Origin of the sequence: Negativicoccus succinicivorans (assembly GCF_014207605.1) — a bacterium.
Taxonomy (GTDB): Bacteria; Bacillota; Negativicutes; order Veillonellales; family Negativicoccaceae; genus Negativicoccus; species Negativicoccus succinicivorans.
In genome coordinates this window covers 1-56,068 of record NZ_JACHHI010000006.1, presented here as the reverse complement: position 1 = coordinate 56,068, position 56,068 = coordinate 1, and the positions used below count along the sequence as shown (strand labels likewise).

Below are 56,068 nucleotides of genomic sequence, written 5' to 3'. Positions count from 1 at the left end.
ACAGTCGTCGCGGCGCGGAACTCAAGCTCACCCATTACGGTTTGGCGAGCTATTTCGATTTCGATCACAGCGGCTTCGCCGGCGATGATTTCAATCGTATTGATGTCGCGCGGCGCGCCGGCGCGTTGGCGCGGTCCAAGTGGGGCGCGGAACTGGAAAAAATATTTATCATCGGTGACACGGAGCACGATATTCAATGCGGCAAAAAAATCGGCGCGTATACGATTGCGGTTGCTACCGGTTCACGCAGTTTGGAAAAACTGCAAGGGTATGAGCCGTGGCGGGCGTTGCCGGAATTAATCCCGGCGGATGCATTTCAACAACTGTTAGATGAAGCGGATACGGAAGAGCCGCCTATGCACCCGGCAGCGGGAAAAGGAGAATAGCATGAATCAAAATGGGGAACCGGAAATGACGGAAGAACGTCGCGGGACGACGGCCAATCCCGTTTTTCCCAAACAGATATTATCGGTGGTAGGTGATCCTATTTATGAAGATGAGTCGGACAATTCGGGCAGTCGTTGGCCGGTGCTCGGCGTCGCTTTTTTGGTGGCGGTATTTTTCATCTGGGATCTGGGGCGCATGATGGATCATTATCAGGCGACGCAAAGTTTCTGGGGGAGCATCGATTACGCGAGCATTATTTTCGTGTTGTTCGCGATCTACTATTTGCTGGGGCAGGCGCTTACCAGTTACCATTTGCGTTTGACCGATACGGCGCTGATTTGTGAATATCGCACCTGGTTTCGCACGCATCGCACGGAAATTCCGTACGACTGTCTTTACGGGGTACATACGCACAAAGCGCGGGTCGCGAATAACGTGAAGTTCCGCTACAAATGGCGTTGGTATTCGCTTTTGGATTCCCGCCCGTTGTACGCTCTATTCTGTAAAATTCCGCGGCCGGGTAAAAAACCGCAATTCGGTCGCGCGTTGTTCAAAGCGGAACCGCAATTTTTGCTCGGCTTGAATGAATACTTGCCGGGGCGGGTGGGGATCACCGAAGAGGAAACCACCTACCATGTGCTTTTGGACGAAAGCAAACGTATGGATGAAGTCGAGCGTTTGAAAGCCGCAAGAAAGCAGGCGAAGTGATGCGTTGGAGCGGTACTCGCGGCATCTTAATGCTGCTTTTGTTCCTTTTTGTCGGAGCGCTTTTGGGCGGGATTTTGGCGGATCTTCTGGGGTCGGTCTCCTTCTCCGGCATCATGCCGTACTTAGTTCGGCAGTATACCTTGCTTGATCTGCAAAATATTCATTTAAATCTCTTGATACTTGAAATTGATTTCGGCATTCGATTTGCGCCGAACTTATTAAGCGTAATCGGCATGATTATTGCCGTATGGGTATTTCGGAGGATCTGATGTGGATTTTGGCATCGGCATCACCGCGCCGTAAACAGCTGCTGACAAAAGCGGGCGCTCATTTTACCGTGATTACGCCGGAGTACCGGGAACGCAACCAAAGCGAGCATGCCCCGGCGGCCTTGGTGCAAGAACAGGCGCTTGGCAAAGCGCGCGCCGGCGCGGCGATCTCTCACATGCCGCAGTTGGCGGTGTTGGGCGCGGATACGCTGGTGGTTTGCGATGATGCGGTGTTCGGCAAGCCGCGCGATCGGGAGATGGCGAAGGCTATGCTTACCTCGCTCGGCGGTCGGACACACTATGTCGTTACGGGACTGGCGTTGCTTCTTCCGTCGGGCGAGGCGATCACGCGGTCGGTGACCACTGAGGTCAAAATGGAGCCTTGGCCGCAAGCGTTGCTGGAAACGTATTTGGCCGGCATCGAATGGACGGATAAGGCCGGCGCTTACGCCATCCAGGGAACGGCGGCATTGATGATCTCCGCCATCGCCGGAAGTTACACCAATGTGGTCGGTTTGCCCTTGCATGCGACGTATCGGCTGCTCACGGAAAACGGAGTGGAATGGTAATGGCACGCATTTGCGATTTGACAGAGGCGGAGCGGCCGCGCGAGAAACTTTTGACGCAGGGGCCGGAACAACTGACCGAAGTGGAGCTGATCGCTTTGATCTTAAAAAGCGGGATTCCCGGTCAGTCGGTGATTGAGCTCGCGCGAGCGGTCGAAGACCAGTGGATCGGAGGCGATCCGTCGCGCTACGGCTCACTCCATTGGCGAGACCTGCTGACGGTCAAAGGCATCGGCGTCAGTAAAGCGGCGACCCTCTGCGCGGCGATTGAATTGGGGAAACGTCTGGCGCAACGTAAACCGCAAACGCGCAGCGATTTTTCCGATCCGGAGGCGGTCGCGCGGTATTTTCTGCCGCAGTTGCGAGATTTGCCGCAGGAAGTGTTTTACTGTTGCTATCTGAACACGAAAAACGGTTTGCTCGCCGCGGTGGAACAATCGCGTGGCAGTTTGGATCAAAGCGTCGCCGATGTGCGACTGGCGATGAAAGATGCGATCCGTTGGAACGCGGCGGCAATGATCCTGGTGCATAACCATCCGAGCGGTGATCCGACTCCTTCCGGGGCGGATATCACATTAACCGAGCGGTTTAACGCCGCCGGTGAAGTCTTAAATATACCGGTGCTCGATCATGTGGTCATCGGTGCGGGAACATTTGTAAGCTTGCGTCGGGAACATTTATTCCGGCCTTCTGTGTGACCATTGTCGGGGAAAGCAATGGGAAAGGAGCACGCGCATGGATATCGAATATTTTCGCAATTTTATTATGATGGTCGACTCGCAGACATTGACCGAGGCGGCGAAGCGACTGAACATGGTACAGCCTGCGTTAAGCGCGCAATTGAAGCAAATTGAGACGAATTACAAAGCGGATTTGATCATCACGCACCGCGGCGGTCGACGCATCGAACTCACCGAAGCGGGGCAACTTTTCTATCGCCGCGCCAAAGACATTGTCCGTTTGGCGGACGAACTCAAGCATGAGGTGCAAGGTGTGGCGCAGGGCGAGGAAGGTACTTTGCGCATCTCGATTACGCCGGGCGCGGTCAACGGCTTTATCGACACCTATTTGCAGCCCTTTACGAAAGAGAATCCGCAGTTTCGTTCCATTTTTTCCGAGGGCAATGTGGATCAGCAGGCGGAAGCGCTGTTAAACGGAGTATCCGACATCGGTGTTATGAACGAGCCGATTCCGCGCGGGTATTTATTTGAGTTGCTCACCATTCGCTACCGGTCGCTTTCCGCCGTGATGAGTAATCAGCAGCAATGGCTCAAAAAACCGTTGCAGCCTTTGACCATTGAGGATCTCGCCGGGGTTCCGCTTTGCGTGACGCGCAGTCTGGCGCCCCGTCTGGAAAGCTTTTTCCGGGAACGCGGTTTGCATCAGGACATTCGTGCTGTCTGCAGTACGAATCTGTTTGCGATGCATTGGGCGCGGCGCAACATGGGGATCGCGGTGATTATGGGCGAACCGGATGAGGATACGGGCATCGGTCTTACCACCATGCCGATTGCGACGGAAGAGATCATGGGTGCGGAACATATCTATACGGTCAAAGATCGCAAATTGACGACAATTGCGCAGAAGTTCTGCGATTTTATTCGCGAGCGAAATTAGACCTTGTTTGACGCTCCCATAGGACAAGCATATAATAGAGTTAGATTATTATCACTTAATAGTATTTTTAAAGGAGAATTCCATGAAGAACTTTACTTATCACGTTCCGACAAAGGTTGTTTTCGGATCGGATCGTGAGCGTGAAGTCGGTCAGCTGTTGCGCAAAGAAGGCGCACATAAGGTCTTGATTATTCATGGCCGACAATGTAGCCAATGCCACGGCCTATTGGAGCGCGTGCAGGTATCGTTGGATGAAGCGGGCATTTTATACAACGATATCGGCGGAGTATACCCGCCGCCGATACGCCGTAAAGCGAATGAGGGGATTGCTCTCGGTCGGATTGAAGATGTGGATTTTATACTTGCTCTGGGCGGTCCTGCGGTCGTCAATCTTGCGAAAGTCATTGCGATCGGTATCGTCAACGACGGCGATATCTGGGATTATTTTACCCGCGAACGCGTCGCCGAAGAGGTTTTGCCGGTAGGCGTTATTTCTACCACCATGGCGGGTTCCGGCGAAATGAGTGCGGTAACTCATTTGACCAATAAGGTGCAGCGCGTCAGCCGCATTATCAATGTGGTCGGCGCACGGCCGCGCTTTGCGATCATGAATCCGATGCTGACGTATCCGCTTTCCAAAGCGGAACTGTACAGCGGCATTTCCGAAATTATGATTATGACGATGGAACACTACTTTACGCACAATTCGACGATGGAACTGACGGATAATATCTGCGAAGCGCTGCTGCGCGTATTGATTCGCAACTCGCAGACCATCCTGACGGAAATGAATAATTATGACGCCAGAGCCAATGTCATGTGGGCGAGCGCGCTGGCGCATAACGACTTGACCGGTTCCGGCAACGGCGAGGCGGATATTACCGTTCATGAATTGCAAAAGGAATTGCTGGGTTTGTACAATATTTCTTCGGGCGTCGGCATGGCGGCCGTTTGGTGCGCATGGGCGAGATACGTTTACACTGCCGATGTGCATCGTTTCTATCGGTACGGCAGAACCGTCTGGAACATTGAACGCGATTTCGGCACGCAGGAAGAAATCGCGCTGGAAGGAATTCGTTTTACGGAAGAATTCTTTGCCCAAATCGATATGCTCGGTCCGGTCGCTTCGCAGGAAGTTCGAGATATCGAATTCAATTTGGAAGAGCTGACCGATCGCGCGATGGCGGGTCGTCCGCAGCTCGGCAGCTTTAAGGTCTTGACGCGTGACGAAGTGCAGCGCATTTACGCGGATGCCGTCGAATATCTGAAAAACTATCAGCCGGTGTCGTCATCGACGCCGACTGCATCGCCCATGACAGAGCAGGAGTAAATACGCTGCTTTGCCAACCTCGGCGTAGTCATTAAATAAAAAAGACGTCCGTACGGACGTCTTTTTTTAGTATTTGTTTTACTTTGAAAGCTTAGCTTTAGCCGCAGCGTCTTTTTTGATTTTTTCAATGACGGCGGCGCCGCGTTCCGAATGCAGGTAGTCCAACGTGGTTTGCGGAACCATCGTCGCGACCGTTTCCCAATCATCGTTGGCAAGTGCGGCACGCACCTTAGAGGCGCTGACGATAGTACCCGATTTTTGGATACGGGGAATGATCTTGAAATCCATATCATTCATCGGCAAGACTTTACCGAGCGCCGAATTATACGCGCTGGTTGTGTTGTCGGTCGGTTCTTCACCGACGAAACGAACGGTGATGCCGAGCGCCGGCGCGATCTGCTCCGCGAACACGGTCGCGTCGAGTTTCGTCTGCGCATCGAGCGCCTCTGTGCCTTTGATAAAGTAGGTCGGGAATGTGGCGTTCGAAATGATATAATCACCGCCTGAAACTACTTTGACATTGCCGAGATCGGCGGTTCCTTTGCGAATCAATTCTAAACGATCCGCAAACGGGAAGAGCGAACGGTCTTCTTGCACGGCGAATAATACGACATCATCACACTGTTGGGATGTGTACTCGATCAAAGCGCGGTGGCCTTTGGTAAACGGGTTACAGTTCATGACAATGGACCCGCGCACCGGACCGGCCGGTTCACCGACGATTTTTTTCGTTTTTTCTAAAAATTCCGCCAGTGTATCATCGCCGTACTCCAGCAGCGCGGCATACGGCTCCGCTTTCGCGACGCAGGTAAAGCCGGAGTGTTCGAAAACCGGTACTTTTTCCGGTTTCGTAAAGATCTGGTAGCTGGTGATCCCGCGCCGTTTCGCTTCCGCCATCAGATGGTCGAGAATGCGGTGCGTCAGACCTTTTCCCTGGTACTCCGGATCAATGGCGATATTGCGTAAAACACGCCCGCTCAGCGAGCCGGTCGCGATCAGGCGATCATCGTCAAAGATCCCCATGGAATAGTCGATATTCCCCGAAAAAGTCAATTCAAAACCGGCCAGAAAATCCATCAGGCGCTGGTGCATGGCAGCGTCTTGTAAGTTGATTTCACGTTCTGTATACATAAACGGTCTCCTTTGCATAAGTTTACCTTATTATACCAAATTCACAGCGTTTGGGGCATGCGCGGCTTTCCCGCGACATGGGAGGAGTAAGAAAGCAAAAAGGTCCCAAGCGAACCGGGGCCCTTTGTTTTTTTATTTACGATGCGACCGACGCTCTCACCGGTCCGCGCGCGTAGTGGGCGCGCGCATTTTCCCGAATGCCCGGCCCGTTCGTGTCGATGTCGCCTGCTCAGGCATCGTCATGACGAACGACGACGCCTTCCTGATGCGCATCATCTTCGCTTTCCTCATGGCGGACATCATCATGGCGAACGATCGTTTCCGGCGGGTCGTTGCGGACCACGCCGTCAAAATACGCGTCGTCTTCGCGCGTCGCGCGTTCCGAACGAGCCTTCTCGGCAGAGGTCACCGGCGCGATATCGTGATCATGGTGTTCACAATGCATGCTGATCCTTTCGGGCGGAATCGTTCCGCCGCTATATGGAAAAAGTTATATTTTTACTTTTCGCCGTGCAAAATCGCGGCGATTTCCTTACAACCGGCGCCGTTGTCACGCGCTTTTTTCGCGCGCTCCACCCGTTCCGCGTATTCGCGGTGCGCCTCGTCATTCGGCACGGGATCATCCCATTTGCGGTTCATGATCGTTTGGAAAATCGCATGGCACTCATCCGTCGATTTTCCCGCCGCCTTGGCGGCCTCGACATGCCGCATCGCCGACTCATAGCGGGCGCGTTCATGCGGATCCATTTTGGTAACATCGTATTTACTGTGCGGACAACTCATAGCACTCCTCCTCTGCTACTTTATGATGTATTTGTATCCATTATAGCATGCGCACCGGAAAAACGCCGTTCCTCGCGCCTAAACAAGCGGCCAACTTCAGTGTCATTAAAATCGATTGGATTTTTCCGTGCTTGCATCAGAGCGTATAATGAAAGAAAAGGGGAATATTGCTTGAAGGAGGTCTATTATGCGTGAAATTTCCGTAACAGAACTGCAAGTCACCCCGCAAATGATCGGTAATGAGTGGTGGCTGGTGACCGCCGGCGATACGATGAAAGGCTACAATACGATGACCGCGAGCTGGGGACATGTCGGTGTCATTTGGCAGCGCCCGACGGCGATCGTGTATATCCGCCCGCAACGTTACACCAAAGAATTTATGGATCGCGCGGATCGGTACACGCTCTCTCTTTTCGGCAGCGACTATAAAAAAGAGATGGGTTACTTGGGTAGTCATTCGGGTCGCGATGGGGATAAAGTCGCCAAAGTCGGTCTTACTCCTGTGTTTGAAGAAGACTATACCTATTTTGCGGAAGCCGAGATCGTGATCGTTTGCCGCAAATTGTATCAGGCGCCGCTGCTTCCCGCCGGATTTATTGATACGAGGATCATTAACGAGCATTACCCCGACCGCGATTTCCATGAAATATACATCGGCGAAATAGAAAAAGTCCTTGTGAAGGAATAAGCGCTCGTGTAAAGCGCGGTAAAATGACGATTACATCACGGCGATGCGCGGGACGAAATAAAAAACGCCGCCGAATGTATCGGGGCGGCAATGCAATGCGTTTCGCTCATCAAGTTGTTGGTTTGCGGCTTTTGCGATTAGGAACATAGAAAAAGTTTCCATGTGCGTTCGGCTACGATGCCGGGGCCTATCATGGGCAACTCTTTTTTTACGCTCAGAATACATGCTTTTGTCGGGCGCTGCGATGATTCGGAAAATGATCGCGCTTGGCGTTGCACGGACACCGACGGGCATGAAAAAGGCCCGCGATATCGCGGGCCTTTTAATGTTATCCGTAATTCATTTACTTGGCATTATGTTGATCGAAAGTAAATGGCGGAGAGAGGGGGATTCGAACCCCCGGTACGGTTTGCGCCGTACACATGATTTCCAATCATGCACCTTCAACCACTCGGACACCTCTCCGCGTGCATGAATACTCTCCTAGTGTAGCGAATTTAGAGGCGATTGTCAATTTTATTCTGTATCGGAATACAAAAAAGTTATTTTGCTGTCGCGCGATCGCGCTTACTGCACGACACAAAAAAGCCACCCTTAGGGTGGCTTTTTAAAGTTAAATCGTACCGACTAAATCTTTACCCGGTTTCAAGGTTTCCGCACCTTTGTGCCAGCGCGCGGGGCAAACCTGGTCGCCGTGTTCGGCAACGAATTGCGCCGCTTCCACTTTGCGAACCAATTCATCCGCATTACGGCCGATGCCGTCCGCGTGAATTTCCAGGGCCTGGATGACGCCTTCGGGATCGATGACGAAGGAACCGCGTTGCGCGCTACCTTCCGCTTCGTTCATGACATCAAAGTAACGGGCTAATTGACCGGTCGGATCACCGATCATTTTGTATTGGACTTTCTGAATGCTCGGGGATTCTTTCGCCCAAGCCATGTGAACGAAATGCGTATCGGTCGAAACACTGTAAACTTCGCAGCCTAATTCCTGCAGTTTTTCATAGTGATCCGCCAAGTCAGCTAATTCTGTCGGGCATACAAACGTGAAATCGGCAGGGTAAAAGAAGAATACCGCCCATTTTCCCAAAACATCCTCATGGGTGAGTTGCTTTAATTCGCCCGCCTGATAATAATCTGCCTTGAACTCCGGCAGTTTTTTTCCGATCATGCTCATTGTTACATTCCTCCTTGTTGTTAATATGAATGATTCTTACTTATAGTATAGTCATTATATGCAAATAAATCAATATAGTTCGGCAAACATTTTGATTTATTTACGGTACAAATCGTGTTTATCTTCGGTGGTACGCCGTTTGGCATAGCGGTAGCAATCGATCGCGATGCAAAACAAAACCACGGCGAGGACCAGACCGTTACCGATGTTCAAACCGACGCTGTTGATATGGTAAATCGTGTACATAAAGGCAATCGCCATTGTACCAATTTTGACTTTGTTCATGTGCATTCCTCCTTTTGCTATTGTAGCATACCTAAAACCATCATGTGGCAAGGAAAGAGAAGGTGATTTTCTGATAAGTATCAATTTTGATGATAATATGGATTATATTATCTTTATATATAAAAACATTTATATATAGTAAATGGAAGAATTCACAAAAATAGAAAAATGAAATATCGTTTGGAAAGAATGTTTTCTTTACGAAATATAAATAAACATGATGAATAAATGAAAAAGAAGTTATTTATCGACCATTGATAACTTTACAGAGCAGAGAAAGGAACAACATAAGGCCTTCGCGCTGTCTGCGTGGACAGAACGCATACCGCGCATTATAATAAGCTTAGTGTTATTACGAAAGGAACGAATCTGCATGCAGGTACAGACGCATTCCCGATTATTATCGCAATGGTGCAGCGGGTTATTATACGCGGCGGCTTTTTTTATGCCCTGGTGGCAAATGGGATTGGAGCTTTCGCTGTTTTCGGCATGCGCCGTTATGGCGGTGTTGCTTTGGCGTGAGCCGGCTCGTTTGCGCGCCTTGCGTTGGCCGGGAGTGGCGCTCATGTTGTTTGCCGCTTGGGCGTATTGCACCACCTGGTTGGCGCCGGAACCTTCCGCCAGCGCATACAACTTTTTTTATCGCTGCGGCACCTATGCGGCGATGTATTTACTGGTGACCTGGCAGTTACGCACGCGCGAGCAATGCGTGCATTTTTTAAGCTACTTATTGGCCGGCGCGGTCATTGTATGTGTCATCGGCGTGTATCAGTATTTCTTCGGCGGGTTTGACGGCTTTACTATGGAATGGGTGGATCGCGAACGTTTTCCGCTACTGCTGCGGCGGATGTACAGTACGCTGGGCAATCCCAACTTGCTGGGGGCGTATTTGTTGATTATCGCGAGCGTGCTCGCGAGTTTTACTGCGATTTATGAGCGCGGATATAAGCGCTTGCTTCTGGCAGCGTTTTTGCTGCTGATATTGTTGGTGTTATTGCTGACGTATTCACGGGGGGCGTGGGTGAGTATGCTGGTGGTACTCACCGTCACCGCCATTATCTATGATCGAAGGGTCGCCTGGGGCTTGTTGGCTGTCCCCGCATTTCTTTGGTTGCATCATGGACAAATTACGGAGCGCTTTATTTCTCTTTTCCGCGGCGGCGATACGTCCGTGGATCTGCGCTTTGCATTTTGGCGCAGCACCTGGCAAATGATCGGCGATCACTGGTCGAGCGGGATCGGTTGGGCGGCTTTTCCGCTTGTGTATCCCCACTATGATTACTATATTCAGGATCCGTCGATTGTGATTTACCACGCACATAATTTATACCTGACGGTCTTGGCGGAGACCGGAATCATCGGCTTCGCGCTATACATGCTGGCCTTTTGGGGGCATGGCGTTTTGGCCTGGCGCAGCTACCGGATAAGCGACAGCCACCTTGCGCGGGCGCTGTCTTTGGGAGTGCTATTGGCCGTGGTCGCTATGAGCATCAACGGACTGTTCGATTACAATTTCTTCCACCGGACAGTGGCACTCACGTTTTGGACATTATGTGCATTGCAAAGTGCGCTGAGTCGTTTGGGACAACGCTGAAAAGAAAAATTAGAAAGCTTAACAAACGTTGAAGATTAGCTGAATATGCATTATGCTTAAACAGAATAACAAGGTTTACAATTAATCACCGGTGTTTTACAACAACCGTCGAGTGGCATTTTTAGGTATCTTAGAAAGATTAGAAACCGAATAGTAATGATTGACAAGGCAAAACCCATCGTCTATCATATAGACGAACAATATGTGAAGGGCTGATTTACAAGGCTCTTTGCAAAAATACGGAGTTGGTCCACAAGGGAGGGGATTCAAGAATTTAGGAGACGCCAGATTTATCGCATTGCGGTACCGTTGACTATTTCTCTTCCCTCGAAAAGGATATCGTCGACGGCGGCGATATCCTTTTTTGTTTCTCGGAACTATGTACGGCATAGCGTGTTCCGTTGTTTTTTAAGGAGATGGTAAAGGAATGGATATTAACGACATTCGCGACAGAATTCGGTGTAAAGATCTGCTCGGCAAAGTCATGACCGCAGAAGAAGCGGCCGCCATGATTCACCCGAATGATCATATCGGTATCAGCGGATTTACACCGTCCGGTTACCCGAAAGCAGTACCACTCGCATTGGAAGAACGGATTAAGAAAGAGCAATTCAAAATTGATCTGTGGACCGGCGCCTCGGTCGGCCCGGAAGCAGACCAAGCTCTGGTTGAATGTGACGGTATGAACCGCCGCTTCCCGTACCAGACAAACTCTGTATTGCGTAAAGCCATCAACGCCGGCAAAGTGCACTACATCGATATGCACTTGAGCCACGTAGCGCAACAGGTACGCGCGGGCTTTTTCGGCGAATTAGACTGGTGCATCATTGAAGTATGCGCGATTACTGAAGAAGGTCACCTGATTCCGACGACCGCCTTGGGCAACTCGCCGGTATACGTCACGGAAGCCAAAAAAGTAATCATCGAAGTGAACACTTCGCAACCGCTCGAATTGGAAGGTATGCATGATATTTATCAGCCGGCTAACCCGCCGCATCGCAAACCGATTCCGATCGAAGCAGCCGGCGACCGCATCGGTACTCCGTACATCGAAGTGGACCACAGCAAAATCGCTGCGATCGTACCGTGCGACATCACCGACAAAACACGCGCATTCGCCCCGATTGGTGACGACGCGAAGAAGATGAGCGGCAACCTCATCGACTTCTTGCAAAACGAAGTAAAACACGGTCGCTTGCCGGAAAACCTGCTCCCGTTGCAATCCGGTGTAGGTAACGTAGCAAACGCCGTAATCAGCGGCTTGGTTGATTCTCCGTATGAAAACCTGACCGTATACACGGAAGTTATCCAGGACGGCATGTTCGACCTGATTGATGCCGGCAAATTGACGATGGCTTCGGGCACGAGCCTTTCGCCGTCGCCGGACGGACTGAAACGGTTCTACAAAGGTATCAAAGGGTACCGCGATAAAATCGTTTTGCGTCCGCAAGAAATTTCGAACAACCCGGAAGTCATCCGTCGCTTAGGCGTTATCGCGATGAACACCGCGCTCGAAATGGACATCTACGGCAACATCAACTCGACGCACGTATCGGGCACGAAGATGATGAACGGTATCGGCGGTTCGGGCGACTTCGCTCGTAACGGCGGCCTGAGCATTTTCTTCACGAACTCGATCGCGAAAAACGGCGACATCTCCTGTGTCGTACCGTTCTGCTCGCACATCGACCATACGGAACACGACGTACACGTCTACATTTCCGAAATGGGCGTTGCCGACGTTCGCGGCCTCTCGCCGAAAGAACGCGCTCGCGTGATTATCGAAAACATTGCGCATCCGGATTACCGTCCGGAATTGATGGACTATCTGGAACGTGCGGAAAAAGCTTGCGGCTACTCGCAAACCCCGCATATTCTCAAAGAAGCATTTGATTTCCATCAGCGCTTAGCCGATAACAAGAGCATGAAAAAACAGTAAGACCCGATCCTTTTTTGGACTTACCCGCATCGTTGAAAAGACAGCTTAAGCTGCGGCTGCGTTGTGGTTAGTCAGTCTCGCAAGAGACCGATATATATTTATATTTTTTAGGAGGATGATGAACACATGGCTAACGAATCCTTGAAGGCCAAATTGGAGGCATACGAAGAAACAGTCGCTAAGATGTATGCCAAACACCCGGAACGTCCGAACATGAAGCACAACAAAGTCTACACCCCGCTCGATATCGAAGGGTTTGACTATGAACGCGATCTGGCTCTGCCGGGCAGCTACCCGTACACCCGCGGCGTACAGCCGACGATGTACCGTGGCCGTCTCTGGACGATGCGTATGTATGCCGGTTTCGCTACGGCCGAAGAATCAAACCAACGTTACCGTTACCTGATTGAAAACGGTGCGACGGGCCTTTCCTGCGCATTCGACTTGCCGACGCAGATCGGTTACGATTCGGATGATCCGATGAGTGCCGGCGAAGTTGGTAAAGTAGGCGTTGCGATCGATACGCTCGCCGACATGGAAATCCTGTTCGACCAGATCGACTTGGGTAAAGTTTCGACCTCGATGACGATCAACGCTCCGGCGTCCGTCCTCTTGGCGATGTACATTGCCGTTGCGGAAAAACAAGGCGTATCCGCTGACCAGCTGCGCGGCACGATCCAAAACGACATCCTGAAAGAATATGCGGCTCGCGGCACTTACATTTTCCCGCCGAAACCGTCGATGCGTTTGATCACCAATATTTTTGAATACTGCTCGCAGAACGTTCCGAAATGGAACACGATTTCGATCTCCGGCTACCACATTCGTGAAGCGGGTTCGACAGCAGCGCAGGAAATCGCTTTCACGATCGCTGACGGTATTGCATACATCGAAGCGGCACTGAAAGCCGGCATGGAAATCGACGAATTTGCAGGTCGTCTGTCCTTCTTCTGGAACGCGCACAACAACGTACTCGAAGAAGTTGCAAAATTCCGTGCATCCCGTCGTCTTTGGGCGCGCATCCTGAAAGACCGTTTCGGCGCGAAGAAAGACAAATCCATGAAATTGCGTGTACACACGCAGACCGCAGGCTCGATGTTGACGGCGCAACAGGTCGACAACAACATCGTTCGTGTAGCGTTGCAGACCGCGGCGGCTGTTCTCGGCGGCACGCAGTCCTTGCACACTAACTCCCGCGACGAAGCGTTGGCATTGCCGACGACGGAATCCGTACAAATCGCGTTGCGCACGCAGCAGATCGTTGCGTACGAATCCGGTTTGGCTGACGTAGTCGATCCGCTGGGCGGCTCGTACTATGTAGAAGCGTTGACCAATGCGATCGAAAAAGAAGCGGAAGACTACATCCGTAAGATCGACGAAATGGGCGGCGCGGTAGTCGCGATTGAAAAAGGTTACATCCAGAAAGAAATTCAGGAATCGGCATATCGTTGGCAGATGGAAGTTGAATCCGGCGACCGTATTATCGTTGGCGTCAACAAATTCCAAGTCGAAGAAAAACCGGTCGAAGGCTTGCTGAAAGTCGACACTTCGGTTGGCGAACTGCAGGCTAAGAAATTGGCTAAAGTTAAAGCCGGTCGCGATCAGGAAGCTGTCAAGGCCACTTTGGAAGCATTGCGCAAAGGCGCCGAAGATGAAAGCGTCAACTTGATGCCGTTGATCCTCGACTGCGTACGCACATATGCATCTTTGGGTGAAATCTGCAACGTACTGCGCGGCGTATTTGGTGAATACCAGGCGCACGCTACGGTTTAAGATACGCTATTGCTGAAAGGATACGGGAGGTAACCAATCATGGCAGAAAAATTAATTCGTGTAATTGTTGCAAAACCGGGTCTGGATGGTCACGACCGCGGTGCTAAAGTAGTCGCTCGTGCGTTGCGCGATGCGGGCTTTGAAGTTATTTATACCGGTCTTCGTCAGACTCCGGAACAGATCGCGGAAGCGGCTCTTTCTGAAGACGTTGACGTAGTTGCGTTGAGCTTGCTCTCCGGCGCGCACGGCACGCTGTTCCCGCGCGTTATCGAACTCTTGAAAGAAAAGGGATTGAATGACGTGCTCGTTATCGGCGGCGGCGTTATTCCGGAAGGCGATATCCCGGCACTGAAAGAAGCCGGCGTAAAAGCTGTCTTCACACCGGGCACTCCGACCACGAAGATCATCGAATTCATCAAAGAAAACGTTCATTAAGAACTGATAGACGGTACCGGCTCCCGCTACGGCGGGAGCACAGGTCCGTAATTGACCAAGGGGGGCAAAACCATGGATTTAATGAAGGAATTCTGGAATGGATCCAGGCTGGCCTTGGCGAGGTCTATCTCTGCAGTCGAGAACGAAGCAGACGGATATGTCGATATACTTCGAGAAATCTATAGTCATACAGGTAATGCGCGGATTATCGGTATTACCGGTGCGCCGGGCGCAGGCAAATCGACCCTGACCGACAAGCTGGTAAAATATTTCCGTAAACAAGGTAAGACTGTCGGCATTGTCGCAGTCGACCCGACGAGCCCGTTTAGCGGCGGTGCGATCTTGGGTGACCGAATTCGCATGAATGATTTGACATTGGATGAAGGCGTATTTATTCGGAGTATGGGTACGCGCGGTAGCTTGGGGGGACTCTCCAAGAAAACCGCGGATACAGTCAAGCTGATGGATGCATTCGGCATGGATGTCGTCTTGATTGAAACGGTTGGCGTCGGCCAATCCGAAGTCGATATCGTCAAGAATGCGGACACCACATTGGTTGTACTGGTACCCGGTTTGGGCGATGATATTCAGGCGATTAAGGCGGGCATTCTGGAAATCGGCGACGTATTTGCGATCAACAAATGTGATCGCGACGGCGCGGACCGTTTGAACGTTGAAATCGAAATGATGCTCGATTTGAACTCGGAAGAGGTGGATTGGCGTCCGCCGATCAAACGCACCATTGCCAGTCGTGACGAAGGCGTGGAAGACGTCATTGAGGCAATGGACGAACATCGTGAATTCTTGGAAGAGTCCGGTCTTCTGCAGGAACGCAGACACGAACGGACAGTCAACGAGATTATCGCGATGGTCAAAGAGCAAATCTCCCGTCACGTAATGGAAAAAGTTACGTCCTCGGGTGAATTTGATAACTACGTGGAACAAGTCTATGCAAGGAAAGTGGATCCTTACACAGTCGTTGAGTCCATCGTAGCAAAAGCTATTAAATAATTTTATTTTTTATTGCAAAAGGAGGAGTAAGCATGGCGAATTGGAAAGTTATGAACATCGACCATATCGGTATTGCAGTGGATGACCTGCAGAAAACGAAACAAGTTTTCCAGGAAACGTTGAACGTTCATCCGACCGCAGCAGACGAAACGGTGGAAGAACAGAAAGTTAACGTAAGCTTCTTCAAACTGGGGGATGCGGAACTCGAATTCTTGGAATCCACCAGCCCGGATGGCCCGATCGCCCGTTACATTGAAAAACATCGTAACGGCTTCCAACACGTTGCTTTGCGTGTTGACAGCATCGACGCAGCTCTCGAAGACTTGAAAGCTCGCGGTGTTCGTCTGTTGGATGAAAAACCTCGCTACGGTGCCGGCGGCTGCCGCATCGCGTTCTTACATCCGAAAGCTACGAACGGTCTTTTGATCGAACTTACGGAGCGTCAATAATAGGAGTATGCCGCCTCGATGAGGCGGCCTTCCCTACCATTATTCGGAGGTGTAAGAATGTCGGTAAACCAACAAAAAGTTGAATTGCTTCATAAAAATTTGGAACACGTCCGCATGGGCGGTGGCCAAAGCCGTATCGACAAACAGCACGCAAAAGGAAAGATGACTGCGCGTGAACGTTTGGAAATCCTTTTTGACGAAGGCTCCTTCGTTGAAATCGGCGCTTTGGTAAAACATCGTTGCGTAAACTTCGGCCAAGATAAAAAAGATCTTCCGGGCGAAGGTGTTGTTACCGGTTATGGTACCGTTGACGGCAAACTCGTTTACGCATTTGCGCAAGACTTCACGGTAGAAGGCGGCTCGCTCGGCGAAATGCACGCCAGCAAAATCGTCCGTGTCCTGCAGCTTTCGCTCAAAATGGGCGCACCGTGTGTCGGCCTGAACGATTCGGGCGGCGCTCGTATTCAGGAAGCGGTTGACGCATTGTCCGGTTACGGCCGTATTTTCTTTGAAAATACGATTGCATCCGGTGTCGTTCCGCAGATTTCGGCCATCATGGGACCGTCGGCCGGCGGCGCGGTTTACTCGCCTGCATTGACGGACTTCATCTACATGGTCGAAGGCACCAGCCAAATGTTCATCACGGGTCCGGCCGTTGTTAAATCGGTCACCGGTGAAGACGTAACGGCGGAAAAACTGGGCGGCGCTATGACCCACAACAGCATTTCGGGCGTATCGCACTTCATCGCGAAAGACGACGAAGACTGCTTGAACCAGATCCGCTATCTCTTGGGCTTCCTGCCGAGCAATAACATGGAAGAAGCTCCGATTGTTGACACGGGTGATGACCCGATGCGTATGGACGAAAGCCTCAACGCCTTGTTGCCGGACAACTCCAACGCAGCGTATGATATGTACGATGTTATCAAGAGCATTGTCGACAACGGTGAATACTATGATGTACTCGCTCACTACGCGAAAAATATCATTACCTGCTTTGCCCGCTTTGACGGACAAACCGTCGGCATCATTGCCAACCAGCCGAAATTTATGGCCGGCTGCTTGGACATCAATGCATCCGACAAATCCAGCCGTTTCATCCGTTTCTGCGACGCTTTCAACATTCCGCTCGTAAACTTGGTTGACGTACCGGGCTTCTTGCCGGGCGTACAGCAGGAATACGGCGGCATCATTCGCCACGGTGCGAAAATGCTGTTTGCGTACTCGGAAGCGACCGTGCCGAAAGTAACGGTAATTACCCGTAAAGCTTACGGCGGATCGTACCTCGCGATGTGCTCCCAGGACTTGGGCGCGGACCAGGTATTCGCTTGGCCGACTTCGGAAATTGCGGTTATGGGACCGGCAGGCGCTGCCAACATCATCTTCCGGAAAGATCCGGATAAAGAACAGAAGACGGCAGAATATGTGGAAGAGTTCGCGACTCCGTACAAAGCAGCCGAACGCGGCTTTGTTGACGCAGTTATCGAACCGAAACAAACGCGTCCGTACGTTATCAACGCGTTGGCCATGCTCGCCAGCAAACGCGAAGCCCGTCCTGCGAAAAAACACGCCAATATTCCGTTATAATCTCTTAGCGGCATAACGTAGTATAGGAAAAATCTAAAGAGAAAGGATGGGTGTGAATGGGAAGTGAATTGAATCCTTGGGTATTTATGCTGATCAACATGTTTATTGTATTCTTTGTGTTGATTATGCTGTGGGTGCTCATGACGATCATTCGACTTGTGGATCCGACCGGAAAAAAAAAGTCGTCTCCTAAACCGGTAGCGAAAGCGGCACCTGCCGCCGCGGCAGCAGCTGCAGCTCCGGCAGCAACGTCGACTGCGTCCGATAATGATGAAGTGGTTGCGGTGATTACCGCAGCAGTAGCAGCAATGGGCTACTCGAGCTCGCAAATTGCGTCCATTCGACCGGCCAAAAATACCGGTTGGACAGCAGCGGCGCGTCTGTCTGGAGTAGACAATTACTAAGCAATACCTTGTTTTGGAGAATTACTTTTTAGTAGGAGGATGTACAATGAGAAAATTTTCTGTAACCGTTAACGGTCAAGAATACGATGTAGAAGTGAACGAACTCGGCGCAGGCGCAGCCCCGAAAGCGGCTCCGAAAGCGGCTCCGGCTCCGAAAGCGGCTCCGGTAGCAGCTCCGGCTCCGGCAGCAGCTCCGGCTCCGGCAGCGAAAGCGGCTCCGGCCGGCGCGGAAACGGTAAAAGCTCCGATGCCGGGCAAAATCCTTTCCGTCGACGTAAAAGAAGGTCAGGCTGTTAAAGCCGGCGATCTCCTCTGTGTCCTGGAAGCGATGAAAATGGCCAACGAAATCTATGCTCCGAGTGACGGTACGGTAAAAAGTATCTTGGTCGCAGCCAATGCTACCGTACAAGCGGGCGACGATTTGATCGCGTTGGGCTAAAACCTCAACTTACCAGAAAACATAGAAGAGGAGATACAGTATGAGTGATTTCATAGTAGCTGTGACTTCGGTATGGCATGACAGCGGCATTATCGTATTCAGTATTGGTAATGCGATCATGATCTTTGTCGGCATACTGTTGCTCTACCTGGCATTTGTCAAGGAATTTGAGCCGTTGTTGCTCGGACCGATCGCATTCGGTTGTATCCTTGCCAACTTGCCGAAAAACGGTTTTGAAGAAGGCGTTTTTGCCCTCATTCATGCGGGCATTCAGTTTGAAATTTTCCCGCCGTTGATCTTTATGGGTGTCGGCGCGATGACGGACTTCGGTCCGCTGATTGCGAACCCGAAAACTCTCTTGCTCGGCGCGGCGGCACAAATCGGCGTATTCGTTGCCTTGGGTGGCGCGATGTTCTTGGGCTTTACCGCTCCGCAGGCAGCTGCGATCGGTATTATCGGCGGCGCCGACGGCCCGACTTCGATTTACCTGGCTTCGAAATTGGCTCCGGAACTCTTGGGCGCGATCGCGGTAGCGGCGTATTCGTACATGTCCCTGGTTCCGTTGATCCAGCCTCCGATCATGAAATTGTTCACGACCAAAAAAGATCGTCAAATTGTCATGGAACAGTTGCGTCACGTATCGCACTTTGAAAAAGTGGTGTTCCCGATCGCATCCACGATCTTCATCAGCTTATTACTTCCGTCTATTACCGCACTTTTAGGTATGCTGATGTTCGGTAACCTGATCAATGAATCCGGTGTTACGCACCGTCTGTCCGATACGGCGCAGAACGCGTTGATGAACACCGTCACGATCTTCCTGGCATTGGGTACCGGTTGTACCATGTCGGCAGAAAGCTTCCTGAACGTTCAAACCTTGGAAATCATCGGTTTGGGTCTCGTTGCTTTCATCGCCGGTACAGCAGGCGGCGTCATCTTCGGTAAGATCATGTTGATGGTCGACGGCAAGACGAACCCGTTGATCGGTTCGGCAGGCGTTTCCGCCGTTCCGATGGCAGCTCGTGTATCGCAGGTAGTCGGTTCGAAAGCGAACCCGGCTAACTTCCTTCTGATGCACGCCATGGGTCCGAACGTTGCAGGCGTAATCGGTACGGCGGTAGCGGCCGGCACCATGCTTGCCATGTTGAGCGCAACAGGTGCTCATTAATTAGCATCCGCAACTTATTCCCTTACCTCGAGCCCTTCTTTTATACCTTTGCCCAATGACTATTTGCTAGTTATTACAAAAAAGAAGGTGTACTCTTATGAGTCCTGCAATGATCACATTATCGGTACTTGCAGTGGTCGCCATCTGTTTTATTACTGAAATTATCCCTTTGGCGATTACTTCGATGGGTGGCGCGATTGCGCTGGGTTTGTTGGGTGTTATCCCGGAAAAAATGATTTTCTCCGGTCTGTCTAACTCAACAGTTGTTTTGTTCGCCGGCATGTTCGTTATCGGCGCGGCTTTGTTCCACACCGGCATGGCGCAACTTATCGGTGAAAAAGTTGTACGTATGGCCGGTAAAAGTGAAACCGGCTTGATGTTTGGCGTTATGGCCATTACGATTATCATGAGCTCGGTACTGTCCAACACCGGTACCGCCGCATCCCTGATCCCGGTTGTTACCGGTATCTGCGCGGCAGCTCATCTGAAAGGTTCGCGTTTCATGATGCCGATGGCGATCGCCGCTAACGCCGGTGGTACGCTGACCATGGTCGGTACGCCGCCGAACATTATCGTTACCGGTGCACTGTCTAACGCGCATTTGCCGACTTTCGGCTTCTTCGAATTCGCATTTGCCGGTATTCCGCTTTGTATTGCGACTGTCCTGTTCACTTTGACGATCGGCAAACGCTTACTGCCGAACCATGATATCGACACTTCCGCGGAAGTAGAACAGGAAGTTTCCGAAGTATCGGGCAATAAGACGAAACAGATAATTTCGCTCTTGATTTTAATCGGCGTAGTTATCGTCATGATCTTCTCGAAAACCTTGCACGTATCGCTGACGACCGCGGCCGTTATCGGCGCTCTCATCTGCGTACTGACTGGTTGTATGACAGAAAAACAAGCGTATGCTTCGATTGACTGGGTAACGATTTTCTTGTTCGCAGGCATGATGCCGATCGCGACCGCATTGGATAAATCGGGCGCCGGCAAATTGATTGCGGATACGGTTGTTGGCTCGTTGGGTGCAAGCCCGAACCCGTTGATCGTCTGCGCGGCGATGTACCTTTTGAGCAACATCCTGACGCAGTTCATGAACAACACGGCAACGGCGGCTCTGTTGGCACCGTTGGGCATTTCGATGGCGCAATCCTTACATGCGGACCCGAAGGCCGTTCTCGTGAGCATTGCGATCGCAGCCTCCGCCGCATTTGCGACGCCGGTTGCAACGCCTCCGAACACGCTGGTACTTGGCCCTGGCCAATACAGCTTCAACGATTACCTCAAGATCGGTATTCCGCTTTGTATCGTAGGCTTCGTCGTTATGATGATCGTAATTCCGATTGTTTGGCCGTTCTTCCCGGGCAAATAACAGGAATGTAGCGTATGTATGAAAAGGCCTCGCTTGCGAGGCCTTTTCTTTACCTTTTGATTGAGGTTCGTATGGAAATTTTGGAACAAATGAGCCCGACGCAATTCCTCTATCGTTTGTTTTTATGCATGCTGGCGGCGATGGTCGTGGTTGGCATCGCAGCCGAATGGATCGGGGAAGAGCGTAAGGCGCGCTGGTTCAAAAAGCGCACCCGTTTTTCTTTCTTTTTGCGTCGCGGTCCGCTGGGGGAAAAATTTCACTTCGGTTATCCGCGTACATTGGAAGGAATCGGTGTGTTTTTAGCGATGTGTATTGTCATCGGACTGGCATCGGTGTTTATTTTTACGACACCGTTATTGAACTAGCAAAAAAGACCGGAAACTTCCGGTCTTTTTTAGTGCCTTAAAACAGTCACAGAAAAGCATATACCGATAAAAGTCAGAAAAATGCTAAATAAAGAAATATAAGAGTAAAATATAGATTTTGGTAAAAGAGGATGTGATCGCCAAATGCAAGTGGACTCAAACGCGAAAAAAATAGGTAAATTTGGCGTTTTGTATTTTCACGCGAGCGAATACCATCGGACAACTATGTTTTGTCAAAAATCAATATTTTTGGGCATTTTAGAAATTTATAGATCTGCTCATAAAAAGATGACCTGATTTCATATTTTTTCATGATTTGAGGTGTTTTTAGCAAAATAAAAGCGAATAAAATGATCGGGCAGCAGTCGCCGTAGGAACGGTATTGTTTTAATACATGGCAGCGTCATAGTAACGCGGTCAGAATGCCTCCCGGAAACATACCGCGATCGTTAGAAAAATATCGCAGCAACCCCGGTGAGCAGGATACAGAGAATGAAGTAAAGAGCGCAAGCAAGCGAGAAGCATCCAAAATCGCGGATGTAGGCAAAAGCAGTTGCCGTCCGCGGATGAAATGCAATGAGATAAATAGGAGGATGACGCGACGAAGTATGTATCGTATAAAAGACGTACTGATCGAAAAATGCAGGCCGCATCGCATGCGCGAAGTATTCCCCGTCGGTCGAACTGCTCGATGCACGACCACCGTCACGGATACCTGTTTGAATCGGCCCGTGAAACGCCGCCGGTATATCCTGTATGTCGCATTTCCCCGAAAGCGGATCTCCTAATGCGCGAAAAAAATGAAAAATGGACATATCCGGAAGGGTCAAATGTAGTCGTAAAGAGTGGCTGATGCGTTTGACGATCTTGGCGATGGAACCGACGTACTTGCTGTCGCGGGACTTACCGCGGCAGCAGGTAGTTAAAGGAATGACAAATGTCGCGCGGTGTACTGCCGTCGGGGTGAGCGTAATGTCGTCTACTCGTACGACAAGAACGGTTCTGCCGTTTTATGGGCGCTAATACTATAGATACGCTAAAAAATACCAATGACGAGTGGCAAAATACATGTTCCAAGCCGATGTACACACAAACCGCAGCCTGTTTTAGCCCATTATTTTAGGGTGGCATAAACAGATTATTTTTTCATGATCTGTTTATGGATCATGAAAGAAAGAAAACATTAGAAATGATAATACGGATATATGCAAAATGGTATATATAAATATGTATATATATAATTATATACATGAATATAATTACGATTTAGCATATTGATAATACTCCTTAGTAATAGTAGCAGAAAAAATTTAGAATATCACACCGCCAAGCAACCTATAAATCACTGTAAATAAAGGCTATATAGCGAATTTAAAGAATGATTTAAAGAGATTTATGAATTGCACAAATATTGACGAACGCTTAAAAAGTGTGTAATACTGAGAACGTAAGTAGGGTATGACCTTCTGTCCACTTTTAAGTTGGTCTCTCGTACTTATCCGGCGTGCGTAGGAAGAGCGCACCCATGATCGCTTGCGAGCAAGTTTTCTGCGAAAAAGCTTGCAGAGCATCCTGAGCATGAAACTGTAAGAAACGAAATTGACCAAGTATCTCCTGACTTCGATGACGAAGTGTCAATTGTGCGACGAGCAGCTACCTCGTCATGCGGCACACGTTTTCAGCCATGGCAAAGGATTTGTCCTTCGGACCAAACAGCGATCGGACATTGGCAACGGGCGGAAATTTCCGCCCCCTTTAGAAGAAAGGAGAGAGGTCAGTTGGGAAGCTTTGCAACAGATTTTGTGGTAGCGATTACATCAGTATGGCATGACAGCGGCATGATTGCTTTTTCCCTGGGTCATGGCCTGATGATTTTTGTCGGCATCTTATTGCTGTACATGGCATTTGTCAAAGAGTATGAACCTTTACTCTTAGGACCGATCGCCTTCGGCTGTATTTTGGCGAACTTACCGAAAAACGGTTTTGAAGAAGGGGTTTTTGCACTTATCAGCGCGGGCATTCATTATGAAATTTTTCCGCCACTTATTTTTATGGGGGTTGGCGCGATGACGGACTTCGGTCCGCTGCTCGCGAATCCCAAAACGCTTCTTTTAGGAGCGGCCGCACAGATCGGCGTGTTTGTCGCGCTCGGGGGCGCCATGTTCCTGGGCTTTACGGCACCGCAGGCGGCGGCCATCGGTATTATCGGCGGAGCGGACGGCCCGACATCGATTTACCTCGCTTCCAAACTCGCACCGGAACTCTTGGGCGCGATCGCGGTAGCGGCGTATTCGTACATGTCGTTGGTTCCTTTGATCCAGCCGCCGATTATGAAATTGTTCACCACGAAAAAACAGCGGAAAATTGTCATGGGCCAGCTGCGTCATGTGACGCATTTTGAAAAGGTAGTATTTCCGATCGCCGCGACGATTCTGATTTCGTTGATTTTGCCCTCGATCACGGCACTGCTCGGCATGCTGATGTTCGGTAACCTGATCAACGAGTCGGGCGTTACGCATCGTTTGTCGGATACGGCGCAGAACGCGTTGATGAATACGGTTACGATTTTCCTCGCGCTCGGTACCGGTATCACGATGTCGGCCGAAAGTTTCCTGAACGTGCAAACGCTGGAAATTATCGGTCTCGGCTTGGTGGCCTTTATCGGCGGCACGGCGGCCGGTGTACTTTTCGGCCAGTTAATGACGATGTTGGATGGCGGCAAGACCAATCCGCTGATCGGCTCGGCGGGCGTATCGGCTGTACCGATGGCGGCGCGCGTATCGCAGGTGGTCGGTTCGAAGGCGAATCCGTCGAACTTCCTTCTGATGCACGCGATGGGACCGAACGTAGCCGGTGTTATCGGCACGGCGGTTGCGGCCGGCACGATGCTTGCCATGTTGCAAGCCATGCAATAAACTTTTTTCCCACTTACTTTCTTGCCCGAACCACTTACCTATTTTTCAAATGTTACAGTTGTTATAGGAAGAAGGTATTGATTTGAGTCCTGCTATTATTACTCTTTGCGTCCTGGGCGTCGTCGCGGTGCTGTTCATTACCGAACTGATTCCGCTTGCGATTACTTCCATGGGCGGATCGATTGCGCTGGGTTTGTTAGGCGTTATTTCTGAAAAACAAATTTTCTCGGGTCTTTCGAACTCGACGGTTGTTTTGTTCGCCGGCATGTTCGTTATCGGTGCGGCGTTGTTCCATACCGGTATGGCGCAAAAAATCGGTGAAAGCGTTGTCCGCATGGCGGGCACGGGTGAAACGCGCCTGATGGGCGGCGTTATGCTCGTTACGATTATCATGAGTGCGGTATTGTCCAACACCGGTACGGCCGCATCTTTGATTCCGGTAGTTACCGGCATCTGCGCGGCGGCGAAATTGAAAGGCTCGCGCTTCCTGATGCCGATGGCGATCGCCGCGAACGTCGGCGGTACGCTCACCATGGTCGGTACGCCGCCGAATATTATCGTTACCGGCGCATTGGCCAACGCGGGCTTGCCGACATTCGGCTTCTTCGAATTTGCCTGGATGGGTATTCCGCTTTCGCTCGCCACCATCGCGTTCACGCTGACGGTCGGCAAACGTTTGCTGCCTTCGCATGAACTGGATGCGGAAGTCGAAGTGGAACAGGAAGTCGATCCGTCGACCGTCAACCACAGCAAATCGAAGCAGATGATTTCGCTCTTGATTTTGATCGGTGTTGTACTGACGATGGTCTTCTCCAAACAGCTCGGCGTTTCGCTGACGACCGCGGCCGTAATCGGCGCGCTGGTGGCCGTCTTGACCGGATGTATGACAGAAAAACAGGCGTATGCCTCGATTGACTGGGTAACGATTTTCCTCTTCGCCGGCATGATGCCGATCGCGACTGCTTTGGATAAATCGGGTGCCGGCAAATTGATTGCCGATACTGTTGTCGGCTGGCTCGGCGACAGCCCGAACCCGCTCGTTATCGCGGCGGTTATGTACCTCTTGAGCAACATTATGACGCAGTTTATGAACAACACGGCGACGGCGGCGCTCTTGGCACCGCTCGGCATTTCGATGGCGCAATCCTTGCATGCGGATCCGAAAGCCGTCTTGGTCGCGATCGCGATCGCTGCTTCCGCCGCCTTTGCGACGCCGGTTGCGACACCGCCGAACACCTTGGTTCTCGGACCGGGCCAATACAGCTTCAACGATTACCTGAAAGTCGGTATTCCGCTCTGTATTGTCGGCTTCGTTGTTTCGATGATTGTGATTCCGATCGTTTGGCCGTTCTTCCCGTGAGCTGCTGAATGACATAAAAAAAAGACCTCTGCAGAGGTCTTTTTTTATGTGCCGCCTACGCTTCGAACGATAGCGGTGACGGCCATGCAGGTGAGGATGCCCATGGCGGTAGGAAGCAATGCGGCAAGCATTGTCCAACGCCAGCTTTTCGTTTCATTTTGAATCGTGAGCAGGGTCGTGCCGCAGGGCCAATGCATCAGTGAAAATAAAATCACGCACAGGGCGGTGAGCCAGGTCCAACCGTGGTCAAGCAAAAGCGTTTTCAAGGTGGAGAGATTATCGATGTCGAGCAAAGCGCCTTCGGCGAGATAAATCATAATCATGCAGGGGAAAATGATTTCATTCGCCGGCAGGCCTAAAATAAACGCGGTCAAAATCGTGCCGTCCAGACCCATGAGGTAGCCGAGCGGCTCCAACGCGTTCACCATGTGGCGGACTAAGCTGACGCCCTGATATTGCAGATTGGCCAAGCACCAAATCACGAGTCCGGCGGGCGCGGCGACGCTGACGGCGCGCCACAGTACAAAGAGCGTTCGATCCAAGAGCGAGCGCACGATGACGGTGCCGATCTGCGGTCGGCGAAATGGCGGCAGTTCGAGCGTAAACGAGGAGGGAATTCCCTTCAGCGCGGTCATGGAAAGCAGCTTGGAAGCCACCAGCGTGGCGATGATGCCGATGACAATGACCATGGCGAGCAAAAAGGCGGCTCCCAGCGAGTCTAAAAGTCCGCCCGATGTCCCGATCCAAAACATGGAAATCATCGCGATTATCGTCGGAAAACGGCCGTTACAGGGAACGAAATTGTTCGTGATGATGGCAATCAGCTGCTCGCGCGGCGAATCAATGATCCGACAGCCGGTCACGCCCGCCGCGTTGCAACCGAAGCCCATGCACATCGTGAGAGCCTGTTTGCCGCAGGCTTTACAGTATTGAAAGCAACGGTCCAAGTTATACGCGACACGCGGCAAATAACCGAGGTCTTCGAGCAGGGTGAACAGCGGGAAAAAGATCGCCATCGGCGGCAACATGACCGAAACGACCCAGGCCATGACGCGATACACGCCGAATAAAAGCGGACCGTAGATCGCCTCGGATATCCCCAGAGCGACGGCGCGGTCGACTAACCAATCCTGACCGGCGAAAAGAATCCGCGCGAGAATTTCGGAAGGATAGTTGGAACCGGTAATCGTCAGCCAAAAGACGCCTAAAAGCAAAAGAAACATAATGGCGAATCCGCTATACGGACCGGTGAAGTATTGATCGAGTTTGCGATCCCGTTGCGCGTAATGCGGATTGTGAAAGGTAACGACCTCTCGACTGACGGCTTCCGCGCGACGAATGAAACTTTCGCTGATCGCGTCCCGCAGTTTCTCTTGGGGATATCCCGCCAGCACCAAATCCCGTTGCGCCGCGGTAAGCGCCTGCGCGATGGCGGGAATTTTATACAAGTTGATGCCGAGGTATCGTTCCATGGCCTGTGACATGCCGGCGGCGCGCTCCAAAAGACGTATGGCGAGCCAGCGCGGGCTCACTTTGTGGCCGACGTACGGAACGAGTTCTGGTTCCAGTTTGGCGATTGCCGCTTCCATCGCTTCAGGGTAAGCGTGTTTTTGCGGTTGCCGGCAGGCGACATGACGCTGTTTGACCGTGGCGATCAAATCATCGAGCCCCTTCTTGGAGCGGGCCGCCGTACCGATAACGGGAACGCCCAGACGACGGGCCAGTTGCGCCAAGTCGACAGAAATTTCTTTTTTCGCCGCTTCGTCCAGTAAATTCACGCAGACGACCACCTGCGGCGTGGTCTCCATAATTTGCAAGACAAGATTTAAATTGCGTTCCAACGCGGTCGCGTCACACACGGCGATCACGCAGGCGGGTTGTTCAAAACAAATGTAATCGCGAGCGACTTCCTCTTCTTCGGAATGCGCTAAAAGGGAATAGCAGCCGGGCAGATCGACAAGCTCCAGTCGGCCGTCGGCATCTTCGTAGTAGCCGTGCGCGGTCTCCACCGTTTTACCGGGCCAATTTCCGGTGTGTTGATGCAATCCGGTCAAGGCATTGAAAACGGTGCTTTTGCCGACATTCGGATTGCCGGCGAGGGCGATGGCGGGAGTCATCTCAACAACTCCTTACCGCGATGTGGCGGCTGTCGGTCGCGCGAATCGCGATGACGGTGCCGCGCACCGCAAATGCTTTGGGGTCGCCGAGCGGGCTGATGCCGATGCAGGTGACGCGCGTGCCCTCGATCAGCCCCAAATCCTGCAAACGACGTTTCATGCTCGTTTGCGCAAGTCCCGTGACGATAGCGATATCGCCCGGGCGTAAGTCAGCCAGTGTCATGCTTTCCTCCGAAAATTTATATGTATATAAGTAAAAAATATATCAATTTAATGCTGTCCTCGCGTACCGCGCGGGAACGGACAGAAAAATACCCGGCAGCCGAAGTCGCTACCGGGTCATCCGGCCGACGGATACAAAAAACAACAGAAAAAACGGCATAATAAAAAGCAAGGAGTCGGTGCCGCGATAAGCCTTTCATCAGAACAACGCATACGTAGGCGAACCATTTGGTAATGATGATGGATAAAGGTTGAATTTTGATTTTCATTCTCAATGTAATGGCATTATAACATACTTATCCTTTTTGAGGAAGGATCAAAGGTTTTTCCCGTACGCGGTAAAACACTACTGTGTGGAAAATTCAGCGTGATCGTAAGGTGCTAAAAAATGCATAATCTATAAACAATTATATGCTACAATATATACTATACAATGTAAACCGACATAAAAAAATCGCCATCAAAAAAATATATATTTTTAGTGCTAAATATAAAAGTTAGCGCGGAAAGGAAATCATGGACACCGAGTATTATCGTAATTTTATGGCGATGGTGGACGCGGGCAATATGACCAACGCTGCGGAATATCTGCATATTACGCAACCGACGTTGAGTAAGCAGCTGCAGCTTTTGGAAAAACGGTTCGAAACAAAACTGGTCGTTGTCGCGCGCGGCCGCCGCCGCTTGCACCTGACGGAAGCCGGGGAAATCTTCTATCAGCGTGCAAAAGAGATTTGTGCTTTGGAGGACTTGGCGGACGATGAAATGGCAACCGCCACGCAGGAAGTGCGCGGCACGTTACGTTTCAGCATTTCGCCGGGACGGTCTCCGCGCTTTATCCAACGGGTGCTGGCGGGGTTTCACAAGGAGTATCCTCATGTGCGCTTTGAACTGAAAGAAGGCATTACAAGTGTACAGCAAGAAGATCTTCTCGCCGGCGAGACGGATCTCGGCGTATGCCACACGATGTTTGCGCAGCCGGAGCAGTTTGAATTTTTATTTACCAGCGCCGAATCATTGACCGTTGTCGGCGCAAAAGATTTATTGCGTCAGGTGCCGAAGCAGGGGGCGAGCTTTGCCGATTTACGCGGCATGGCGATTGCCGCGTCAGGCAGCGCGGCCGCCATTTTGCGACAGGAAATCGGCGACGTACAGACGCTTTTTCAATTGGTGGCCGTCTGTACGACAAAGGCATCAGCGCTGGCTTGGGCGCGCACAGAAAATATAGCGGCGCTCATTCCGGCGGAGGCGGAGGAAGAATTTTGGCCGGGGCTGGACTCCCGACGTTTGAGCGGTATTATGTTGAAAAAAGCGATCGTACGACCGCGCAATCGACCGCTTTCGCACACCGCACAAGTGTTTTTACATTACTACGCAAGCGTCTTGGCGGCGGAAAAAAAGGCGGAAGAAACCGCCGCTTCTGCGCTTGCCAATGCGGTTAGTACTTCGGTCCGCGAGTCGGTCTGAGATTTGATATAAAAAAATAACGGCGTCATGACGCCGTTATTTTTATGGGCAGATTACTCGAGCGGGCAGGCCCGAGTGTTTTAAGCGGAGAAAAAAGAGTATGTCAACAATGCGCGACCGGGAATGCATTGTGGTAGTAAAGCGCATCCGCGGTCGCCAGCCGTTTTTTGGCGAGGTAGCGCCACACGCCTTGCAATGAAAATACTTCTTTGCGCGCCAAACGCGGTGCTACCATCACGGAACTTTCCGCTACTTCGGTATTCAGACCGGTAGCCGCCGCCAAACGATGGTTCGCGTAATGCTGCCAAAATCTCGACATAAAATCATCTCCTTTCCCTTCCTTAACGGAATTTTCTATTTACAGGATACGAGGAATGGAGAGCGATGTAAAATGAAAGTGTTTTATTGATAACCAAATAAATACGAATAATTAATAAAAAAATTGATTTATTTTATTAAATCATAATCAATCATTAAAAGGCGTTCGGGATCTTTTTGCCAAACGGCTCGCGCCGCGGTCAGTTCCGTCAGATTTTGTTCAAAGGCTACGGCCGTCGTTGCCGGTACATCCATCGTGAAGCGGACGTTATCCGTAAATTGGCGATCGATAATGATGTAAGGCATGTCTTTCCAGGCGTTTTCCAGCGCGCCCAGAAGATCGTAGGGGATTTGGACAGAATAGCGATGGTGGGCGACGTACGCGACGATCGGCGCGGCGCTTACGCTTTCGGCGAGAGTTCCCCCGTACGCGCGGGTCAGGCCGCCGGTGCCGAGTTTGATGCCGCCGAAATAGCGAGTCACTACGGCGAGCAAATTGGTCAGGTCCCGTTGTTGCAACACATGCAGCATGGGACGACCTGCCGTGCCGGCCGGTTCGCCGTCGTCATTGGATTGCTCCTGCAAAGTGCCGGTGGTGCCGAGGCGAAGCGCCGAACAGTGATGCGTCGCATCGTAGTAGCGTTTGCGAATGGTCGCCAACGCGTCTTTGGCTTCCTCCGCATCATTGACGGGAATCAGATCACAGATAAAGCGCGATTTTTTGATGACCGTTTCGTAATGAAAAGGTTCTTTGATGGAAAAATACATATGACCTCCGCTATTAGAGTAACTGCATTTTACCATGTAGGCAACTCTTGACAAAAGTGTTATACTGAAAATACATAGAAAATATTCGATATAAGGACAACCGTGAGTTGACGGAAAGAAGGTATAGAATGAAACAAACTTTACGACTTGCCATTACCGGCATGCATTGCGCGGCCTGTTCCGCGCGAATCGAAAAAGTCGTCGGGCGAATGGCGGGAGTGCAGGAAGTGGCGGTCAATCTGATTACCGGTCGCGCCCGTATGGCGTACGATGATCAGACGGTAACCGCCGCCGATATCATAGCTAAAATTGAAAAAAGCGGTTACGGCGCGCATATCGCCGATGCCGCTTGGGAAGATCCGGGGGCGGAGGTGCGAGCGGCCAAACGGCGTTTGCTCATCGCATTCGTTTTCGCTTTGCCGCTGATGATCGGCATGGTCGGCGCGCTTACCGGCTGGTGGCCGATGTTGCCGGGCGTCGCGGAGCTCGTTTTGGCGACGGTCGTGCAATTCGGACCGGGACTTTATTTTTATCGCGGCGCGTGGGGCGCATTGCGCGGCGGTTCGCTCAATATGGACGTGCTTGTGGTCTTGGGAACGACGACGGCGTATCTTTACTCGCTGTATGAACTTTTTGGCGGCGCCGGGCATTTATATTTTGAAACGTCCGCGTGGCTGATTACCTTTATTTTACTCGGTAAATACTTGGAGGCGGCCGCGAAACGCCGTACCGGACAAGCGCTGGAAACATTGCTTGCCGCGGCGCCCGCGCGAGCCCATCGCAAAGACGGGGAAGAAATAACAACCATTGACGCGCATGACGTGACAGTCGGTATGACGCTTTGGGTCAAAGCGGGCGAGCAAGTTCCGGTGGACGGTCAAGTCAGCGAAGGCGCGCCGGAGGTCAATGAAGCGATGTTGACCGGCGAAAGCATGCCGGTACAAAAAACGGTTGGTGATACGGTGACCGGCGGCACGGTGAACGGCGCCACGCCGTTTACGATGACGGCGCAAGCGGTCGGCGCCGATACGGTGCTTTCCCAAATTATTCGCGTTGTAGCGGCGGCGCAGGAATCCAAAGCGCCCATTCAGCGACTGGCGGATACCGTTTCCGCTCGGTTCGTGCCCGCGGTGATTTCGATTGCGGCGCTGACGGGCATCGTTTACTACGCTTTTTTCGACGCCACGTTGGAAACCGCGCTGCTGCGTACCGTGGCGGTGCTTGTCATCGCTTGCCCGTGCGCCTTGGGACTCGCGACACCGACATCCATTATGGTCGGTTCCGGCGTGGGCGCGCGTTCGGGTATTCTTTTTAAGAGCGCTGCCGATTTGGAAGCGGCCGGTAAACTTACCCATATTATTTTTGATAAAACCGGTACACTCACCAAAGGGGAACCGGAAGTAGTGGCGCTGGCACCGCAAGGAACGACGACGGAAACGGAACTGCTCGCGTTGGCGCAAGGTTTGGAAAGCGGTTCCGGTCACCGTTTGGCCGGAGCGATTATGGCCGCGGGGCAAGCGCGCGCAATTCCGGCGCGTCACTTTACGGATTTGACGGAAACCGTCGGGAAGGGCATGAGCGGTCAATATGAAGGCGCGACGTATACAATCGGTCGCGCCGCGTCCGACGACCCGACGGCCGCCGCATGGGAGGCGCAGGGCCGTACGGTATTGGCCGTGCGTCGCGAAGCGGAAGTGCTCGGGATGATCGCAGTCGCAGATGCGTTGCGTGAGGACGCGGCGGAGGCCATTCGCGATTTGCACGCGCAGGGCATCGAAACGGAACTTTTAAGCGGCGACAATCGTCCCACCGCCACGGCGATTGCGCAAAGTCTCGGGATTGACACCGTGACGGCGGAAGTAAAACCAATCGAAAAAGCGGACCATGTCGCCGCGCGCAAAGGCGCAGGCCGATTGGTTGCGATGGTCGGCGACGGCATCAATGACGCGCCGGCGTTGGCGACGGCGGATTTGGGCATCGCGATCGGTTCCGGCACGGCGGTCGCGATTGATGCCGCGGATATCGTTTTACTCCGCAGTCGCGTGCGTGATGTGGCTCGCTCCGTCACGCTGGCGCAAGCGACGCTAAAAAATATTCGTCAAAATCTTTTCTGGGCGCTTATCTACAACATGATCGGTATCCCGCTGGCCGCACTCGGTTACCTTTCACCGCTCCTCGCGGGCGCCGCGATGGCGCTCAGCTCCGTGTCCGTTGTGCTCAACGCGTTGCGTTTGCAATACGTGCGATTACAGTGAAGCGGTCCGCGCCGATGCGTTTTAGCGTGGTCACGCACCTTACAAGATCAAGGCGCATCGCTATTTTACAAAAAATGAAATCCCCCGTTACGGGGGATTTTTTTAAAATGGTGTACAATAGTGACAAGGAGGAACGCTTATGAACGATACGGAGGTAAAAGAGCGACTCGCGGAACTCGGGGTCGTCGAAACGGAAGCGGAAGACGAAGTGCTTTTGGTGCAGGATTTCGCCGACGGACGGTACGCGGTGATCACCGACTCGGAAGGACGCGCGCCGGAAACATTCGCCGAAGAGTTGTATTGGACATTGTACGCTGACGACGGTGAATTTTTATGGACGGTGACGATCCAAGACGGCGCGGCGTTGGCGGACCTGCTCGCGGCCGGCGCCGGCGATGAAGATTTGATTACGCGCATGAGCGATTTGCGCGCGAAAAACACGGAAGAATTTTTAAACCGACAGTAGGAGGAGAGAAAATGACTGCGAAGTATGAAAATGTGCATTGGGAAAATCGTGACGGCATCGCCATCATTACCATTGATCGCCCCAAAGCGTTGAATGCGCTCAATATGGCGACGATGAAAGAATTGCACGCGCTTTTCGCCGAAGCGGCACACGATGAAACGGTGGATGTCATTATTTTGACCGGCGCCGGTGAAAAGGCCTTCGTAGCGGGCGCGGATATTAAAGAAATGGCGGCTATGGATACACTCTCCGGTCGCGATTGGGGCCGTTTCGGTCAAGCGGTCACGCAGCAACTCGAAGACGCGCCGCAGCCGGTCATCGCCGCGGTAAACGGTTACGCGTTGGGCGGCGGTTGTGAACTTTCTCTCGCCTGCGATTTTCGGTACGCGAGCGAAAACGCGCAATTCGGTCAGCCGGAAGTAAAGTGGGGCATTTGCGCCGGGTTCGGCGCGAGCCAACGCTTGACGCGCGCGGTCGGTCCCGCGATGGCGAAAGAACTTTTATATACCGCCGATTTCATTGACGCGCAGGAAGCGTTGCGGATCGGTTTGGTCAATCGCGTAGTACCGCAAAAAGACTTGTTGGAAACGGCGCTGGCGACGGCGAAACGCATTCAAAAGAACGCCAAAGTCGCGGTGCGCGCCACGAAGCGTTCGGTGCTGGCGGGACAGGATTTGGATCAGCGTAATGCGATCGAATTGGAAGCGCAATACTTCGGAATTTGTTTCGCGACTGGGGACCAAACGAAACGCATGCAGTCGTTCGGAAAGAAAAAATAATGACGCAAGATGCTCAACCTAAAGAAGAAGTCACGTTTGACACTTTCGCTCAATTAGATATTCGCACGGGGACGATTGTGGAAGCGAGCCCACTCAAGGGGGCGCGCGTGCCCGCGTACCGGTTGAAGGTGGATTTCGGGCCCGTGATCGGCATCAAGCAATCATCGGCGCAAATCACGGATCTTTATACGCCGGAAGGTCTGATCGGTGAGCAGGTGCTCGGCGTGGTCAATTTCCCGCCGATGCATATCGCCGGTTGGCGTTCGGAAGTGCTCGTACTCGGCGTGTATACGGAGCAGGGTGTTGTTCTCATCGCGCCGAAACAAAAAACGGATAACGGTATAGTATTGGGCTAATCAAAAAAAGACGCGCGAGCGTCTTTTTTTGTTGCGCGAAATGAAAAATACATGCCGCCGAGAAAAAGGGAACGACAAAATGGCAGCCGCATTCATTCCATGCTATAATACAGAAAAAGAACATTTGTTCGGGGTAAAATTATGGAATTTGACACGCTGCAACATAAACTGAAAATTTTAACCGACGCCGCGAAGTACGACGCCAGCTGCAGTTCAAGCGGGTCCCGTCGGTCGCATCGCAAAGGGGGCGTGGGCAATGCCGCCGAGTCGGGAATTTGCCACAGCTGGAGCGAGGACGGACGCTGCATTTCGTTGCTGAAAATTCTCCTCACCAATAAGTGCATTTACAACTGCGAATATTGCGTCAATCGCAGCAGCAACGATGTGGAACGGGCGGAGTTCACGCCCGAAGAGGTCTGCGAACTCACGCTTAATTTTTATAAACGCAACTATATCGAAGGGCTGTTCCTTTCGAGCGGGATTGTCGGTAATGCCGATCACACGATGGAAAAACTGATCCGTGTCGCGCGCCTCTTGCGCTACCGGGAGAACTTTAATGGCTATATTCACATGAAAGCGATTCCCGGAGCATCGCCCGCACTGGTGGAAGAACTGGGACGATTGGTGGATCGGTTGAGTGTGAATATCGAACTGCCGACAGAATCGGCGCTGGCGCTTTTGGCGCCGCAAAAAAGCTTCGGCAAGATCTTTCAACCGATGGCGACCATTCGCCAACATATTCTGGAAAGCCACAGCGAGCGCAAAACATCACGGCACGCGCCGCTTTTCGCGCCGGCGGGGCAAAGTACGCAAATGATTGTCGGCGCGAGCCGCGAGGACGATCGCACGATCATTCAGCGGGCGCAAGCCTTGTACCATTCGTTTGACTTGAAGCGGGTGTACTATTCGAGTTTCGTGCCGGTGGTGTCGTCGCGCTTCACGGAAGGCATCGTGAAACCGCCACTTTTGCGCGAACATCGCATTTATCAGGCGGATTTTCTGATGCGCTACTATGATTTCACGGCCGATGAAATTTTAACGGCCAAAGAGCCTTTTTTTGACTTGGAGTTGGATCCGAAAATGAGCTGGGCGATTCGTCACTTGGATCGTTTTCCGGTGGAAATCAACCGCGCCGATCTGGAGGAGCTGATCCGTATCCCGGGGATCGGCATCACCGGCGCGAAACGCATTATTCGCGCGCGTCGTTTCGCCAAGTTGAAATACGACGACTTACGAACGCTGAAAATTTCCACCAAGCGGGCGCGCCACTTCATGACGGTCGCGGGTGTATACCGCGGCGCGGCGATCCATTCGCGCCACGACTTGCGGCAACGCATGAAATTGCTCGAAGGCGCGCCGCGCTATGAGCAGATGGACTTGTTTGCGCCATGCTGACGCACTATGACGGAACCTATCCGGGATTTTTAACGGTGATTTTCGCGCGGTACCGAACGTTGGAAACGATTGAAATCGAACCGCTGACACCGCAAATGGATTTTTTGGTGGCGCATGATCGGGTCGCGACCGACCCGGCGAAAGCGGCGCGCGTCGCAAGGTATTTGCGCGCCCAATTCGGCGCCGATTTCCTGCGCCGTTGCTATGCCGCGTTGCTTTCGGTCGAAGCGCGCCATGAAACGGTGACCGCGCGAACGATCAAAAAATGTATTCGCCACGGCAAAGGCGTTTTGGCGAGCGCCGATCGGGACGCGGTAGCGTTTGATCGGATCGTGCGCGCGGTCTACAGCGAAGCGCACAGTTGGAAGGGTTTACTGCGTTTTCGTGAGGTGCAGGACGGCTACTGGTACGCGCCGTTTGCGCCCAAGCATGATGTCATCGAATTGCTGACCGCGCATTTTGCCCGCCGACTCAACGGCGAGCATTTCGTCATTCATGATTGTCCGCGCGGTTGCGCCGTGCTCTATGAGGACGGGCGCACGGAATATTTTTCCGCCACGGCCTTGTCCGTCGTCGAAACGGCGGAGGAAAGCGCGTACCAGGACGCCTGGCGACTGTTTTATAAAACTGTTTCGATCCCCGAGCGCGCCAATCCGAAACTGCGCCAAAGCAATATGCCCAAACGCTACTGGGCGCATTTGATTGAGCGTTTATAAAAAAATTTCATCGCAAAAAGCCGCTGCGCTTTCCGCGCAATAAAAAAGAACCGCCATTTTTTCGTGGCGGTTCTTTTTAGTGATTGTCGTCGTTGCGATGGGCGGAGCTTTCTGCCAATAGAGCCGCGTTGCGCAACAAAATTTTTTTGCCGCGCCAGGCCCAGGCGCGATCGCCGTAAGCGGCTTGGAACGTGCGGTTCGAATGGCAGGCAATTTCCGCCGCGGTGATGTGCGTGATGCGATCATTCTGAAATTCGGGGAGCGGCGTCGGCTCGGCCGCGGTGTTATGCGGGCAGACCTCCTGACAGACGTCGCAGCCGAAAATATAATGATTTTTCGCGATGATGGCGGCTTCAGCGGCGGTCAGATCGCCTTTTTTCTGTGTGATGTACGATTTGCAACGCGGCCAAATAAATCGTTCCGGCGTCAGCGCCTGACCGGGGCAAAAGCGGCGACAACGTCCGCACTGCAGACATGTTTTTTGCAGCGGTTCGCTCGGCGCCAGCGCAAGCGTCGTGACAAGCCCGCCGATCATGGTGTGGGTGCCGTAGCGATCATTAATGAGCGCCTTGTTCCAGCCGAAAAAGCCCAACCCCGCGAGATACGCCAGGGCTCGATCCGGAAGCGGCGACGTGTCGACAAAAGAGAAGAAATCGGCATCGGAAAAATGCGCTTGAAGGCGGGTCTGTAAGCGCGTTAAATAGTGTTGCACAATGATATGGTAATCACGCGCCCGCGCGTATTCCGGCAAGTTCGCGGGAGGTTCGGCGGCGTTTTCCGCAGTGGCTGAGGCGGGACGATACGGAAAGAGACAAACGATCACGCTCTGCGCGCCGGGCAACAAGGCGGCCGGATCCAGACGCGTCGTCACATCCGACGGCGTGAAGGGCGACGGTTCGCCGGCCGCGTGGAGTGTCGCGGCAAGCGTCTCGGGGAGCGGCAGACGCACGAAGCCGACTTCGGTAAGACCGAGGTGGTTTGCTTGCGTGATGATGATTTTATTTTTGTCCATGTCGCTCCTTTCCGTTTTCATGTAAACAAAAACCGTGCCGTGATACGCAGCACGGTGTATTTATTCTTCTTCGCCGCGACGCAGACGTGCGCGTAAAAGTTCGGCGACGCTTTCCGTCGGACTGTCGTCGCTGTCGTATAAAAGACCTTTCTCACTTTTCACCACAAGGCGATCATAGCGATGCTCATGGTGCACCGCCAACGCGGTTTCCACGAATTTATCGCAGGCCCAGTCGTGATACTCGGGACTCATCATGCGAGCCAGCGCCGGCGCTTTGATAAGTTGCTGCTGGTACAGTTGTTGCAGCGACTGCCAGCTTTCCAGCCGCGGCGTCGCGCGAAATTTGACAATGACATAGTAGCCGCTATCCTGCAGGAGTTTAAGCTTGGACAAAATTTCTTCCGGGTCGGTGCAATTGCTTTCGATCAGCAAGTGGCGACGTTCGGCGACGGCCTGTTGAAACGCTTTTTCCGCCATGTAATCGGCAAAATGTTGCGTGATGTAAATACTGTACAGACCGTATTTTTCCTGCAGTTCCTGGTAATGCGGATGAAAACCGAACAAGGTATCGGGATCGCCGTGGATGAGCTGGTGCTCGTGGTTGTCAATGACCGTTGAAGCCATGCGGGACTTGCCCGAGCCGGGTTGCCCGCCGATCAGGTAAGCGATCGGACGCTCCACATGTTTCGGTTTATTGCCTGCGATGATGGGCCACACACGCGTGGCGAATACAAAATCGGCCTGCGCGCGATCATAGGTGGATTCCGGCGCGGGCGGAACAAAATCAATATCCGGTTTGGCGATTTCTTCAAAAAAGATCTCCGGCAAGTAGACATCCATGATGGCCAGCGCTTCTTCCAGCATGGCTACCTGTTCTTCGACGGAAATACCATAACCGCGACGCTCTTCGATTTCCGCAATCGCGGCGACGGTGCGGCGGATCAGTTCACCCAGCCGCTCCATGTGGCGCTGCTTACGCGAACCGCTTTGCGGGTCCGCGACCAACATGTTGCGAACCGTCACAAAAATTTCCGCGTTGACTTCCAGCTGAATCCCGGGGGGGACTTGGTCGGCCGCTTTCTCGAGCTGCTGTAAGGTCTTTTGACTATACGGCATCCGGTGCATCACACTCCTGTATTGAGTCAATATAAATCCTGTATATCTGTAGTAATAGTAGCAAATAATTGCGGAAAAGTCACATAAAAAAACTCCTCTCGGTATGGAGAGGAGTGAAATATCGCATAGATTTACGCGCGGGTGCGGCTTGTGAGCGCCTTCAGGACAAGACCGGCCGCTTCGCGGTGCATCTCCTGATAGTCTTCTTGGCTGACGAAAACATTTTCATCCCGATTTACATGGCAGACCAAACAATTGGCGGCGGGAATATTATACAGAGAGGCAAGAGTATAAATGATCGCCGTTTCCATATCGCAGTTGATGATGCCGCGCGTTTTAAGATCCGCCATCAGCTTGCTTTCCGCAGGAGTTTCGGACCAGGGGACAGAGCGGCCCTGACCGAGATAGTACGTGCCTGCCGTAAAGCCGATACCGTAAAAGGCTTGCTTTTTTTGCCGACAAGCTTCCTGATACAAAGCGTGCCATAGCAGAGGATCGGCCGCGGCGGGATAATTGTCGTCGACGTACGCGTGCAAAAGAGATTTGTCACGGATCATAGCGTGATTGAATAGCAGCGCGCCGGCGGGAATATCCTCCCGCCAGCTGCCGCAACCGCCGACGCGCACAAATGCTTGCGCGCCGTTTTCGATAAGCTCCATCACGGCGATTTCCGTCGATCCCAGGCCGATACCGGTCGAGCAGACCGAAAACAATTTGTCTTCGTACGTACCGGAACAGACGACGAACTCGCGATTTCGGCAAAGTTCGGTGACATTTTGCCAATGATCGGTGACCAGCGGAATGCGACCGGGATCGCCAACGAGCAATGTCGCCTCGCCTAAAGAGCCGGGCGTAACGCCTTGCAAGTGAATGCTCATAACATTTCCTCCGCGTCAACGACGGACGGATCGCGTTTCAAAGTCAACATCACCGCGAACGAGATCAAATAGAGCACCGTGAAGTAGAGCATCGCGTATCCAATGGTATAGTATTGCAACAAATAACCGATGGCGATCGGTGAGAAACCGCCGATCGCGCGTCCGATATTAAAGATTGTATTATTGGCAGTAGCGCGAATATTGGGCGGATAAAAGCTTGAAATCAAGGTGCCGTAGCCCGCATTCATGCCGTTGGCGAAGAACCCGACTACCGCGCCGCCGAGTAAGATGGCGATACCGCTGTTGGCATAAGCGTAAAGCAGAACCGAAACGGCCGAGCACAAAAGAAAGATGCCGTACGATTTTTTGGCGCCAAGGCTGTCCATGAAACGTCCGAATAAAAGCATGCCCAGACACATGCCGACGATGGTGCTGATGGTCCAAAGCGCGGAACCGGAAATCGTCAGCCCCAACTGTTTTTGCAAAATCGAAGGCAACCAAGTCATCAAGCCGAAGTAGCCGCTGACCTGCACGGACGACATAATGATAAGCGTCACCGTAGTCCACGCGAGGCGCGGCGTTTTTACCAGCTCCGACAAAGAAACATTTAAGGATTTTCCCTGCGCTTCCGCCGCTTCTTTAGCAGCGAGCCATTGGGGAGTTTCCGGCAAGTGGTAACGAACCGCAACCGCCAGAAAAACCGGTATGATACCGAAGATGAAAAGACCGCGCCAACCGACGACAGGCAGCAGGAAGTACGCCAGCAGCGCCGCAATGATGGCGCCTACTTGGCCGCCGATCGTGACGTAGGAATTGGCCTTGCCGCGTTCGTGGCGCGGAAACGCTTCCACGAGCATCGCCATGCCCACACCGAACTCACCGCCGCCGCCTACACCGGCGAGGAAACGGCAAGCCGCTACCCACCAAATGTTGGGCGCGAAGCCGATTACCGCAGTGGCGATTGAAAACAGCAGAATCGAATAGGAAAAAATCTTAATGCGCCCGTATTTGTCGGCGAGCAAACCGAACATAATTCCGCCCAGCAGCATGCCAATATTAGTGACGGTCGAGATCATGCCGCCCTGCGCGCCGCTCAAGCCGAATGTCGCCATAATGGATGTCAAGGTGAATGACAGCATCATGATGTCGATACTTTCCAGCCCCAGGCCGAAAATAGATGACCACAAAATACGATTTCGATAACTCATACATGCCTCCTAAGCAATCATTCCACACAAAACGGCGCCGTTCTCCGACAGCGCCATTAACTATAACAGTATAACAAAATGAAGATGTTTTGTCAGTCATTTTTTCGTTTTTTGATCAGCTTGAATTGCCAGGGGAATGATTTTCCGTAAGTCGCATAATCAATGCCGCGGCGGACATTGCGTACGATCCTTTCATCGTTGGCGATTTTGCCGTGCCGCAATTGCAAATAGCCAGACAAGACGGTTTTGCCGGAAAGCGCGGTGCTTATCCCCAACGCGCGCGCCAGTTTTCCGGGACCGTCGGCCCAGTGCTCCGGTCGGATGCCGGCGCGGCGTACACGCACCAAATCGTCGCCGTAAATGATTTTACCCGCGCGCAAGAGCACGGCGGCCGGCATGCCGTCCACATCGACGACAATGTTGGCGCAGTGGTGCAAGCCGTAAACAAGATACACATACATATGACCGGCGGGACCGAACATGGGACGATTGCGATTCGTTTCGCCGCGATACGCGTGCGACGCATCGTCCGGATGGCCGCGATAGGTGCCGCCGTAGGCTTCCGTTTCCGTGAGTCGGATGCCGACCAGTCCCTCGGGACTGCGGTGCCAAAGGGTTGCGCCCAAAAGGCGACGCGCCGCCGTCACGGCATCGGTCGTAAGTTCTTCCTGTGTAAATCGCGGGCGGCGAAACCAATTAAGCGCGGACATCGACATGCATCCCGATTTCCAAATGCGGTGCCGGCGCAGCGATGACGCGTTCGCCGACCGCAAGACCTGCCAAGACGACCCAATCGTCACCGTCAACATAAGCGGTAGTGACGTGTCGGGCGTCAATCAGACCGTCCGCAGTGACAATGTATACGGTATCGTCACCGATATTGCTGCTGCGCGGTAAATGAATCAACGGTACCTTGGTCGGCAGCTTCAACGTGAGCGGATAGGGGGTGGCGGGTTGCAACACCTCGCCGGGATTGTCAAACCGGAACTTCAGTGCGGTTACGTCGCCGCCCGTTGGGGAGAGCGCGGTCATTTCACCGAAGTAGTCGTGACCGTTGACCCGTAACGTAAGCGTGGTTTCAGGCGCGGTGCGGGCTTGTTGAACGGCTTCCGTAAGGGCATTGGGAAGAGGCATTTCACCCACCAATGGCGAAAGGGAGGCGATGACCAGCGCAGGACGGTCTTGCACGGCCACGCCGTCAGCGGTAACGTACACCGCGGTGACTTTTCCGGCGACCGGCGCGGTAACGTTGGCGGCGGCAATCTGACGTTCAATCGTCGAAGTGTCCGGCGCCGCGGTAGCGGACGGAGTATACACGGACGGTTGCTTCGCCTGTTCGCGCGCGACAATTTTGGCGTACTCCGCTTGCGTAATAATGCCCTGTTGTAAAAGTTGTTGCGCCTCCGTGATCACGGGTGTGTTGACCGGCGGCGCGGCCGGCGCGGCGGAGGCTTCGCTTGTGGCGTTGCGCGCTCGCGCCAGCTGCGCCTCGTACGGACTGACATCGATCGTGAATAAGTGATCATTTACACTGACATTCGTGCCGACCGTAGGCACCGGACCGAGAATCGGCCCGGACGCGGCCGGTGAAACGGTCGCGCTGTACAACGGCGCCAAGGTCACATCGCGCGTAATCATGAGCGGTTCGGTGACGGGTTTGACGATGACTACGTCGACGCTTTTGCTGCGCGCCATGTACCACCAACTGCCCAGACCGAGTATAAGTAAAATAAGGAGGGCACCGAGTCCCCACCAAAGTTTTTTACGTGGTTGCATAATTCACCTCTGTTCTATCGTATTATAGCATTTGCCGTTGTTCCGACAATAAAAAATACCCGCCGCGGCGGGTATTTTTATAGGTCCTGCAAGAGTCGTCGAAATGCGGTATTGCGCCATAAAAGCGGCATCAGTACGCAGCCTAACACGCTGACTGCGACGAATTCGCCGGCGGCAATGTAGAGCATGGTTAAACCGACGCTTTCGCCTTCGAGCGCACCGAGGTACGCAAGCTCCGCGCCGATGAGCACCCCGTTGGAGACAACGGGCAAGAGCGAAGCGGTCCAGATGTTGGGCATGTAGCGCATACCGTAGACGGCGATCGCGGTGGCGAACGTGCCGACCACAATGTCGATCATGCCGAACGGGCTCGCAAGGTTGGCAAGCAGGCAGCCGAGAATTAACCCCGGTACGACTTTCGGTTGGTAAAACGCGAGCAGCGTCAGTACCTCCGATAAACGTACCTGCACGGGTCCGTAGCTGAACGGCGCCAGCGCGACCGTAAGGAGCGCGTACACTGCGGCCAACACCGCATTGATGACGAGCATACGAGTATTCATGTTCCATTCCTCCTTGTTTTTGTTTTTACGAAGTGGGACCAAGAAAACACTTCGCACCGATATAGTGTAGCATAGAGCGGGGCGGAGAACAAGAAATGAATAATTTTACTGATAAATCTCCGTTTTTGATGTATACTGTTTATGAATATGTTGGACAAGATATCGATACGGCTACATACCGGCAGGAGGTTACGGCATGGCAAAATTGGCGGTTATCGGCAGTTGTTCTGTAGACTTGGTCGTGGAAGCGGCCCGGCGTCCGCAAGCGGGTGAGACGCTGTTTGCAGAACATTTTTTTATGAGTTGCGGCGGTAAAGGAGCCAATCAGGCGGTAGCGGCGGCACGACTCGGAGCGGACGTGGCAATGATCGGAGCCATCGGCGAAGATGCCTACGGGGAAATGCTCTGCGAAAATTTTGTAAAAAACGGCGTAGACGCCCGCTTTTTAATGACCCTTCCCGGCGTTTCCACGGGCACAGCGCACATTACGCTGACCGAAGGAGATAACAGCATATTGGTAGTGCCGGCGGCGAACTTTCAGTTGACGGCGGCGCATATTGAACAGGCGCTGGATCAGCTGGGGGAATTGGATATGGTGCTGTTGCAAAATGAGGTACCGCAGGATGTGACCGAAGACGCGATTCGTCTTTGCGCCGAACGGAACATTCCGGTACTTTGGAATCCGGCACCGGCGCGTGAATTGGCGCCGGACGTTATGGCGATGTGCCGCTACATTACGCCGAACGACCATGAATTGGCGCTCTTGTTTGATGTGGCGGATCCGTTGGAACTGTCGGCGGAATGGCAGGAAAAATTGATTGTGACGCGCGGCAAAAACGGCGTCGATTACTATGACGGCAAACGTGTTCACCGCGTCGCCGGGGAAACGGTCACCGCCGTCGATACGACCGGCGCGGGAGATACGTTCAACGGCGCGTTTGCAGTCGCGATCAGTGAAGGGCAGGATCTTGAAACGGCGCTTCGGTTTGCCAACCACGCGGCCGCACTTTCGATTACCGCGCACGGCGCGCAGGGCGCGATGCCGTGGCGCAACGAGATGGAGGCATGACATGCAGAAACACGGAATTTTGAACAGCAAGATTGCGAAAGTACTTGCCGATCTCGGTCACACCGATCGGATCATGATTGCCGACTGCGGGTTACCGATTCCGCGCGAAGTGGAACGCATTGATCTGGCGCTGGAGTTCGGTGTGCCGTCTTTTTTGGACGTGCTGCGCATCGTCATGGATAACATGAAAGTGGAACAGTACCTGATTGCGAGCGAAATGGATTCACAAAATTTGCCGCTGTTTCAGGAGATGCAACAATTAATGGGAGATATCCCCGGTGCGTATGTAACGCATGAACGCTTGAAGGAATATTCGCACGACGTCAAAGCGATTATTCGTACGGGTGAGGCGACGCCGTATGCCAATGTGATTTTACAAAGCGGCTGTATCTTTTAGCTGCAAGGAGTGACAGTATGCAAATTGAGATGCGTGACATCTCCAAAGCATTCGGACAGAACCGAGTGCTCTTAGGAGTCAATCTGACGGTTCGACCCGGTGAGATTCATGCCTTAATGGGTGAAAACGGGGCGGGCAAGTCGACTCTGATGAATATTTTGACGGGTCTGCACAAGGCCGATAACGGCACCATTCTGGTGGACGGCGCGGAACGCGTATTTACGTCGCCGCGGGAAGCGGAAGACGCAGGAATTGCGTTTGTCCATCAGGAATTAAATATTTGGCCGAATTTGACGATTCTGGAAAATCTTTTTCTGATGCGTCCGCTTAAAAATTCATTGGGCATGCTGGACTGGGATCGCATGCGCGAATTGGCGGCAGCCAAATGTGACGAACTGAATATTTCCCTGCCGCTTGAAAAAGAGGCGCAGGACTGCTCTGTCGGTCAGCAACAGTTGACGGAGATTGTGCGCATGCTGATGCTTGACGCGCAGATCGTGATCATGGACGAACCGACCGCCGCTTTGAGTGAGCGGGAAACCGAAGTGCTGTTCCGAGTGCTAGGTCAGATGCGGACCAAAGGCGTCGGCATCATTTACATTTCGCACCGCATGGAAGAAGTCTTCGAACTTTGCGATACGGTAACCGTGATGCGCGACGGCATGGCGATTTCCACGCAACCTGTCGCGAAAACGACGATGGATCGCGTCGTATCCGATATGGTCGGCCGTTCGTTGACGGAATACTATCCGGAGCGCACGGTAACGCCGGGCAAAGTCGTTTTTGAAATTAATAATTTGAACAGCGCGGGCGTGTTCCACGACGTTTCGTTTACGATTCGCGAAGGCGAGATCTTGGGGATTGCGGGTCTGATGGGGGCTGGCCGTACCGAGATTATGCGCGCGCTTTTCGGCGTCGATAAAAAAGACAGCTGTGAAATTAAAATTCACGGGCAGGCGATGAAGATCGATAACCCGTCGGATGCCATTAAGGCGGGGATCGGTTTTATTACCGAAAACCGTAAGACGGAAGGTCTGATTTTAGATTTTTCCATCGGCGATAATATTTCGTTGCCGAGCATTGAAAAATTTGCTTCGCACCAATACGTGCGCCGCGGCGCGGAAAATGAATTTACGGAAATGCTCGCCAAGCGTCTCGGCGTTAAGGCGCAGTCGCTGACGGAACCGGTCGGAACGCTTTCGGGCGGCAACCAGCAAAAAGTCGTCATTGCGAAATGGATCGGTATGAAACCGGCGATTCTGATTATGGACGAACCGACGCGCGGTATCGATGTCGGCGCCAAGCGAGATATTTACGATTTAATGAATGAGTTGACGGCGGCCGGCGTTGCCATCATCATGGTCTCCTCGGAATTACCGGAAGTCATCGGTATGAGTGACCGCATTATGGTGATTCGCGAGGGTTCGATCGCGGGCGTGCTGGACCGCAGTGAAGCCACGCAGGAAAAAATTATTACATTAGCTACAGGGGGACAGTAATTCATGTCGACAAATGTTAAAAATCTATTGCGTAATCTCGGACCGCTTTTAGGTCTGGTACTGCTGTTCGTCATTTTGACGGCACTCAATCCGACATTTCTTAATCCGTCCAACCTGTCGAACCTGCTGCGGCAAGTCTCGGTCAACGCGCTGATTTCCTTCGGTATGACCTTCGTCATTCTGACCGGCGGCATTGATCTTTCCGTCGGTTCACTGTTGGCGCTTTCGACCGCGTTGATGGCGGGCATGATCAAGAGCGGTATGGATCCGGTTATGAGCATGGCGCTCTGCTGTCTGATCGGCATCGCGCTCGGCGCGGCCAACGGACTCATCATCACGTACGGCAAAGTCGCACCGTTTATCGCGACCCTGGCGACGATGACGATCTTCCGCGGAGCGACGCTGGTGTACAGTAACGGTCGCCCGATCAGCGGCTTGACCTCGCATCCGTTTTTTACGGCGTTCGGTGTGGGCGATGTCTTCGGTGTGCCGGTACCGGCGATCACGACGCTGCTCATGTTCGCGCTTTGCTGGTTTATTTTAAATAAAACAACGCTCGGCCGGAAAACGTATGCGGTCGGCGGCAGTGAAAAAGTATCGTATATCGCGGGTATTCATATCTCGCGTGTCAAAATTTTCGCGTACGCGATCACGGGCCTTTTAACCGCGTTGGCGGGCATCATCATTACGAGCCGCCTCAACTCTGCCCAACCTACGGCAGGGACCGGTTATGAGCTTGACGCGATCGCTGCGGTCGTTTTGGGCGGGACCAGTCTGGCCGGTGGTAAAGGCCGCATCACGGGTTCTCTGATTGGTGCGTTGATCATCGCTACGCTCACAAACGGACTTAATATTTTGAATGTTTCCAGTTTTTACCAACAAGTTGTCAAAGGCGGCGTTATTTTGTTGGCGGTTCTGATGGATCGCAAAAAATAAGAGGGGGTTATGGAATGAAATTACGCAAGTTGTTACTCGTCGTGATGTCGCTTTGCCTGGTCGTTTTGATGGCCGGTTGCGGCGGCAGCGACAAAAAGGAAGCACCGGCGGCTAAAACCGGTGAAAAAATTACGGTAGGTTTCTCCGTATCGACTTTGAACAATCCGTTCTTCGTTACGTTGAGCGACGGTGTCACCGAAAAAGCGAAAGCTTTGGGCGTGGACGTGCAGACGCTTGACGCGGGGAACGATCCGGCTAAACAGGCCAATGATGTAGCGGACTTGATCCAACACAAAGTAAACGTTTTGTTGATCAACCCGGTCGACTCCGCGGCGATCGCCAACTCGGTCGAAGCAGCCAACAAAGCCGGTATCCCGGTTCTGATGGTAGACCGTGCTTCTGATGGCGGACAAGTCGTATCCCTGATCGCTTCCGATAATGTTAAAGGCGGCGAAATGGCGGCACAATACATCATCGATAAACTCGGTAGCAATGTAGCGGTTGCCGAAATGGAAGGTATCCCGGGCGCGTCTGCGACTCGTGAACGCGGCGAAGGCTTCCACAAACTCGCCGACAGCAAATTGAATATTGTCGCTAAACAGACGGCAGAATTCGATCGGACCAAAGGTCTGACGGTAGCAGAAAACATTTTGCAAGCCAACCCTGAAATCCAGGCTATTTTCGCGCACAATGATGAAATGGCACTCGGTGCTATTGAAGCGGCGAAGAGCGCCGGTAAACAAGTATTTATCGTCGGTTTTGACGGCACGGAAGACGGTATCAAAGCCGTTAAAGACGGTTCCATGGCAGCTACGATCGCGCAGCAGCCGAAACTGATGGGCGAACAGGGGCTTGAAGCCGCCGTTAAAGCGGTTAAAAAAGAAGCGGTTGCCGATCATATCGCGGTACCGTTGAAACTCGTCACGAAATAAACGCAGTTCCATGACAACTTGGTGAGGTAGATAAAAAGGACAAGCAAATGCTTGTCCTTTTTTGTGTAAAAGTGATGACTTAGTTACCCCCCCGCGACAGCGGTGTTAAAACCGGCAGGAAACAACGGCAGCGGTTATTGGCCATCGTGTTTCTGTCTTGTCAATGAAATGTAAAAAAGACATGCATACGATGTTGCTTTACTTTTGTGACTGTACCGCGCTCGTTTTTTAGTTTATAATAAAATTATTATATGACCACTACAGAGGAGGCATCAATATGGCCGAGGCAACAAAAGCAAAAGCACTGAAAGAGTATTTTGAAGCAAATCATCCGGGTATCTTCCAGGTGGAAGAGATCGGTGATGAAATCCACACGCATGTGTTCCGTTCCCATATCCAAACGGAAGGTCAAAGCCTGCCGACGGCGCTTTTCGTCGATGACACCATCTACGTTATGATTCGTGTCCAGGTGGCGACGGGCGCGCTCAAAGAGAAAAATGAAGAACAGGTATTGACCTACCTGAACGAACAAAACCGTTCGTACAAAGTCTTCAAATATTTTCTCGATGAAGAAGGAAATATTTTCCTGGACGCCTGCGTACCGACAACGGATGATGACTTCAATCCGGAATTAATCCGTGTGATTTTGGATGTTATGGTCGGTCACCTGACGGAGAATTACTCCGGTCTGATGAAAAAAATCTGGGCGTAAAAAACCAATCAAAAAAGAACCGCGCTTGCGGTTCTTTTTTATTGCCGTGCCGGTGCGAAAAGCTCAATGCTTTTGAAATGTGCCAAAGACGATCGGTTCACCTTTATCGACCATGAGACGGCCTTTGGCCCACAGTTTTTGCAGTTCAAACCGGTCGTTGATCGTCATGAAGTCGGCATCTTTGCCGACGGCGATTTCGCCTTTATTCTTGAAGCGGAAGAGGTCGGCGACGTTTTTGGTGAGAATGGAAAGGGCCGTCGAAAAGTCGCAGCCTTCCGTTTCGACCGCATCGCGGAATTCGGTCATCAGTGAGGACTGATCGCCGATACCGACGCCAATGTTGTTGCCGTGATCATCAAAAAGCGGCACCGAACCGTAGCCGTCCGAACTCATCAGGACGTGCGACATGTCGCAACCCTCATCGATTAAGCGGCGGATTGCGTTGGACGGTTTGACGGCATGTTTGCTCCCTAATTCCGGACTGACGCAGGATGTGAGGTCGATATAGCCGCCGTCTTTAACATATTGGACCGCCTCGTTAAACAGATGTTCGTTGCGGTTGGTGTGGGTCGGCAGCATGTTGGTATAAGGAATTTCCGTTTCGTTGGCGATCTGACGCAGCGGCTCGAGTCCGCGCTCGCCGTCGCCCATGTGGAAATTGACGATGCCCGCTTTGCCCGCAAGCATGCCGCCAACGCGCACCTGCGCGACGATATCGCGGTAGAGATCGTAATTCGGTTGCGACGAACGGTGATCGGAAACGGCGATTTCGCCGGCGCCGATACATTTATCGATCAGCATGATATCGGAACGAATGCTGCCGGTGATGGTCGGTGTCGGTACTTCGTACGAACCGACATACATGTAGGCGGTGAGGCCCTCATTTTCCAACGCATACGCTTTGGCGAGTAAGTTTTCCTGCGAACGGGTCACGCCGTCGGTACCGCACAGGCCGCAAATGGTGGTCACGCCGCAGCGTGTCGCGCCGGATAACGGCATTTCCGGCGTGCGGGTATGAAAGCCGCCTTCGCCGCCGCCGCCCGTGATATGAACGTGGCCGTCGATAAAACCGGGAATCAACCGCATACCTTCGCAGTCGATTATTTCCACTTCCACGCCTTGCACATCAAGTTGGTCATCGATGGCTTCGATGACGCCGTTGGCGATTAAAATATCTTTCGTTCCGAGGTCTTCCGGCGCAAATACATGCGCATTCTTTAATAAGGTCAGCATAAAGGTATCCTTTCAGCAAAAACCGCCCCGAAGGGCGGCGTTTTAGAATAATGTCATGATCAATTCCATGGCCCAGATGGAAGCCATTGCGTTAAATACGCAGATGAAAATGATGATGGGATAATGTTTTCCCGGAACTTCCGCCGTACCCAATACGCGGCCAACGTTTTGCACCGGATTGCCCATCAGGTAGCAGGCCGGTACCATTACGGTCGCTTCGTACGGGCTGATAGCGCCGGCGGCTAAGAGGGCCGCCATGATGCCGATAGCGCCGCCCATTGAAAGCAATGACGCCATGATCACGGTGATCGCGACACCCGGCAGAAGCCAGAGCGACATGATCGGACCTGCGATCGAGCCGATCCAATCCAAAAGCCCCGTGATTTTTAACGCGTGAATCAGGATGAAAGCGAGCATGACGTTCGGCAGCATGTTGCGAATACCGATCATCAGACCGTTGTACGCGCCTTCAGTGAAGAGCTCAATGAAGCCTTTGCGTTTTACTTTGACAGTACGTACTTCACTCATGCGACGTCACCCGCCTTTCCTTCGGTGATCTGTCCTTTCGGGTCACGGCCTTCCGTGGCGCGCAGATAGAAGCGAACGATATTGCCACCGATAAATTTGAAAATCATAATGACCAGTATCGGCAAGCCGATCGGTACCAAGAGGATGGAAAACACGGCTACGCCCGAAGAGAAATAATTCGAAAGCGGCGCGGAGCCGGAAATCTGATAGCCGCAGAAAATGGAACGTTCACGGCTGGTAATCAAGCCGTCTTCATAGAGCACTTTGGTCATGCCGGCCGCCGCATCGGTCGTCTGCAAGTTCGCGATCATCGCCAGACCGCACACGCCCGGGATGCCCAAGAGCGGACGCAGTAACGGCGAAAGCATTTTTTGAGCGACCTTCAAGCCGCCGTAGCCTTCGACCACATGGATGAGAGCGATCGCGAAAATCAAAGCCGGAAGCAACGTCAGCGCAAACACAAAACCGTCGCGCGCACCGGTGCCGCCGGAACCGCGGAACGAAGCCATCTTACCGGCCGCTGTTTCCCAGGTACCGAAACTGCCGTTGAGGACCGAAAAGTCAAACACTTTCCACCAGCCGGCCGCCTCGGCAAAAAGACCGGAGAAAAACAGCAATGCTCCGAAAAATGCCACATAGCTTCCCCAGGTAATCGCGGGGCCCTCTTCTTGAGGCGTCGCCGGCCGGGGGGCAGGGTTTGTCACTACAGGATCCGTCGCAGTGGCGTCAGGACGAATCTCTTCTTGGTGAAGTTCGGTATCGCGAACTTCTTCATTTGTTTGAGCCATACTCAGCCTCCTTTTAATTTATTTAGTCCATTGTACACAAACAAAAATCCATTTGCAATATACTTTTCATTTTTTCTCAATAAGGTGTCTGTATTTTGCTAAAAATGCTATGGTATACTGCAAATAGAAATGATCAGGGAGGGAAAAACCATGACGCAACCTATCGTAATGATTACCGGAGCGAGCTCCGGCATAGGCATGGCTACCGCCGAACTCTTGGCACAGAACAACTATACATTAGTATTGCTCGCTCGACGCACCGAACCGATGGTGCAAGCGGCCGCCGCATGGGGACAAAAATACGGCACGAAAGCGCATATTTTTCCGCTGGACGTGACTAAGCGTGCTATGGTGGAACGCGTCGGTCAGCAGCTTGTGGAAGAGGGTCTTGTGCCCGACGTTTTGATCAATAACGCCGGCCTGGCGAGAGAATTGAAGCCTTATGCGGAAAATGATCTCGATGATGTCGATGAGGTGGTCAATACAAATGTGAAAGGTTTATTGTACGTGACGCGAGCGATGCTGCCCGCGATGATCGAGCGCGGCCAAGGTCATATCGTGAACCTCGGCTCGACCGCGGGGCAAGGCGCGTACGCCGGCGGCGCCGTGTACTGCGCCACAAAAGCCGCCGTCAAAATGCTCGGCGATGCGATTCGTATTGAAACGATCGCCACCGACATTAAAGTGACGACGATCATGCCCGGCATTGTCGAAACACCGTTTTCAAAAGTTCGGTTTAAAGGGGATAGCGACCGCGCGGCGGCGGTTTATGCTGGTGTGGAAGCGTTGACGCCGGGGGATATCGCTGAAATCATTGCGTTCGTCATTTCCCGACCGCGACGCGTGCAGATCAGTGATGTGACGATCTTGGCGAACCAACAGGCGACCGGATCGATGATTCACAAAAGCAAATAAAGTAATAAAAAAAACACCGCTCAAAGCGGTGTTTTTTTATTGTCAGCGTTGCCCTTTGGACCAATGCACGAGCGCATACGGTACGAGTAGCACAATGGCAATCGTCAGTGCGGGAACCGCATAGGCGGCGTACGGAATATAGGCCGTAAGATATGGACCGACGATGCCGTCGTGCAGCAGCATAACGCCTGATGTATGACCGAGGATCGCGGCCCCGAGCGGAATCAGCAGCGGGAAACGTTCCATGAAATGGGCGATCAGTTTACTGCCGCCGATAATCAGCGGGATACTGATGAGCAAACCGATGATGACGAGTAGCGGATCACCCTGCGCCGCGCCTGCGACGGCCAACACATTATCCAAACTCATGACCACGTCGGCAATGATAATCGTACGCACGGCCGAGCCGAGCGAGGCGACTTTTTTTACGCCGGTTGACGAATTTTCCTGCGGCAGCAAAAGTTTGATGGCGATCGGAATTAAAATCAACGCACCGATGACCTGCAAAAGAGGTATCGTTAGCAGCTTGACCGCGACCAGAGTCAGCGACGCCCGCACCAGGATGGCACCGGCCGCGCCGATAATGATGGCCTTATTTTGCAAACGCGCCGGCAACTGCCGCGCCGCCATCGCGATGACGACAGCGTTATCGCCGGCCAATACTAAATCTAAAACAATAATGGACGCTACGGAGAGCCAAAATTGTAACGTTAAAATTTCCAATACCAGGACCTCACTTAAAAATTATTTTTGTTCGTTATTCATCTTGTCTTCGGTAACTGTCGTATCTGTCGATGCAGATGATTTTTTGCTCAGCAGGCGCGGTAAACCGAGAATGAACAGAATGATCGCGGCGGGAACGAAGTATTCCATGAGCGGCGAAATGTTGAGCAGGTAGCGACCGACGATCGAATCGTGCACGATCATCGTACCGGCCGCGTAACCGAGCAAGGCCGCCCCCGCGGGCACCAGGATCGGATATTGATCCATCAGTCGGGCGATCAGTTGACTGCCCCAAACCACCAACGGGATGCTGACCAAAAGGCCGATTATTACGAGGATAATATTACCTTGGGCAACGCCGGCGATGGCAAGCACATTATCAATTCCCATCGCGACATCGGCCACGATAATCGTACGAATCGCGCCGCCGAGTGACGTGGCGGCGACGACCGTATCGGAATCCTTGCCCGTCTGATGCAGTAGCTTGATCGCGATCGGAATTAAAATCAGACCGCCGATCGCCTGGATCAGAGGCACGCCTAATAACCATGTGGCGATTACGGTCATCAGCGCGCGAACGATGATCGCGCCGGCCGTACCGATAAAAATCGCCCGCTTTTGTAAATGCGGCGGCAATTGGCGAGCCGCCATCGCAATCACGACCGCGTTATCACCTGCGAGCACCAAATCCAAAAGGATGATGGATCCGAGGGAAAGTAAAAATGAAGGGGATAAAAAATCCATGACACTACCTTTCAGGCTAACGTGAGACGTTTTAACATAAAGAAAGAGACTTTTATCTTGCATGCTGCAAGTAAAAGTCTCACTGCATCCTGCGGATGGTCGCGCCAGCTTTTTTATCAGCAGGGTTGTTGACGACGACGAATTAGTTACTCCCTTTTACGAAAACTATTATACCAAATATAAAAAGAGGTTATCAAGGTAAGGGCCAAAGCCCTAAAACGGGGCGTTTTCTATTCGTTTTAAAAACGGAAAATAAATTTTGTAAAGTACTATGCAAAGAGGAGAATAGGTGTTAAAATAACTGCACCAAAGAGAAAAATCGAGCAAAAATATGATTTATTCATATCTATCATTACCTATCGTTATCTATCGTTATCTATCATTATCTATCGTGATCTATCGCGCACGAATTAGCTCTATTATTGATACGATAGTCGGCAAGTCGCAACGAGTCTGCGATTGCTTCGAAGAACTTGACTCGTAACGCTCCACGGTACATTCAAAGCGAGGTGAGTACATTGGCAAAAGTAACGAAAAAAATGAATGTGTGGCAACTGACGATGTTGACCGCCGCGAATATGTTGGGTGCGGGGATCATTATGCTTCCTACCAAGCTGGCGCAGGTGGGGACTATTTCCGTTCTGTCCTGGTTGGTGACCGCGGTCGGCTCATTGCTTTTGGCACACGTTTTTGCCCAGTGCGGCATGTTCACGCGGCACAGTGGCGGCATGGGCGGTTATGCCGCGTATCGCTTCGGCTTGCCCGGTTATTTCATGACGAATTTCGCGTATTCGGTTTCCCTTATTATTGCCAATGTGGCGATTGCCGTATCGGCGGTCGGATACGGGGCCACTCTTTTCGGCTGGCAACCGCATCCCGGCCAAATTGCCGCCGCGACCATGTTGCTTTTGTGGGTGGCGGGGGTACTCAATTTCGGCGGCAGCCGCTGGACGGGGAGCATCAGTTCCGTGACGGTTTGGGGATCGCTTTTTCCCGTTCTTTTCTTAACCGTCGCCGGTTGGTTTTGGTTTGATTCCACGCTCTATATCGAGTCGTGGAATCCGTCCGAGACGCCGTTCTTTTCCGCGGTCAGTGAATCCGTCACGTTGACTCTTTGGGCGTTCCTCGGTTTTGAATCCGCGGCCGTGAATATGGACGCGATTGAAAATCCGCAGCGGGATGTACCGCGCGCCACCTTTTTCGGTACGCTTGCCGTCGCCGTTGTTTACATTGCTTCAACCAATGTGATGGCGGGCATTGTGCCGAATCTTGATTTGTTGCATTCCAATGCGCCGTTCGGTTTGACTTTCGCCGTGTTGTTTGGCGGCACCGTTGGAAAAATCGTTATGGCGATGATGGTTGTTTCCTGCATGGGTGCGCTCCTTTGCTGGCAATTTACGCTCGCGCAGGTATTTAAAAGCAGCGCGCAAAGCGGCGTGTTTCCGAAAATATTCGGCCGCCTTTCCAAACAGGGCGTGCCTGTTAACGGCACGTTGATTCTGCTGGTCCTTCAATCGCTGCTGGCATTGATGACCATGGACGAATACCTGTTTGCGCAATTTGAAAGATTGGTCAATCTCGCTGTGGTAACCAATGTCGTACCCTATCTGTACTGCTGCCTCGCCGCGCCGACACTTTTGCGGGCCGCCGGTTTGCCGATCAAACAGATCCGGTGGATGCGCGGGATCTCCGCTTTGGCGCTTGCGTATTCCATGTACGCCATATATGCGGCAGGTCTGGGAGCGATTCGCGGTGCCGTAATTGTGCTTTTTATCGGTTACCTGCTTTATCGCGGTACCGTGGCTCGTCGTCCCGAACGGGTCCAATACAGTCTGCCCGCTTGGAAATGAATGATCGGTTTCACGTATCTCGCATTGCCACACAATACTATAAATACTATAAATATAAAAACATAAAAAGCGTTGCCTTATCGAGGCGGCGCTTTTTCGTCAGGTACATATACGATAGGCGTTGCTGGCGTCATTTGCAATGAAATTTATGGTGGAAACTTTACATTACAATTGGTTTTAGAAAAGACAAAAGCATTGGCTTACGCTACATGATTTACATACACTTAAATACATATATATGAGTTTGCAAAAATCTACTCAAATATCCGTAAAATATTCTTGACAAGATATAATCGCAATGCTATGATAATCAAGCCGCAAGGAACGGCGACGAAATAGAATATAGTAAATGCTTGACAATAATGCCAAGTGTTTGGTATACTATAAAAGTCGCACGAAGCGACACGGTTCTTTGAAAACTGAACAATGCAATGAATTAACGCCAATGTGCGGGTCTGAATATACAGACCCGAGTCAATTACAAAAAGTCCTTGGCAACAAGGCAAACAAATGAGCAATCAAACTATCATGGAGAGTTTGATCCTGGCTCAGGACGAACGCTGGCGGCGTGCCTAACA

59 protein-coding genes and 1 tRNA gene (1 of these 60 cut by a window edge) are annotated in these 56,068 nt (G+C 52.3%); 38 read left to right on the top strand and 22 right to left on the bottom strand.

What is annotated here, in order from left to right; all coding sequences use genetic code 11:
- From HNR45_RS06375 to HNR45_RS06345, 7 genes are all read left to right on the top strand, one after another.
- On the top strand, positions 1-386 hold the 3' portion of the coding sequence (locus HNR45_RS06375; protein WP_052098562.1) for an HAD family hydrolase. Its footprint begins 343 nt before the window's first position; 386 of the gene's 729 nt are visible here — the last part of the coding sequence; the start codon falls outside the window, past its left edge; the stop codon is at positions 384-386.
- Position 387: 1 nt separating this feature from the next.
- Positions 388-1,095, top strand: a complete 708-nt coding sequence (locus HNR45_RS06370) for a hypothetical protein (protein WP_159822506.1) — start codon at positions 388-390, stop codon at positions 1,093-1,095.
- Positions 1,095-1,364 (top strand): DUF4321 domain-containing protein, encoded by a 270-nt coding sequence (locus HNR45_RS06365; RefSeq protein WP_024048764.1) that lies wholly within the window; start codon positions 1,095-1,097, stop codon positions 1,362-1,364. Before HNR45_RS06370 ends, HNR45_RS06365 begins: the two co-directional genes overlap by 1 nt.
- Entirely contained in the window at positions 1,364-1,933 is a 570-nt protein-coding gene (locus tag HNR45_RS06360) for a Maf family protein (RefSeq protein WP_159822504.1), read from the top strand. The genes HNR45_RS06365 and HNR45_RS06360 overlap by 1 nt, the downstream gene beginning before the upstream one ends.
- A complete protein-coding gene (gene radC / locus HNR45_RS06355) occupies positions 1,933-2,628 on the top strand; it encodes a RadC family protein (protein ID WP_159822502.1) in 696 nt (231 codons plus the stop codon). The genes HNR45_RS06360 and radC overlap by 1 nt, the downstream gene beginning before the upstream one ends.
- 37 nt (positions 2,629-2,665) lie before the next feature.
- Positions 2,666-3,547 (top strand): LysR family transcriptional regulator, encoded by an 882-nt coding sequence (locus HNR45_RS06350; protein ID WP_159822500.1) that lies wholly within the window; start codon positions 2,666-2,668, stop codon positions 3,545-3,547.
- Positions 3,548-3,629: 82 nt separating this feature from the next.
- Positions 3,630-4,877, top strand: coding sequence for an iron-containing alcohol dehydrogenase (locus HNR45_RS06345; protein WP_159822498.1), 1,248 nt, complete (start codon positions 3,630-3,632; stop codon positions 4,875-4,877).
- Between the two features lie 78 nt (positions 4,878-4,955).
- Here the strand turns inward: HNR45_RS06345 and citC are convergent, their stop codons facing one another.
- The 3 genes from citC to HNR45_RS06330 all read right to left on the bottom strand — a co-directional run bounded on the left by citC (position 4,956) and on the right by HNR45_RS06330 (position 6,791).
- Positions 4,956-6,008, bottom strand: coding sequence for a [citrate (pro-3S)-lyase] ligase (citC, locus tag HNR45_RS06340; RefSeq protein ID WP_159822496.1), 1,053 nt, complete (start codon positions 6,006-6,008; stop codon positions 4,956-4,958).
- A gap of 229 nt (positions 6,009-6,237) precedes the next feature.
- Complete coding sequence (locus HNR45_RS06335; RefSeq protein WP_024048758.1) at positions 6,238-6,453, bottom strand: hypothetical protein; 216 nt, start codon at positions 6,451-6,453, stop codon at positions 6,238-6,240.
- Between the two features lie 53 nt (positions 6,454-6,506).
- The gene (locus tag HNR45_RS06330; RefSeq protein ID WP_024048757.1) at positions 6,507-6,791 is read right to left on the bottom strand and encodes a hypothetical protein; all 285 of its coding nucleotides are present in this window, start codon (positions 6,789-6,791) and stop codon (positions 6,507-6,509) included.
- A 187-nt stretch (positions 6,792-6,978) separates the two neighbouring features.
- Between HNR45_RS06330 and HNR45_RS06325 the strand changes: the two genes are divergently transcribed.
- Positions 6,979-7,479: a flavin reductase family protein gene (locus HNR45_RS06325; protein ID WP_024048756.1), complete on the top strand. Its 501-nt coding sequence runs from the start codon at positions 6,979-6,981 to the stop codon at positions 7,477-7,479.
- Between the two features lie 373 nt (positions 7,480-7,852).
- On the opposite strand, the gene HNR45_RS06315 is transcribed toward HNR45_RS06325, so the two are convergent.
- From HNR45_RS06315 to HNR45_RS06305, 3 genes are all read right to left on the bottom strand, one after another.
- A tRNA-Ser gene (locus HNR45_RS06315) sits at positions 7,853-7,944 on the bottom strand.
- A gap of 148 nt (positions 7,945-8,092) precedes the next feature.
- Positions 8,093-8,656, bottom strand: coding sequence for an alkyl hydroperoxide reductase subunit C (gene ahpC, locus HNR45_RS06310; protein WP_024048755.1), 564 nt, complete (start codon positions 8,654-8,656; stop codon positions 8,093-8,095).
- A gap of 96 nt (positions 8,657-8,752) precedes the next feature.
- A complete protein-coding gene (locus tag HNR45_RS06305; protein ID WP_024048754.1) occupies positions 8,753-8,941 on the bottom strand; it encodes a hypothetical protein in 189 nt (62 codons plus the stop codon).
- Between the two features lie 445 nt (positions 8,942-9,386).
- Between HNR45_RS06305 and HNR45_RS06300 the strand changes: the two genes are divergently transcribed.
- The 15 genes from HNR45_RS06300 to HNR45_RS06225 all read left to right on the top strand — a co-directional run bounded on the left by HNR45_RS06300 (position 9,387) and on the right by HNR45_RS06225 (position 25,755).
- Positions 9,387-10,535 (top strand): O-antigen ligase family protein, encoded by a 1,149-nt coding sequence (locus HNR45_RS06300; RefSeq protein ID WP_159822494.1) that lies wholly within the window; start codon positions 9,387-9,389, stop codon positions 10,533-10,535.
- Positions 10,536-10,962: 427 nt separating this feature from the next.
- Positions 10,963-12,474 carry an acetyl-CoA hydrolase/transferase family protein gene (locus HNR45_RS06295; RefSeq protein WP_200841492.1) on the top strand — a complete coding sequence of 504 codons (1,512 nt, stop codon included), beginning with the start codon at positions 10,963-10,965 and terminating at the stop codon, positions 12,472-12,474.
- A gap of 126 nt (positions 12,475-12,600) precedes the next feature.
- Entirely contained in the window at positions 12,601-14,247 is a 1,647-nt protein-coding gene (locus tag HNR45_RS06290; RefSeq protein WP_159822492.1) for an acyl-CoA mutase large subunit family protein, read from the top strand.
- 39 nt (positions 14,248-14,286) lie between these two features.
- Positions 14,287-14,682 carry a cobalamin B12-binding domain-containing protein gene (locus HNR45_RS06285; protein ID WP_024048708.1) on the top strand — a complete coding sequence of 132 codons (396 nt, stop codon included), beginning with the start codon at positions 14,287-14,289 and terminating at the stop codon, positions 14,680-14,682.
- A gap of 72 nt (positions 14,683-14,754) precedes the next feature.
- Positions 14,755-15,693: a methylmalonyl Co-A mutase-associated GTPase MeaB gene (gene meaB, locus HNR45_RS06280; RefSeq protein ID WP_024048709.1), complete on the top strand. Its 939-nt coding sequence runs from the start codon at positions 14,755-14,757 to the stop codon at positions 15,691-15,693.
- Positions 15,694-15,725: 32 nt separating this feature from the next.
- Entirely contained in the window at positions 15,726-16,142 is a 417-nt protein-coding gene (mce, locus tag HNR45_RS06275) for a methylmalonyl-CoA epimerase (protein WP_024048710.1), read from the top strand.
- A gap of 57 nt (positions 16,143-16,199) precedes the next feature.
- Positions 16,200-17,729, top strand: a complete 1,530-nt coding sequence (gene mmdA / locus HNR45_RS06270) for a methylmalonyl-CoA decarboxylase subunit alpha (RefSeq protein ID WP_024048711.1) — start codon at positions 16,200-16,202, stop codon at positions 17,727-17,729.
- 56 nt (positions 17,730-17,785) lie between these two features.
- Positions 17,786-18,133, top strand: a complete 348-nt coding sequence (locus HNR45_RS06265; protein WP_034436844.1) for an OadG family protein — start codon at positions 17,786-17,788, stop codon at positions 18,131-18,133.
- A gap of 46 nt (positions 18,134-18,179) precedes the next feature.
- Positions 18,180-18,572, top strand: a complete 393-nt coding sequence (locus tag HNR45_RS06260; protein ID WP_159822490.1) for a biotin/lipoyl-containing protein — start codon at positions 18,180-18,182, stop codon at positions 18,570-18,572.
- Positions 18,573-18,612: 40 nt separating this feature from the next.
- Positions 18,613-19,740, top strand: coding sequence for a sodium ion-translocating decarboxylase subunit beta (locus tag HNR45_RS06255; protein WP_159822488.1), 1,128 nt, complete (start codon positions 18,613-18,615; stop codon positions 19,738-19,740).
- A gap of 97 nt (positions 19,741-19,837) precedes the next feature.
- Positions 19,838-21,115, top strand: a complete 1,278-nt coding sequence (locus HNR45_RS06250) for an SLC13 family permease (RefSeq protein WP_159822486.1) — start codon at positions 19,838-19,840, stop codon at positions 21,113-21,115.
- A gap of 71 nt (positions 21,116-21,186) precedes the next feature.
- On the top strand, positions 21,187-21,480 hold the full coding sequence (locus tag HNR45_RS06245) for a hypothetical protein (RefSeq protein WP_235020593.1): 294 nt from the start codon (positions 21,187-21,189) through the stop codon (positions 21,478-21,480).
- An 852-nt stretch (positions 21,481-22,332) separates the two neighbouring features.
- A complete protein-coding gene (locus HNR45_RS06235; RefSeq protein WP_159822484.1) occupies positions 22,333-22,503 on the top strand; it encodes a hypothetical protein in 171 nt (56 codons plus the stop codon).
- Positions 22,504-23,318: 815 nt separating this feature from the next.
- Positions 23,319-24,395: a sodium ion-translocating decarboxylase subunit beta gene (locus HNR45_RS06230; protein WP_159822900.1), complete on the top strand. Its 1,077-nt coding sequence runs from the start codon at positions 23,319-23,321 to the stop codon at positions 24,393-24,395.
- Between the two features lie 82 nt (positions 24,396-24,477).
- A complete protein-coding gene (locus tag HNR45_RS06225; RefSeq protein ID WP_159822482.1) occupies positions 24,478-25,755 on the top strand; it encodes an SLC13 family permease in 1,278 nt (425 codons plus the stop codon).
- 44 nt (positions 25,756-25,799) lie between these two features.
- Here HNR45_RS06225 and feoB read toward each other — a convergent pair whose 3' ends face one another.
- Positions 25,800-27,872: a ferrous iron transport protein B gene (gene feoB / locus HNR45_RS06220; protein WP_159822480.1), complete on the bottom strand. Its 2,073-nt coding sequence runs from the start codon at positions 27,870-27,872 to the stop codon at positions 25,800-25,802.
- 1 nt (position 27,873) lies between these two features.
- Entirely contained in the window at positions 27,874-28,095 is a 222-nt protein-coding gene (locus HNR45_RS06215; protein WP_075939105.1) for a FeoA family protein, read from the bottom strand.
- 515 nt (positions 28,096-28,610) lie between these two features.
- Here HNR45_RS06215 and HNR45_RS06210 point away from each other — a divergent pair.
- Entirely contained in the window at positions 28,611-29,561 is a 951-nt protein-coding gene (locus HNR45_RS06210; RefSeq protein WP_159822478.1) for a LysR family transcriptional regulator, read from the top strand.
- 103 nt (positions 29,562-29,664) lie between these two features.
- Here HNR45_RS06210 and HNR45_RS06205 read toward each other — a convergent pair whose 3' ends face one another.
- Both HNR45_RS06205 and HNR45_RS06200 read right to left on the bottom strand, forming a co-directional pair.
- Positions 29,665-29,880 (bottom strand): hypothetical protein, encoded by a 216-nt coding sequence (locus tag HNR45_RS06205; RefSeq protein WP_024048456.1) that lies wholly within the window; start codon positions 29,878-29,880, stop codon positions 29,665-29,667.
- A gap of 128 nt (positions 29,881-30,008) precedes the next feature.
- A complete protein-coding gene (locus tag HNR45_RS06200) occupies positions 30,009-30,647 on the bottom strand; it encodes a YigZ family protein (RefSeq protein ID WP_024048457.1) in 639 nt (212 codons plus the stop codon).
- A gap of 128 nt (positions 30,648-30,775) precedes the next feature.
- On the opposite strand from HNR45_RS06200, the gene HNR45_RS06195 reads away from it, so the two are divergent.
- The 6 genes from HNR45_RS06195 (at position 30,776) to HNR45_RS06170 (ending at position 36,614) form a co-directional block, all read left to right on the top strand.
- On the top strand, positions 30,776-32,902 hold the full coding sequence (locus tag HNR45_RS06195; RefSeq protein ID WP_159822476.1) for a heavy metal translocating P-type ATPase: 2,127 nt from the start codon (positions 30,776-30,778) through the stop codon (positions 32,900-32,902).
- Positions 32,903-33,041: 139 nt separating this feature from the next.
- Positions 33,042-33,368, top strand: a complete 327-nt coding sequence (locus HNR45_RS06190; RefSeq protein ID WP_159822474.1) for a hypothetical protein — start codon at positions 33,042-33,044, stop codon at positions 33,366-33,368.
- 11 nt (positions 33,369-33,379) lie between these two features.
- A complete protein-coding gene (locus tag HNR45_RS06185; protein ID WP_159822472.1) occupies positions 33,380-34,147 on the top strand; it encodes an enoyl-CoA hydratase-related protein in 768 nt (255 codons plus the stop codon).
- Positions 34,147-34,503: a tRNA-binding protein gene (locus HNR45_RS06180; protein WP_159822470.1), complete on the top strand. Its 357-nt coding sequence runs from the start codon at positions 34,147-34,149 to the stop codon at positions 34,501-34,503. Before HNR45_RS06185 ends, HNR45_RS06180 begins: the two co-directional genes overlap by 1 nt.
- A gap of 141 nt (positions 34,504-34,644) precedes the next feature.
- Positions 34,645-35,898, top strand: coding sequence for a putative DNA modification/repair radical SAM protein (locus HNR45_RS06175; protein ID WP_159822468.1), 1,254 nt, complete (start codon positions 34,645-34,647; stop codon positions 35,896-35,898).
- Complete coding sequence (locus HNR45_RS06170; RefSeq protein ID WP_184327581.1) at positions 35,892-36,614, top strand: TIGR03915 family putative DNA repair protein; 723 nt, start codon at positions 35,892-35,894, stop codon at positions 36,612-36,614. The genes HNR45_RS06175 and HNR45_RS06170 overlap by 7 nt, the downstream gene beginning before the upstream one ends.
- Before the next feature lie 76 nt (positions 36,615-36,690).
- Here HNR45_RS06170 and queG read toward each other — a convergent pair whose 3' ends face one another.
- The 7 genes from queG to HNR45_RS06135 all read right to left on the bottom strand — a co-directional run bounded on the left by queG (position 36,691) and on the right by HNR45_RS06135 (position 43,164).
- Positions 36,691-37,626, bottom strand: coding sequence for a tRNA epoxyqueuosine(34) reductase QueG (gene queG, locus HNR45_RS06165; protein ID WP_184327579.1), 936 nt, complete (start codon positions 37,624-37,626; stop codon positions 36,691-36,693).
- 60 nt (positions 37,627-37,686) lie between these two features.
- Positions 37,687-38,742 (bottom strand): zeta toxin family protein, encoded by a 1,056-nt coding sequence (locus tag HNR45_RS06160; RefSeq protein ID WP_159822462.1) that lies wholly within the window; start codon positions 38,740-38,742, stop codon positions 37,687-37,689.
- Between the two features lie 131 nt (positions 38,743-38,873).
- Entirely contained in the window at positions 38,874-39,620 is a 747-nt protein-coding gene (locus tag HNR45_RS06155; protein ID WP_159822460.1) for a nucleoside phosphorylase, read from the bottom strand.
- Entirely contained in the window at positions 39,617-40,828 is a 1,212-nt protein-coding gene (locus tag HNR45_RS06150; protein WP_159822458.1) for an MFS transporter, read from the bottom strand. Before HNR45_RS06150 ends, HNR45_RS06155 begins: the two co-directional genes overlap by 4 nt.
- 92 nt (positions 40,829-40,920) lie before the next feature.
- A complete protein-coding gene (locus HNR45_RS06145; protein ID WP_159822456.1) occupies positions 40,921-41,538 on the bottom strand; it encodes a DNA-3-methyladenine glycosylase in 618 nt (205 codons plus the stop codon).
- Entirely contained in the window at positions 41,525-42,604 is a 1,080-nt protein-coding gene (locus tag HNR45_RS06140; protein WP_159822454.1) for an efflux RND transporter periplasmic adaptor subunit, read from the bottom strand. The genes HNR45_RS06145 and HNR45_RS06140 overlap by 14 nt, the downstream gene beginning before the upstream one ends.
- A 77-nt stretch (positions 42,605-42,681) precedes the next feature.
- Positions 42,682-43,164 (bottom strand): QueT transporter family protein, encoded by a 483-nt coding sequence (locus tag HNR45_RS06135; RefSeq protein WP_034436795.1) that lies wholly within the window; start codon positions 43,162-43,164, stop codon positions 42,682-42,684.
- A gap of 196 nt (positions 43,165-43,360) precedes the next feature.
- Here HNR45_RS06135 and rbsK point away from each other — a divergent pair, with 196 nt between their 5' ends.
- The 6 genes from rbsK (at position 43,361) to HNR45_RS06105 (ending at position 48,709) form a co-directional block, all read left to right on the top strand.
- Entirely contained in the window at positions 43,361-44,233 is an 873-nt protein-coding gene (gene rbsK / locus HNR45_RS06130) for a ribokinase (RefSeq protein ID WP_159822452.1), read from the top strand.
- A 1-nt stretch (position 44,234) separates the two neighbouring features.
- Positions 44,235-44,630, top strand: coding sequence for a D-ribose pyranase (rbsD, locus tag HNR45_RS06125; protein WP_159822450.1), 396 nt, complete (start codon positions 44,235-44,237; stop codon positions 44,628-44,630).
- A gap of 17 nt (positions 44,631-44,647) precedes the next feature.
- On the top strand, positions 44,648-46,129 hold the full coding sequence (locus HNR45_RS06120) for a sugar ABC transporter ATP-binding protein (protein WP_159822448.1): 1,482 nt from the start codon (positions 44,648-44,650) through the stop codon (positions 46,127-46,129).
- 3 nt (positions 46,130-46,132) lie between these two features.
- Positions 46,133-47,065 (top strand): ABC transporter permease subunit, encoded by a 933-nt coding sequence (locus HNR45_RS06115; protein ID WP_024048243.1) that lies wholly within the window; start codon positions 46,133-46,135, stop codon positions 47,063-47,065.
- Between the two features lie 14 nt (positions 47,066-47,079).
- Positions 47,080-47,997 (top strand): ribose ABC transporter substrate-binding protein RbsB, encoded by a 918-nt coding sequence (gene rbsB, locus HNR45_RS06110; protein ID WP_075939085.1) that lies wholly within the window; start codon positions 47,080-47,082, stop codon positions 47,995-47,997.
- 277 nt (positions 47,998-48,274) lie between these two features.
- Positions 48,275-48,709, top strand: a complete 435-nt coding sequence (locus HNR45_RS06105) for a YbjN domain-containing protein (protein ID WP_024048241.1) — start codon at positions 48,275-48,277, stop codon at positions 48,707-48,709.
- 63 nt (positions 48,710-48,772) lie between these two features.
- Here HNR45_RS06105 and iadA read toward each other — a convergent pair whose 3' ends face one another.
- The 3 genes from iadA to HNR45_RS06090 are packed head-to-tail and all read right to left on the bottom strand — an operon-like array spanning position 48,773 to position 51,258.
- Positions 48,773-49,942 (bottom strand): beta-aspartyl-peptidase, encoded by a 1,170-nt coding sequence (gene iadA / locus HNR45_RS06100; protein WP_159822446.1) that lies wholly within the window; start codon positions 49,940-49,942, stop codon positions 48,773-48,775.
- A gap of 42 nt (positions 49,943-49,984) precedes the next feature.
- Positions 49,985-50,470: a nucleoside recognition domain-containing protein gene (locus tag HNR45_RS06095; RefSeq protein WP_034436782.1), complete on the bottom strand. Its 486-nt coding sequence runs from the start codon at positions 50,468-50,470 to the stop codon at positions 49,985-49,987.
- A complete protein-coding gene (locus tag HNR45_RS06090) occupies positions 50,467-51,258 on the bottom strand; it encodes a nucleoside recognition domain-containing protein (RefSeq protein WP_159822444.1) in 792 nt (263 codons plus the stop codon). Before HNR45_RS06090 ends, HNR45_RS06095 begins: the two co-directional genes overlap by 4 nt.
- Before the next feature lie 150 nt (positions 51,259-51,408).
- Here HNR45_RS06090 and HNR45_RS06085 point away from each other — a divergent pair, with 150 nt between their 5' ends.
- Complete coding sequence (locus HNR45_RS06085; protein WP_159822442.1) at positions 51,409-52,173, top strand: SDR family NAD(P)-dependent oxidoreductase; 765 nt, start codon at positions 51,409-51,411, stop codon at positions 52,171-52,173.
- 42 nt (positions 52,174-52,215) lie between these two features.
- Here the strand turns inward: HNR45_RS06085 and HNR45_RS06080 are convergent, their stop codons facing one another.
- Positions 52,216-52,896 (bottom strand): TerC family protein, encoded by a 681-nt coding sequence (locus HNR45_RS06080; protein WP_200841491.1) that lies wholly within the window; start codon positions 52,894-52,896, stop codon positions 52,216-52,218.
- 21 nt (positions 52,897-52,917) lie between these two features.
- Positions 52,918-53,640 carry a TerC family protein gene (locus HNR45_RS06075; RefSeq protein WP_159822441.1) on the bottom strand — a complete coding sequence of 241 codons (723 nt, stop codon included), beginning with the start codon at positions 53,638-53,640 and terminating at the stop codon, positions 52,918-52,920.
- A gap of 518 nt (positions 53,641-54,158) precedes the next feature.
- On the opposite strand from HNR45_RS06075, the gene potE reads away from it, so the two are divergent.
- Positions 54,159-55,490 (top strand): putrescine-ornithine antiporter, encoded by a 1,332-nt coding sequence (gene potE / locus HNR45_RS06070; RefSeq protein ID WP_371712917.1) that lies wholly within the window; start codon positions 54,159-54,161, stop codon positions 55,488-55,490.
- Positions 55,491-56,068: the final 578 nt, after the last annotated feature.

Excerpts from the sequence above, each read along its gene's own strand:
- HNR45_RS06250 (WP_159822486.1), top strand. The coding sequence starts at position 19,838 with ATGAGTCCTGCAATGATCACATTATCGGTACTTGCAGTGGTCGCCATC.
- HNR45_RS06245 (WP_235020593.1), top strand. The coding sequence starts at position 21,187 with ATGGAAATTTTGGAACAAATGAGCCCGACGCAATTCCTCTATCGTTTG.
- HNR45_RS06295 (WP_200841492.1), top strand. The coding sequence starts at position 10,963 with ATGGATATTAACGACATTCGCGACAGAATTCGGTGTAAAGATCTGCTC.
- HNR45_RS06190 (WP_159822474.1), top strand. The coding sequence starts at position 33,042 with ATGAACGATACGGAGGTAAAAGAGCGACTCGCGGAACTCGGGGTCGTC.
- HNR45_RS06335 (WP_024048758.1), bottom strand. The coding sequence starts at position 6,453 with ATGCATTGTGAACACCATGATCACGATATCGCGCCGGTGACCTCTGCC.
- mmdA (WP_024048711.1), top strand. The coding sequence starts at position 16,200 with ATGTCGGTAAACCAACAAAAAGTTGAATTGCTTCATAAAAATTTGGAA.
- HNR45_RS06265 (WP_034436844.1), top strand. The coding sequence starts at position 17,786 with ATGGGAAGTGAATTGAATCCTTGGGTATTTATGCTGATCAACATGTTT.
- HNR45_RS06145 (WP_159822456.1), bottom strand. The coding sequence starts at position 41,538 with ATGTCCGCGCTTAATTGGTTTCGCCGCCCGCGATTTACACAGGAAGAA.
- feoB (WP_159822480.1), bottom strand. The coding sequence starts at position 27,872 with ATGACTCCCGCCATCGCCCTCGCCGGCAATCCGAATGTCGGCAAAAGC.
- HNR45_RS06085 (WP_159822442.1), top strand. The coding sequence starts at position 51,409 with ATGACGCAACCTATCGTAATGATTACCGGAGCGAGCTCCGGCATAGGC.
- iadA (WP_159822446.1), bottom strand. The coding sequence starts at position 49,942 with ATGCTGACCTTATTAAAGAATGCGCATGTATTTGCGCCGGAAGACCTC.
- HNR45_RS06205 (WP_024048456.1), bottom strand. The coding sequence starts at position 29,880 with ATGTCGAGATTTTGGCAGCATTACGCGAACCATCGTTTGGCGGCGGCT.
- HNR45_RS06200 (WP_024048457.1), bottom strand. The coding sequence starts at position 30,647 with ATGTATTTTTCCATCAAAGAACCTTTTCATTACGAAACGGTCATCAAA.
- HNR45_RS06090 (WP_159822444.1), bottom strand. The coding sequence starts at position 51,258 with ATGGCTCAAACAAATGAAGAAGTTCGCGATACCGAACTTCACCAAGAA.
- HNR45_RS06235 (WP_159822484.1), top strand. The coding sequence starts at position 22,333 with ATGCGTTTGACGATCTTGGCGATGGAACCGACGTACTTGCTGTCGCGG.
- HNR45_RS06300 (WP_159822494.1), top strand. The coding sequence starts at position 9,387 with ATGCCCTGGTGGCAAATGGGATTGGAGCTTTCGCTGTTTTCGGCATGC.
- HNR45_RS06305 (WP_024048754.1), bottom strand. The coding sequence starts at position 8,941 with ATGAACAAAGTCAAAATTGGTACAATGGCGATTGCCTTTATGTACACG.
- HNR45_RS06345 (WP_159822498.1), top strand. The coding sequence starts at position 3,630 with ATGAAGAACTTTACTTATCACGTTCCGACAAAGGTTGTTTTCGGATCG.
- HNR45_RS06185 (WP_159822472.1), top strand. The coding sequence starts at position 33,380 with ATGACTGCGAAGTATGAAAATGTGCATTGGGAAAATCGTGACGGCATC.
- radC (WP_159822502.1), top strand. The coding sequence starts at position 1,933 with ATGGCACGCATTTGCGATTTGACAGAGGCGGAGCGGCCGCGCGAGAAA.
- meaB (WP_024048709.1), top strand. The coding sequence starts at position 14,755 with ATGGATTTAATGAAGGAATTCTGGAATGGATCCAGGCTGGCCTTGGCG.
- HNR45_RS06360 (WP_159822504.1), top strand. The coding sequence starts at position 1,364 with ATGTGGATTTTGGCATCGGCATCACCGCGCCGTAAACAGCTGCTGACA.
- HNR45_RS06285 (WP_024048708.1), top strand. The coding sequence starts at position 14,287 with ATGGCAGAAAAATTAATTCGTGTAATTGTTGCAAAACCGGGTCTGGAT.
- HNR45_RS06215 (WP_075939105.1), bottom strand. The coding sequence starts at position 28,095 with ATGACACTGGCTGACTTACGCCCGGGCGATATCGCTATCGTCACGGGA.
- HNR45_RS06155 (WP_159822460.1), bottom strand. The coding sequence starts at position 39,620 with ATGAGCATTCACTTGCAAGGCGTTACGCCCGGCTCTTTAGGCGAGGCG.
- HNR45_RS06290 (WP_159822492.1), top strand. The coding sequence starts at position 12,601 with ATGGCTAACGAATCCTTGAAGGCCAAATTGGAGGCATACGAAGAAACA.
- rbsB (WP_075939085.1), top strand. The coding sequence starts at position 47,080 with ATGAAATTACGCAAGTTGTTACTCGTCGTGATGTCGCTTTGCCTGGTC.
- HNR45_RS06075 (WP_159822441.1), bottom strand. The coding sequence starts at position 53,640 with ATGGATTTTTTATCCCCTTCATTTTTACTTTCCCTCGGATCCATCATC.
- queG (WP_184327579.1), bottom strand. The coding sequence starts at position 37,626 with ATGGACAAAAATAAAATCATCATCACGCAAGCAAACCACCTCGGTCTT.
- HNR45_RS06120 (WP_159822448.1), top strand. The coding sequence starts at position 44,648 with ATGCAAATTGAGATGCGTGACATCTCCAAAGCATTCGGACAGAACCGA.
- HNR45_RS06135 (WP_034436795.1), bottom strand. The coding sequence starts at position 43,164 with ATGAATACTCGTATGCTCGTCATCAATGCGGTGTTGGCCGCAGTGTAC.
- HNR45_RS06175 (WP_159822468.1), top strand. The coding sequence starts at position 34,645 with ATGGAATTTGACACGCTGCAACATAAACTGAAAATTTTAACCGACGCC.
- ahpC (WP_024048755.1), bottom strand. The coding sequence starts at position 8,656 with ATGAGCATGATCGGAAAAAAACTGCCGGAGTTCAAGGCAGATTATTAT.
- HNR45_RS06095 (WP_034436782.1), bottom strand. The coding sequence starts at position 50,470 with ATGAGTGAAGTACGTACTGTCAAAGTAAAACGCAAAGGCTTCATTGAG.
- rbsK (WP_159822452.1), top strand. The coding sequence starts at position 43,361 with ATGGCAAAATTGGCGGTTATCGGCAGTTGTTCTGTAGACTTGGTCGTG.
- HNR45_RS06105 (WP_024048241.1), top strand. The coding sequence starts at position 48,275 with ATGGCCGAGGCAACAAAAGCAAAAGCACTGAAAGAGTATTTTGAAGCA.
- HNR45_RS06115 (WP_024048243.1), top strand. The coding sequence starts at position 46,133 with ATGTCGACAAATGTTAAAAATCTATTGCGTAATCTCGGACCGCTTTTA.
- citC (WP_159822496.1), bottom strand. The coding sequence starts at position 6,008 with ATGTATACAGAACGTGAAATCAACTTACAAGACGCTGCCATGCACCAG.
- HNR45_RS06230 (WP_159822900.1), top strand. The coding sequence starts at position 23,319 with ATGATTGCTTTTTCCCTGGGTCATGGCCTGATGATTTTTGTCGGCATC.
- HNR45_RS06170 (WP_184327581.1), top strand. The coding sequence starts at position 35,892 with ATGCTGACGCACTATGACGGAACCTATCCGGGATTTTTAACGGTGATT.
- rbsD (WP_159822450.1), top strand. The coding sequence starts at position 44,235 with ATGCAGAAACACGGAATTTTGAACAGCAAGATTGCGAAAGTACTTGCC.
- HNR45_RS06180 (WP_159822470.1), top strand. The coding sequence starts at position 34,147 with ATGACGCAAGATGCTCAACCTAAAGAAGAAGTCACGTTTGACACTTTC.
- HNR45_RS06140 (WP_159822454.1), bottom strand. The coding sequence starts at position 42,604 with ATGCAACCACGTAAAAAACTTTGGTGGGGACTCGGTGCCCTCCTTATT.
- HNR45_RS06330 (WP_024048757.1), bottom strand. The coding sequence starts at position 6,791 with ATGAGTTGTCCGCACAGTAAATACGATGTTACCAAAATGGATCCGCAT.
- HNR45_RS06210 (WP_159822478.1), top strand. The coding sequence starts at position 28,611 with ATGGACACCGAGTATTATCGTAATTTTATGGCGATGGTGGACGCGGGC.
- HNR45_RS06195 (WP_159822476.1), top strand. The coding sequence starts at position 30,776 with ATGAAACAAACTTTACGACTTGCCATTACCGGCATGCATTGCGCGGCC.
- mce (WP_024048710.1), top strand. The coding sequence starts at position 15,726 with ATGGCGAATTGGAAAGTTATGAACATCGACCATATCGGTATTGCAGTG.
- HNR45_RS06260 (WP_159822490.1), top strand. The coding sequence starts at position 18,180 with ATGAGAAAATTTTCTGTAACCGTTAACGGTCAAGAATACGATGTAGAA.
- HNR45_RS06365 (WP_024048764.1), top strand. The coding sequence starts at position 1,095 with ATGCGTTGGAGCGGTACTCGCGGCATCTTAATGCTGCTTTTGTTCCTT.
- HNR45_RS06255 (WP_159822488.1), top strand. The coding sequence starts at position 18,613 with ATGAGTGATTTCATAGTAGCTGTGACTTCGGTATGGCATGACAGCGGC.
- HNR45_RS06350 (WP_159822500.1), top strand. The coding sequence starts at position 2,666 with ATGGATATCGAATATTTTCGCAATTTTATTATGATGGTCGACTCGCAG.
- HNR45_RS06160 (WP_159822462.1), bottom strand. The coding sequence starts at position 38,742 with ATGCCGTATAGTCAAAAGACCTTACAGCAGCTCGAGAAAGCGGCCGAC.
- HNR45_RS06370 (WP_159822506.1), top strand. The coding sequence starts at position 388 with ATGAATCAAAATGGGGAACCGGAAATGACGGAAGAACGTCGCGGGACG.
- HNR45_RS06325 (WP_024048756.1), top strand. The coding sequence starts at position 6,979 with ATGCGTGAAATTTCCGTAACAGAACTGCAAGTCACCCCGCAAATGATC.
- HNR45_RS06150 (WP_159822458.1), bottom strand. The coding sequence starts at position 40,828 with ATGAGTTATCGAAATCGTATTTTGTGGTCATCTATTTTCGGCCTGGGG.